Raw genomic sequence first — 46,023 nt, forward strand, 5'->3', positions numbered from 1 at the left:
AGTGTGCGAACTGTCCGCATATGGGGTCCCCCGCTGCAACCCAGCGAAGCGGTTGCAGTGGGGAGAGGAGGGGCAACGGAGCGGCATGAGGACGCCCTCCCCCGCAGGGCGCTCCGAATTGAGCGAAGTTTGCCCCGACGAAGTGCGCGCAGTGGGCCGCAGCCCCTCTCGAAAAAGTGGCTCTGCCACTTTTTCGAAAGTCTTAGGCTGTTGGACAGAATCTCTGTCCGGCGGCCTTTTCCGCTTATTCCTTTGCCAGCGCCTTTTCCAGTCCTCTGGCGAACTGGTCGGGGCAGGAGGTGTCCTTGAAGCCGCAGCGGATGCCCTTCAGGCGGTCAATGGCCTCCCGGGCCGGCATATCCTTCACCAGCGCGGAGATGCCCTGCAGGTTGCCGCTGCACCCGCCCATGACCTCCATCTTCCGGATGACCTGGTCCTCATCCAGCTCCACACGCATCAGCTGGGAGCAAACGCCCCGGGGACGAAATTCCACTACCATCTCTCTGTCTCCTTTTCCGGCGGTCACTGCCGCAGTTTTCCGACAGCATACCACATTTCCGGAAGCTTGACAAGAGGACAGAGCGGTTTCCCTCAGCCCAGACGGCCGCCGTTTTTCCGCTTCTCCAGCACCAGGCGGTCGGCGATCATGGCGATGAACTCGCTGTTGGTGGGCTTCCCCTTGGTATTGGACACGGTGTAGCCGAAGAATTTCTGCAGCGTCTCCAGGTCGCCCCGGTCCCAGGCCACCTCAATGGCGTGGCGGATGGCCCGCTCCACCCGGGAGGGGGTGGTGGCAAACCGCCTGGCCACCTCGGGATACAGCACCTTGGTGACGGCGTTGATCACGTCCATATCCTCCACGGTGATCATGATGGCCTCCCGCAGGTACTGGTAGCCCTTGATGTGGGCCGGGACGCCGATTTCGTGGATGATCTCCGTCACCTGGTTTTTCAGGTCCGCGGGGTGCTCCTCCCCCCGTTCCGGCGGGGCCGCCACGGAGCGCATCCGGTCCAGCAGAGCGCTCATCTCACAGGGCTTGGTCATGAAGTAACTGGCGCCGGCATTCAGGGCGTCCGTCACCGTGGCGTCGTTATACAGCGCCGACAGCACGAGGACCTTCGGCCTTCCCTCCTGGGGCAGCTGCCGCAGCAGCGCCAGCCCGTCCAGCCCCGGCAGAATCACGTCCGTCACCAGCAGGTCCGGGTGGGTCTCCCGCGCCACACGCAGCGCTTCCCGGCCGTCGCCCACGGCGCCCGCCACAGTGAACCCCTCCGTTTTTCCCAACTGCTCCGCCAAAAGAGTGCGAAATCCCTCGTTGGCGTCAGCCAACAGCACCTTGCAATTTTTTTCCATAATTTTCCTGTCCTTCTTACTCAGATTTTGGCCTGGATCTCTGCTGACGGATTGTTGAAGCTTCAAATCTCGTTGACAACAAACTATCATAATCGGACAGGTTTTTCAATAGTTTTCTCCCATTTATTCCCAAAAATTGTTCGATGCCGCTCGAACTTTCGCGATGAATTTCGACGGCATTTTGTTACTATATCCGTTCTATCTTGCATTTTTCAGGAAATATGATACACTATTGTCGAAATAATTGTGAAGGAGGATCGCACGATGGAAGAACTTCTGCGCCAGCTGCGGGCCTTCCGCCCCGGAAACGAGCAGGAGGAGCGGGACCGGGCAGAGCTGCTGCGCCGGCTGGAGAGCGGAGAGGCCCTCCTGACCCGGGACAACGCCTCCGCCCACCTGACGGCCTCCGCCTGGGTGGTGAACCCCGGGCGGGACCGGGTGCTGATGGCCTACCACAACCTGTACGGCTCCTGGGCCTGGCTGGGAGGCCACGCCGACGGCGACAGCGACCTGCGGGCGGTGGCGCTGCGGGAGGTGGAGGAGGAATCCGGCGGCGCGGGCGCCCGGCTGCTGCTGCCGGACATCTTTTCCCTGGAGATTCTGACGGTGGACGGCCACGAAAAGCGGGGGCGGTACGTCTCCTCCCACCTGCATCTGAACGTCACCTACCTGGTGGAGCTGGATGACCGCCAGACTCTCCACAACCGGCCCGGGGAGAACTCCCGGGTGGGCTGGTTCCCTCCGGAGGAGGCGGCGGCCGCCTCCACGGAGTCCTGGTTCCGGGAGCGCATATACTCCAAGCTGAACCGGCGGCTGGCGGAGTTCATCCGGCGGGAAGCGGAGGGATGAGAGCGCAAAAAAGGAAGGACCTGCCAGGGCAGGTCCTTCCTTTTTCCTTACACAAATTCACAGCGGCAGGTAAAGCAGCGCTCCGGGCCGCACAGGCCCTCCATTTCGTAGGTCTGCCCCTCCCGGCACGCCAGCAGGGTCAGCTTCTCCCCCAGCGTGGCCTCTTTGGAGTAGTTGATCTGGAAGTCCCGCAGCGTTCCCCGCTGCAGGTCCTCCGGCAGCTCGTCCCACACAATGTCGGGATAGCGGCCGCTGTACAGGTGGCCGTTGTGGTCCAGGTCGGTGAAGCGCACCTTCCGCACCGCCGCCTCCGTCAGCTTCTCCCGGGGCGGCAGAATCTTCCGGCAGTCGGGGCAGTCCACGTCCGCCAGGGCCGGCCCCAGGGGCTTGGCGGTGAAGGCGGATGGCCGCAGAATTTTCCGGTCCACCGGGTCCACCAGAATCCAGTCGCTTTTGCCGGACAGAAACAGCGACCCGTCCCGGCGGAAAAATTCGTAATTCCGCTGCATATGGGCGCCCCGGACGCCGTTCTCCCAGCTGCTGAGGGTGATGACCTCCCCCGCCGTGGGATAGCTGTGGAGCCGGAAGGACATGCGGGAGATGAGGAACACCTGCCGCAGGGCGTACAGCGTCTCGTAGGTCAGGCCCCGGGCATCGTAGTCATAGCCGCCGATGGAGCCCATCATCACCACCAGGGCGGCGGGCCGCACCCGGCCCAGCACGTCGCAGTCCCGGAAGATCAGCTCCTCCTGCCGGAAGAACCGCTCCCCCTCCCACCATTGTTTCCGCTCCATCATCTGCATAGTGTCTCCTGTCATACCCGCTTTTCAAAATAGTAGAACGTCTCATCCTCGCCGTTGGGCCGCATGCAGGACGAGAGCATCCGCCGGGAGGCCTCGTTCTCCTTAAAGCATTTGGCCACCACCCGGGTCAGGTGGACGCCGTAAAGGCCCCACTCCGCCGCGGCGGCGAAGGCCTCCGTGCCGTAGCCGTGGCCGGCGTACTCCCGGCTGATGCGGCAGCCCAGCTCCGCGCTGCCCCGGTAGTCGAAGCGGTAGAGCACCGCCTCGCCGATGAGCTTTCCGTCCAGCCGCACGGCGAAATTCACCGCCAGCCGGTTTTCAAAGTCCCGGCGGGCCACGTCGAAGAAGCTGCGCTCCTCCACCGGGCCGCCCAGGCCCGCCACATCGTCATAGCCCCACCAGCGGTTCCGCTCCCCGTCCAGCACCAGGGCGTTGTAGGCGGGGATGTCCTCCTCCGTCAGGGGGGACAGGGTCAGCCGCTCCGTGGTGAGGGTGGGGATGGCCCGCACATGGTACTCCAGCTCACTGTGGGGCTGGAAGCGGTACTTGTCCCCCAGGTGGTCCGGGCCGTACTGCAGCTTGGAGGTCCGCAGCCCCCGGTCCGCCGCGTCATCCTCCCGGTTCAGCCAGGCCGCGCCGCCGCCGAAGGCCTGGGCGAAGGCCTGCACCATGGCGGGGTAGACGCCGGTATAGGAATAGAGGGCCTTTTCGATGTGGATGATCAGGGTCTCGCCGCACTTCTCCGCCAGGGACAACGCGATGAGCCGCTCCCCGTCCAGCATGCCGCCGGCCACGAACCAGGGCTTGTCCAGCATGCGCAGCATTTTCTTCGCCAGCTCCAGCTCTCCCCGGGCCTTGGCATTGTCGCCCTTGGCGAACTCCGCCTCGTAATCGGTCCAGAAGGCCTCCACCAGGGGGAGGTCCTCCGCCGTCAGGGGGCGGAACTCCGCGTTGGGGCAGACGGCCCGGAACTTCTTGATGTGGTTCCGCTGGCCGGAGTACCGCCGCCCGGCGAAGCTCCGCAGGTCCTCCGCGCGGTAGATGTAGTCCTTCCAGGTGCGGATGTTGCTGACGGTGACGTAGGGATAGCGGGCCATCAGTTCAGCAGCCCGGCACTGGGGCACCACGGAGATGGCCAGGGGCGTCCCCGTCTCCATGCATTCGTTTTCAATGAGGGTCAGGGCGGCGTCCTCGTCCCCCTCCGGGCCGGGGACCGGGTAGTCATAGGCCACCTTGCCGTCAATGGTGTTGCGGATGATGAGACAGCCCGCCGCCTCCGCCCACATGGGGTGCAGCACTTCCCGCCACATGAGCTTGGTGCCTGCGGAGTACTCGCACAGGCCGTAATTGCAGTCCGCGTAGTACCGCCGCAGCAGCTCCGCGTCCTGTTCCCGGACTTCCTGATAGTTCAGCATAAAACGGTTTCCTCTGTTTTCAGCAAATTTCATAATGAAGTATTATACCCAAAAATGTCATCCGGTGTCAACCGGTGATGGAGTCCCGCCGGGCGGAGGAGGCGCGGAAAGACTGTTTTCATTGAAAATGTCCGCGAACCGTGTTATACTGGTGCGGACTGCGGAGGGAGGGACGCAGGGAAGCGCCGCCCTCCGGCAGTCCCATCATATTTTGACACAGGAGTGATCCGGGATGCGCGATGTGATGAATAACAGGAAGTGGCTGCCGCCGCTGGCATTGACGTGTGCCGTTCTGTGGTCGCTGGCCTATCCGCTGATCAAGCTGGGGTACCGGGAACTGGGAATCGCCTCGGATGATCTGGGCAGCAAGATCCTGTTCGCGGGCATCCGCTTCTGGACGGCCGGCGTTCTGGTGCTCCTGCTGCCGGGGGCACGGCATCAGGACAAGCGGGCCATTTCCAAAAGCGGGTGGGGCTGGCTGCTGCTCTTCGCCCTGATGAACACCACGCTGCAGTACCTCTGCTCCTACATCGGCCTGGGCTACACCCCCAGCGCCCGGGGCGCGATTCTCAATTCCACAGGCAGCTTCCTTCTGATTCTTCTGTCGTGCCTGATTTTTTCCGACGATCAGATGAGCTGGAACAAGGCGCTGGGCTGCCTGCTGGGCTTTTCGGGAATCGTCCTCATCAACGTGGAGCCGGGGCAGGCCATGTTCTCCAACGTCACCCTGCTGGGGGACGGCATGATCCTGCTGAACGCTGTCAGCTCGGCCTTCGGCGGCATTCTCAGCAGGGTTGTCTCCCGCAAAATGAACATGACCTTTGCCACCGGAGCCGGCATGGCCATCGGCGGAGGCGTTCTGTTTCTGGCCGGGCTTTGGGTCGGGCCTGACCGGCCCTGGAATCTGTCCGCGGCGGGAATCGGGATCGTGATTGCCCTGATCCTGATCTCCTCCATCGGTTTCAGCATTTACAACTCCCTGCTGGCACACCATCCCATCAGCACGGTGGCCATCTACAACGCGTTTATCCCCGTGTTCGGCGTCGTGTTCTCCAGTCTGATTCTGGGGGAGCGGTTCCTGTGGAAATACCTGCTGGCGGGCCTTCTGGTGGCCGCGGGCATCATCACCGTAAACGGCAGAAAACGCAGATAAAACCGCAGGAAAAGGGCGGCCCGGGATCGGGCCGCCCTTTTGTATTCTCATTTCTCCGGCAGTTCTTTCAGCATCCGGATGGTGCGGTAGGCCTCCCCGCAGGCGGGGCACTTCCAGTCGCAGTCGCTCTTTTTGGCCTTCCGGTGCAGAGGCGTCAGCCTGGCCCCGCCGCATTTGGGACAGGTCACCGGCTGCCCGGTCCAGAGCTGCTTCAGGAGCCAGACCTCCCGGTCCCGGCTGTCGGTGTACATCAGGCTTCCTCCGTTTCCCGGCGGTCCGGACGGCCGTCCGCCTTTTCCGGCAGGGTCAGGATGAAGTCGCTGCCCTTCCCCACCTCGCTTCTCAGCTCCACGGTGCCTCCCAGGTAGGCCGCGCCGTGCTTCACAATGGACAGGCCCAGGCCGGTGCCGCCGGTGGGGTGGCTCTTGTCCACCCGGTAGAACCGCTCGAACACCCGCTGCCGGGCCTCCGGCGGAATGCCCATGCCGGTGTCGCTGACGGTGAGCCGGGCGCCGCCGTCCCGGCGCTCCGCCGTCACGGTGACGCTGCCGCCCTCCCGGTTGTACTTCACCGCGTTTTCGCACAGGTTGTAGACGATCTCCTCCAGAATCTGGGGCACCGCCCACACCTCCGTCTCGCAGCCCTTCAGCCGCAGGGACACGTGTTTCTGCTCCGCCGCCGGGCGCACCTGCTCCAGCACCGCCTGCGCCGTGGCGTACAGGCCGCACATCCGCCAGTCGGCGTTGGGGCCGCCCTCGTCCAGGCGGCTGAGCTTGATGATGTCGTTCACCAGCTCAATGAGCCGGCCCGCCTCCCGGTGGATGTTCCCGGCGAAGTGGGGCACGTCCTCCGGCCGCACCAGGCCGTTTTGCAGAATCTCCGCCGTGCCCAGAATGGCCGTCAGCGGCGTCCGCAGCTCGTGGGACACGTTGGCGGTGAACTCCCGGCGCAGCGTCTCCCGCTGCTCCTTCTCCGTGGTATCCAGAATCACCAGCACCGCGCCGTTGAGGTGGCCGTCCTGAAACACGGGGCTGGCCAGAATCCGGCGGCAGCAGCCGTCCCGCTCCAGCAGCTGCTCGCTGCGGCGGCCCGCCAGCGCCTCCTCCACGGCCCGGCGGAAGGGGGCCTCCCGGTTCAGCACATAGGCGCTGACCTCCGGGGTCGCCTCCGTGCCCTCCGCCCCCAGCAGCCGCAGCGCCGCCCCGTTGTGGGACAGCACCCGGGCCCGGTTGTCCAGCACCAGAAAGCCCTCGCTCATATTTTCCGTGATGGCGGTGAACTCCTCCTGCCGGCGGCTCAGCTGGCTCATCTGCTGCTGAATCAGCCGGTTCTGGCTCCGCATCCGGGCCATCAGGGGGGCCAGCTCGTCATACTCAACCTCCCGCCACGGCTCCGCCAGGTCCAGCTCGTTCAGGGGCCGGACAATCTGCCGGGCGGCCCGGGAGGCCATGAACCCCGCCAGCAGGCACACCGCCAGCGCCGACAGCACCACAGGCGTCAGTGCCCGGGCCAGCAGCGCCCAGGCGGAGGATTCCCGCTCCGCCACCCGGAGAACGGTGCCGTCGGAAAGCCGCAGGGCGTAGTACAGGGTCTTTTCCGACAGCGTGTCGGAATAGCGGGCGGCCCGGCCGCTGCCGCGCTCCGCGGCCTGCCGAATTTCCTCGCGGCCGGCGTGGTTGTCCATCCGCTCCGGGTCCTCCCAGTTGTCATAGAGCACGGTGCCGTCGGCGGCCACCCAGGTAACCCGGGTTCCGGCGGGTAGGCCGCCCTCCAGGCTCGCCGCTCCCTCCCGGGTCAGGCCCCGGGCGATGCAGGCGGCCTGGTTCTCCAGCTCCCGGGTCACCTGGTCTTCAAAATACCCGTGGAGAACCCCCACCGTCAGCAGCAGGCACAGCACCAGCGCCGACACCGACACCGACACAATGGCCTGAAAAATTCGTTTCGTCATTTCCCCATCACTCGCCGATCTTGTATCCGTAGCCCCGGACCGTCTCAATGCACTCGCCGCTGTCCCCCAGCTTTTGCCGCAGGGTGCGGATGTGCACGTCCACCGTGCGGGTCTCGCCGGTGAAGGCGTAGCCCCACACCTGGCTGATGAGCTGCTCCCGGGAGAACACGGTGCCGGGGCTGCGCAGCAGCAGGCACAGCAGCTCAAATTCCTTCTGGGTCAATGTCACGGTCCGCTCCCCGTCCCGGACGATGTGCTTGGCAGGCAGCACCGTCAGCGCTCCCCGGGTCAGCACCTCCTCGGACTGCTGCTCCGGCTCCGCCGCCTCCGACCGCCGCAGCAGTGCCCGGATGCGGGAGAGCAGCTCCATCATGCCGAAGGGCTTGGCCACGTAGTCGTCGGCGCCGCCGTCCAGGCCCAGCACCTTGTCATACTCCGTGCTTTTGGCCGTCAGCAGGATGATGGGTAGCCGGGCGGTTTTCCGGTTCGCCCGCAGCTTTTTCAGAATGGTGAGGCCGTCCTCCTCCGGCAGCATGATGTCCAGCAGCACCAGCCGGGGCGTCCGCTCCTCCATGGCCCGCCAGAAGGCGGAAGGGGCGGCGAAGCCCTCCGCCTCCAGCCCCTGGCTGTTGAGGGTGTAGATGACGAAATCCCGGATGCTGGCGTCATCCTCCAACAGATAGATCATGGTCCTTCCTCCCGTCAGATCAGCTGCTGCCCGTTGATGGACAGCTTGAAGGCCAGGCCCAGCCGCTCCGCCGCCTTGCGGCACAGCAGCATCCGGCCCATGAAAATCTCAAAGTAATCCATGACGGAGCCGTAGGCGGTGTCCACCTCCAGCCGCAGGCGGATGACGGACGCTTCCCGCTCCACCGTCAGCTCCGATTTGGTGACGGAGTAGTTCACCCGGTCATGGATGTCAAAGTGCAGGGTGTCCTTGGAGCGGACCCGGGAGCGGCGCACGTCGCTCTTGTCCGCCAGAATCAATGCCGCCGCCACCGCGTTCACCGGCACGCCGGTGCCCTCGTCGTGGTTGCCGATGGCGGTGACGATGGTGGCGATGTCCGCCGGGTCGCAGTTCAGGTTGTCCAGAATCCGGAAGGCCATGACGGCGCCGGACTGGGAGTGGTCCACCCGGTTCACCAGGTTGCCGATGTCGTGGAGCCAGCCGGCGATTTTCACCATCTCCACGTCCCGCTCCGGGTAGCCCAGCGTCTCCAGGATATAGCCCGCCGTCTCCGCCACCCGGGCCACGTGGGCGAAGGAGTGCTCCGTAAAGCCCAGGGCGATGAGGGATTCGTCCGCCCGCTCGATATAGGTCCGGATGGCCGGATTCTGTTTCACTTCCGCAAAGGTCAGCATATTGACGCTCCTTTTCCGCGGCGGTCTCTCCGCCGCCATTTCTCGATTTTACATTTCCCGACGATGCCAGTATAACGGCTTTTTCCGCCTGCCGCAAGGGCCGGAGGACACCTTTGTGTTAAGTCTGTGTAAAACCGCGCCCCTTTTCCCGCCGGGACGGCCCCCGGCGGCGGGAAAACAAAAAATTTTGTAATTTTTGAATTTTCCTGCTTACATTTTTCGGATAAACCGTGTAAAATAGGAAATACAGGGCATTGTTCCCGGTCTTTTCCCGGAAAGCAGCCCTGATTTTTCGGCAGGAGGGGTCCAAGATGTTTCAGCAGGGCGACCTGGTAGTCTACGGCGCCACCGGCGTATGCCGGGTGGAGGGCTTCGGGAATCCGGACCCCCGGGACCGGAGCGGGCGGCAGTTCTACGTGCTCAAGCCGCTGTATCAGGACGGCGTGGTGTACACGCCGGCGGAGGGCGGAAAGGTGCCCATGCGCCCGGTGATGAGCCGGGATGAGGCCGTCGCCCTCATCGGCGCCATCCCCACCATAGAGCCGGAGGTGTTCCGGGAGCGGACGCTGCAGCTGCTGAGCCAGCGCTACCAGTCCATGCTCCAGTCCGGCAGCAGCCGGGAGCTGCTGAAGCTCACCATGTCCGTCTACCGCAAGCGCCGGCAGGCGGAGGAGCAGAACCGGCGGCTGGGCATGGTGGACGAGCGGTTCTGCAAGCAGGCGGAGCGGCTGCTGTTCGGGGAGCTGGCGGCGGCGCTGGAGATTCCCGTGGACCAGGTGCCGGCTTTCATCGCCCGGCAGGTGGAGCAGCCCGCCGGATCAGCAAACGGATAAAAAGGACTCCGTACCTGAGGTACGGAGTCCTTTTTTGCGTATTCCGGATCAATACAGGTCCTTCAGGTGCTCCATGTTCTTGCGGACGCCCTCGCAGCAGTCATGGAACTTGGCCTTCTCCTCGTCGGTGAGGGGCAGCTCAATGACCTGCTCCACGCCGTTCTTGCCGATGAGGCAGGGCACGCCCACAAACAGGCCCTCCTCGCCGTACTCGCCGCACAGCTCCATGCTGGCGGGCATGATGGCCTTCTCGTCATGGAGGACGATATGGACCATCCGGGCGGCGGTGGTGCAGATGCCGTACTCGGTGCACTGCTTGCCCACGTAGGTGACCCAGCCGCCGCCGATGGACTCCTTCTGCAGGGCGTCCCGGTCAAAGCGGAAGCGCTCGTCGGTCTTGGCCCACTCGTCCAGAGGCATGCCGCGGAAGGACACGGCGGACCAGGGGGCGAACTGCAGCGCGCCGTGCTCGCCCATCATGTAAGCGGTGATGGACTTGTGGTCCACGCCGGTCTGGCGGGCCAGGGCGCTGAGCAGGCGGGAGGTGTCCAGGCCGGTGCCGGTGCCGAAGACCCGGCCCTTGGGCAGGCCCAGGCCCATGGCCAGCTCCCGGGTGACGATGTCGCAGGGGTTGGTGATGTTGATCAGCACGCCGTCAAAGCCGCTGTCCTTGATCTTCTGCACGTAGCCCCGGACGGCCTTGATGGTGAAGTCCATCTCGGACAGGCGGTCATGGGTCTCCAGCAGCTCGATCTTGCCCACGCTGTTGACAATGACGTCGCAGTCCTTCAGGTCGGCGAAGTCGCCGGCGTTGATGGTGACCCGGTGAGGCAGGTAGGCGGCGGCGTCCCGCAGGTCCTGCACCTCGCTGGTGAGCTTCTGCTCCTTCATATCCACCAGCAGCAGCTCGTCGGCAATGCCCTGCACCGCCAGGGAGTAGGCCACATGGGCGCCCACATGGCCCAGGCCGATGATACCAACTTTTCTCGTTTTCATGGAAATGCTCCTTCCGTTTTCGGTCTCAGATGGACCGTATTGTAATGCTTTTTTCTTCCGCCGTCAATCCGCCGCGGAAAAAACGGTCCTCGTTTCCGGGGACCGTTTTCCGCGTGGAATCACATGCCGAAGTTGGGGAACAGCACCAGGGTGTACAGCAGCGCCAGCACCATGTAGGTGACCAGCACGATCAGGAAGGCCACCAGGGTCTTCTTCATGACCTTGCTCTCGTTGCCCACCTCGCCCACGGTGGCGCAGGCGGCCACGGTGTTGTTGGGGCAGATCAGGTTGCCCAGGGAGGCACCGGCGTTCTGGCCGGCGAACACGGTGATGGGGTTCATGCCCAGCGCCGCGGCGGCCTCGGTGTGCATGCCGGCGAACATGATGTTGGAGCCCAGGCCCGTGCCGGTGACGAAGGAGCCCAGAGAGCCGATGAGCACGGCGGCGGCGGGATAGAGGACGCCGGCCAGGTTGGCGATGTCGCCGGCGATGAGGCTCATCATGCCGGTGGAGGCGGACTGCATGATATAGGCCAGCACCAGCAGGCTGCCCATGGTGATCAGCACCGGGACCACGTTCTTGGCGGTGGCCCGGAAAATCTCAAACAGCTCGTCCCTCTTCACGTGGAGGGTGACGGCGCCCAGCAGGCCGCAGATGAAGATCACCACGTCCACCCAGACGATATAGCCGAAGGTGCACAGGAAGGCGAAGCCCTCCTTCTGGCCCATGACGGCGGGGACGCCGTAGCGCACCACCGGCAGCATCACCAGCATGTAGATGTAGGGGGACATGGCCTGCCAGGGGGTGTACTTCTGCTTCACGCCGGTGCTGAACTGGTACTTGAACTCGTCGGGGGTGTGGATGGGCACCAGCTTGACGAACAGCACGCTCAGCAGGATGGAGATGAGGCCGGTGCCCATGGAGGTGACCTCGGGGCCCACGTAGTTGCTCAGCAGGAACATAACGGTGCCGGTGGTGACGCCGGCGTAGCACAGATAGGGGAGGATGCCCTTGTAGCCCTTGCGGCCGAAGGCCAGGCCCACCATGATGAAGGGGATGATCAGGGCGCCGAACATGTGGATGCGGCCCACCATGGCGGAGTTCAGGGCGTTGGTGGAAATGCCGGCCTCCACCAGGGAGGCGCCGCCGTTGATGGTGGTCAGGCCCGCGCCGCCCCAGGAGCAGGGCGTGGCGTCGCCCAGCAGGGCCACGGCGATGGCGGTGATGGGATCAAAGCCCAGGGCCACCAGGAAGGGAGCGGCAATGGCGGCGGGAGCGCCGGCGCCGGCAGCGCCCTCCAGGAAGATGGGCACCAGCATGCCCACCACCACCAGCTGCACCCGGCGGTCCTGGCCGCTGACCCGGGCCACGGTGTTCTTCACGTCCTCAATGGCGCCGGTGCGCTTCAGGGTGTTGAGGATGACGAAGGCGCCGAAGACCATGGCCACGATCTTCAGGCCCTCCTTGATGCCCTTCCACAGCAGGGCGTCCATGACGGCCACGTTCTCCTTGAAGGCCAGGCCCGTGATGTTGAAATACGTAAAGGCCAGCAGCATGGTCCACACCAGACCCACGGGGGCCACCTTCATGGCCGGCTTCTTGAAAACCAGGATGCCCATCAGCACCACCACGATGGGGCTGACGGCCAGCAGGAAGTTCACGAAATTCATCAGAAATACCTCTCTTTTTCAGTTCTCTTGATCTATAAATTTAAGAAGCGGCTCCGCTGCTTACAAGCCGGAGCCGCTTCGTTGCTTTCGGTCACACCGAACAGTCAGCGTCAGGACAGCGGGCTTTGCAGCAGGAGGGCGGTCAGGGACCGCAGGGGCAGTCGGATCAGTACAATCAGAGCCAACAGGGCGATGGTAATTCGGCTCTGCAGGCAGACAATAAAAATGGACGCCACAAAAGCGGCGTCCATAATCAGGGCGATATCGGCGGAATTGGCGCAGCAGGAAGCCGCCGCAGACCGACGGGCTGCGGTATCGGCAGAATGCTGGTGCGCACGCGTGGTCTGAAACATCTCCCGCAGCCTCCTTGCTTCGGTTCCCCGCCGGGACGGCGGGTGGTTGTTGAAAACGATAGTGGAATTTTCCGGAAATGTCAACGGTTTTTTCGACCCGCTTTTTCAATTTATGACTTTTCCACAATAAAGCGATTCTCCGTCCCTTCTTTTTTGTACAGTTGTCTGCTAATGTTTTCAGACAACGAAGGGGTTTTCAGACAACGTGCAACCTGACTCACACACCCCGCTTTTCCCCGGATTCTTCCCAGGAATTATGCAATTCCACCAGCTGCAGCTTCTTTTTCCCGTGGTTTTTCAGGCAAAAAGTCCCGTTTCCCTGGGTTGACTTTTCAGGCCGGAGTCTTTACAATAAATCACAACACACCCGCAGAACGCGGGGCACCACCCTTCAGAAAGGAGCCGCGGATATGTACACTGCCAACCGCTATCAGAATACGATGTCCGCGTCTGCCGCCTGTGCAGAGGCTTCTTCCTGCTGCGCTTCTTCCGCCAATATCGCCCTGATTCTGGACGCCATTATTCTGGCGTCCATTATTGTTATTCTGGCCCTGGTCCTGCGCGCTGTGATTCTGGGCGTATCCCTGATTCTGGCGGTTCTGGCGGTAGCAGTACGTGTGAAAAATCCGAATATGGTCAAGAGTGTTCCAACCGCGTAACCCGTGATACAGCAAAGCGGCTGTGCTCTTGAAAGCACAGCCGCTTTTTTGTATAAAACCGCAAATCCCGTTTCGATCAAATTAAAGCAAAAGGAGATTACCACGATGATGAACAAGAAGAAGCTCTTTAGCCTCCTGATGGCCTGCACCATGGCCGTCACCCTGCTGGCCGGCTGCGGCGGCGGCAGCGGTTCCTCCGCCTCCGCCCCTGCCGCTCCCGCCGGCTCCGCCTCCGCCCCCTCCGCCGCGGCCTTCAAGCTGGGCGCCACCGGCCCCCTGACCGGCGGTGCCGCCATCTACGGCAACGCTGCCAAGAACGGCGCCCAGATCGCCGTGGACGAGATCAACGCCGCCGGCGGCGCCGTCCAGTTCGAGCTGCAGTATCAGGACGACACCCACGACGCCGAGAAGGCCGTCAACGCCTACAACAAGCTGAAGGACTGGGGCATGCAGATCTCCCTGGGCTCCGTCACCTCCAAGCCCTGCGAGGCCACGGCCGCTGAGACCTACGCCGACCGCATCTTCGCCCTGACGCCCTCCGCCTCCGCCACCGCCGTCACCGAGGGCAAGGACAACATGTTCCAGATGTGCTTCATGGACCCCAACCAGGGCTCCGCTTCCGCCCAGTACATCTCCGAAAAGGGCCTGGGCAGCAAGATCGCCATCATCTGGAAGAACGATGACGTGTACTCCAAGGGCATCCACGATACCTTCACCGCCAAGGCCGCCGAGATGGGCCTGGAGATCGTCTCCGACACCACCTTCGCCGACGGCAACGACACCGACTTCTCCGTCCAGCTGTCCGACGCCCAGAGCAACGGCGCCGACCTGGTGTTCCTGCCCATGTACTATCAGCCCGCTTCCCTGATCTTCGCCCAGGCCGCCTCCATGAGCTACGCTCCCACCTGGTTCGGCGTGGACGGCATGGACGGCATCCTGACCATGGAGGGCTTTGATCCCGCTCTGGCCGAGGGCGTCATCCTGCTGACCCCCTTCAACGCCGACTCCACCGACTCCCGCACCCAGGCCTTCGTCGCCGAGTATCAGAAGCGCTTCGGCGAGATCCCCAACCAGTTCGCCGCCGACGCCTATGACTGCGTCTACGCCTACAAGCAGGCTCTGGAAGCCGCCGGCGCCACCGCCGACATGACCGCCGAGCAGCTGTGCGGCCTGATGATCCAGCAGTTCACCACCATGACCTTCGACGGCCTCACCGGCGACGGCATGACCTGGGACGCCAACGGCCAGGTTTCCAAGAGCCCCAAGGGCATGATCATCCAGAACGGCGCCTACGTGGGCCTGGACTGATCCGGCATACATTATAATCAGCATACCAACTCTCCCCGGCGGGGAGGGGCCGAGGCCCCTCCCCCATCCGGGAGAACCAGAGCATATCTGAAAAGTGCCAAACACCCTGGCGCTTTTCAGATATGCTCCGCTCCGTCCCGGAAGCGTTTCCAAGAATCTGTATTGTGTATTGAGAGGTGCGTGCAAATGACTTTCCTCAATTTCCTCATCAGCGGGATCAGTCTGGGCAGCATTTACGCCATCATCGCCCTGGGCTACACCATGGTGTACGGCATCGCCAAGATGCTGAACTTCGCCCACGGCGACGTGATTATGGTGGGCGCCTACATCTGCTTCTTCGCCGTCTCCCGGTTCAGCCTGCCGCCGGTGGTGGGCGTGCTGCTGGCCATGGTGGTGTGCACCATGCTGGGCATTGTGGTGGAGCGGCTGGCCTACAAGCCCCTGCGCCAGGCCCCCTCCCTGTCGGTGCTGATCACCGCCATCGGCGTCAGCTACTTCCTTCAGAACGCGGCGCTGCTGCTGTGGTCCTCCAACCCCAAGGTGTTCCCCAACTTCTTCAGCGTCACCGCCGCCGACGGCGCTGCGAAAAACGGCGTGGAGCTGTTCGGCGGACAGCTGAAGCTGTCCTACGTGACGCTGTTCACCATCGCCGTGTGCGTTGTCATCATGCTGGCCCTGACCTGGTTCACCGGCGCCACCAAGATGGGCAAGGCCATGCGGGCCGTGTCCGAGGACAAGGGCGCCGCCCAGCTGATGGGCATCAACGTCAACGGCACCATCTCCATGACCTTCGCCATCGGCTCCGGCCTTGCGGCGGTGGCCGGCGTGCTGCTGTGCTCCGCCTATCCCACCCTGGTGCCCACCACCGGCTCCATGCCCGGCATCAAGGCCTTCACCGCCGCCGTGTTCGGCGGCATCGGCTCCATCCCCGGCGCCTTCCTGGGAGGACTGCTGCTGGGCGTCATTGAGATCTTTGCCAAGGCCTACATCTCCACCCAGTTGTCCGACGCGGTAGTGTTCTCCGTGCTGATCATCGTGCTGCTGGTGAAGCCCGCCGGCCTTCTGGGCAAGTACGTGCCGGAGAAAGTGTGAGGTGCAGCCATGAAAAACCGTATCAAAACACTGGGCGGCACCAACCGCCGCAACTACCTGACCTACGCTCTGGTGATTCTGGCCTATGTGATCCTGCAGGCCGCCCAGGGCGCCCTCAGCTCCTCTCTGAAGGGCATGCTGGTGCCCATCTGTGCCTACGTGGTGATGGCTGTGTCCCTGAACCTGACGGTGGGCGTGCTGGGTGAGCTGTCCCTGGGCCACGCCGGCTTCATGAGCGTGGGCGCCTTTACCGGCGTCACCGCCGCCGTGGCGCTGCAGAACGCCGTTCCCTCCGCGCCGCTGCGGCTGGCCGTCGGCATGGCCGTGGGCGCCGCCTTCGCCGCCTTCATCGGCTTTCTCATCGGCATCCCCGTGCTGCGGCTGCGGGGCGACTATCTGGCCATCGTCACCCTGGCCTTCGGCGAGATCATCAAGAGCATTTTCAACAACCTCTACGTGGGCATTGACAGCCGGGGCCTCCACATGAGCCTGCTGAACGACAACACCAACCTGCGGGAGGGCGGAAAGCTGATCATCGCCGGTCCCATGGGCATCGGCGGCATCCAGAAGATCTCCACCTTCACCGCCGGCTTCATCCTGGTGCTGCTGACGCTGCTGGTGGTGTTCAACCTGGTGAACAGCCGGGCCGGCCGGGCCATCATGGCCATCCGGGACAACCGCATCGCCGCCGAGAGCGTGGGCATCCCCGTCACCAAATACAAGATGATGGCCTTTGTCACCTCCGCCGCCCTGGCAGGCGCCTCCGGCGCCCTGTTCGCCATGAACTACTCCACCATCGTGGCCAACAAGTTCGATTTCAACACCTCCATTCTGGTGCTGGTGTTCGTGGTGCTGGGCGGTCTGGGCAACATGCTGGGGTCCATTGTGGCCGCCGCCGCCCTGACCATTCTGCCGGAGGCCCTGCGGGAATTCGCCGACTACCGGATGCTGGTGTACGCCATCGTGCTGATTCTGGTGATGCTGGCCACCTACAACCCCACCATGAAGAACTTCGTCACCGGTGTGTACCGCAAGGTCACCGGCAAGGACAGAAAGGAGGCCGCCTGATATGCGCAGCGAAAAACAGCGCACCAAACTGGTGCCCGTCCCCTCCACCGGCGTCATCCCCGAGCGGGACATCGGCAAGCGCCCCATTCTGGAGTGCATCAACCTGGGCATCACCTTCGGCGGCCTGAAGGCCGTGGAGAACTTCAACCTCACCATCGGCCGCACGGAGATCGCCGGCCTCATCGGCCCCAACGGCGCCGGCAAGACCACCGTGTTCAACCTGCTGACCAAGGTGTATCAGCCCACGGCGGGCACCATCCTGCTGGACGGCCGGGAGACTCTCAGCATGACCACCGCCCAGGTGAACCACGCGGGCATCGCCCGGACCTTCCAGAACATCCGCCTGTTCAACAACCTCACCGTGGAGGACAACGTGAAGGCGGCCATGAACAACACCCTGTCCTACAACATGTGGGAGGGCATCTTCCGCCTCCCCGGCTACTGGAAAGAGGAAAAGGTGGCCCACAAGCGGGCTATGGAGCTGCTGGGCCTGTTCGACATGCAGGACCTGGCCGGCGCCAAGGCCGGCTCCCTGCCCTACGGCGCCCAGCGCCGGCTGGAGATCGTCCGGGCCCTGGCCACCAACCCCTCGCTGCTGCTGCTGGATGAGCCGGCGGCGGGCATGAACCCCTCCGAAACCGCGGAGCTGATGGAGAACATCCGCAAGATCCGGGACACCTTCCAGATCGCCATCCTCCTCATCGAGCATGACATGAACCTGGTGATGAACATCTGTGAGGGCATCTGCGTGCTGAACTTCGGACAGGTCATCGCCAAGGGCACCCCCGAGGAGATCCAGTCCAATCCCGCCGTCATTGAGGCGTATCTGGGCAAGCAGAAGGAGGCGTGACATGGAACCCATTCTGAAAGTTGACGACATCAACGTGTGGTACGGCAGTATCCACGCCATCAAGGGCATCTCCTTCGAGGTCTACGAGGGGGAGATCGTCACCCTCATCGGCGCCAACGGCGCCGGCAAGTCCACCACCCTGAACACCATCTCCGGCTTGCTCCACAGCAAGACCGGCTCCGTCACCTTCCAGGGGAAGAACCTGGCCAGAATCCCGCCCCACAAGGTGGTGGAGCAGGGTCTGGCCCAGGTGCCGGAGGGCCGCCGGGTGTTTCTGCAGATGACCGTGAAGGAGAATCTGGAGATGGGCGCCTACACCATGCCCGCCGGCGGCGTGCAGGCGGACCTGGACATGGTCTACGGCCTGTTCCCCCGGCTGAAAGAGCGGTACCGTCAGGTGGCCGGCACCCTGTCCGGCGGCGAGCAGCAGATGCTGGCCATGGGCCGCGCCCTGATGAGCCATCCCAAGCTGCTGATGCTGGATGAGCCCTCCATGGGTCTGGCTCCCATTTTGGTGGAGCAGATCTTCGAGATCATCCGGAACCTGCACCAGCACGGCTCCACCATCCTGCTGGTGGAGCAGAACGCCCAGGCGGCGCTTTCCATCGCCGACCGGGGCTACGTGCTGGAGACCGGCAAAATCGTCACCACCGGCACCGGCGCGGAGCTGCTGTCCAGCCCCGCCATCAAGAAGGCGTATCTGGGCGGCTGACGGCGTCGGAGCTCAAGTAAACGGAACGCCGCCTTGCTGTGTAGAGAGCAGGGCGGCTTTTCCTCTTACTTGGCTCCTCCTTTTCGACGCAGACCCGCTTCGCTGGGCTCTGCGTCGATGGAGACGGGGGATGCGTATGGCCGCCTTTTCGGAAAGACCTGTCACTGCGTAGGGAGTGACAGGTCTTTTCCTTGCAGGCGTCTCCTCCTTTTCGACGAAAACCCACTTCGTTGGGCTTTTCGCCGATGGGACGGGAGACGCATGAGCTCAAGTAAACGGAACGCCGCCTTGCTGTGTAGAGAGCAGGGCGGCTTTTCCTCTTACTTGGCTCCTCCTTTTTCGGCGAAAACCCACTTCGCTGGGCTTTTCGCCGATGGGAATGGGGGATGCGCGGGAAAATATGAAAAAACCGTCTCGTTTTTTTGCTGCGGATGTGCTACAATAGCAAAAAAGCATCGTTCCGGGGCACCGGCTCCGGAGCATCCGGTCCGCGAGGTGATCTTCCGTGCACGCATGGGCGCATTTCAAAGTTGTCAACCGCCACCGCTTTCTGGTGTGCAAATACTGCTTCCGGCTGGGCCTGTACTGGCAGGGCCTGACGCATGATCTGTCCAAATACTCCCCCCGGGAATTCTGGGTGGGAGCCAGATACTTTCAGGGTGACCGCAGCCCCAATGATGCTGAGCGCCGGGACAGGGGCTACAGCTCCGCCTGGCTCCATCACAAGGGCCGCAACCGCCACCACCTGGAGTTCTGGACCGACTACGGCAAATTGCCTGACGGAACCACCGGCATTGTAGGCGTGGAAATGCCGGTGCGCTACGTGGCAGAGATGTTCTGCGACCGTCTGGCCGCCAGCCGGGTGTACCGGGGAAGGGAATTCCGGCCGGAGGACCCCTGGAAGTTCTTCCAGCGCTCCAAGGAACACACCATTCTCAATGACAACACCGCCCAACTGCTGGAAAGCATGCTGGTGAAGCTGAAGGACGAGGGGGAGGACGCCGCCTTTGCCTACATCCGCCGAGACATTCTTGGTAAATAAAGCATTTGCCCCTGCCGGAAACCGGCAGGGGCAATTTCAATGTATCAGACGATTTTGCGGGCGGCATTCTGCACCGGATTCTCCATGCAGATCTTCCCGTCCCTGGCGGTCACGCAGCGGAGAATGTCCCGCCGGGTGACGATGCCGATGAACCGGCCCAGGTCGTCCACCACCGGGACGAAGTTCTGGGTCATGGCGCTCTGGAGCAGGTCCTCCACGCTGACGGTGATGGGGACCGGAGGATGGTTCCCCTTCAGAATATCCCGGACCCGGAGCCGCTCCATATCCTTCATGGTAAAGGAAGGCTCCTCGCTGACGTGGTCCGGGTCCAGCATCCGCCAGAGGAAGTCCCCCTCGCTGACGGTGCCCACATAGCGGCCCTCACGGTCAATCACCGGAATGGCGGTATACCCGTGGTGGCGCATCTTTTCCAGACCCTGACGGAAGGTGCAGTCGTCGTACAGGTAGGCCACATTGCTCTTGGGAATCAGAAAATAGGCAATATTCACTGCGACGATTCATCTCCTTTCTGCTTATATTGTACCAGCTTCCGGAAAAAATGGGTGAACATTCTATGAAATCCGGAAATTCTCGCCGGAGACTTTACAAACTTTTGCCGCGCTGATATGATGGGCGTGGTAATTGCAACACGAAAGGAGTCTGCTTATGCTGACGGAAGCGGAACTGCGGGAAAGCCCCCTGTTTGCCGGCATCGACTACGAGTCCTATCTGGCCATGTACACCTGCTTTCAGGCGGTGTCCCGGTCCTACCGGCCCGATGACGTAATCTACGATTTCTCCTCCACCCAGAACGTGGTGGGCATTGTGGAGCGGGGCGAGGCGGCCCTCATCCGCATTGACGCCGACGGCGTGGAGACCATGATGGAGCAGTTCCGGGTGGGCAGCGTGTTCGGCAAGACCCTGGACTTCTCCGGCAGCCGCTCCGACGTGCTGGAGGTGGTGTGCCGCACCCCCTGCGAGGTGCTGTTTTTCGACTACGCCCACATCCTCAAGCGGTGTGAGCGGGCCTGCACCCACCACAGCGTGCTGGTGCAGAACATGCTGCGGCTGATGGCCGACAAGGCCCAGGCCCTCACCGAGCGGGTGGACGTGCTCTCCCGCCGCTCCATCCGGGACAAGCTGCTGTGCTGCTTCGCCCAGCAGCGGGCCAAAGCCGGCAGCGACACCTTCCGCCTGCCCTTCTCCCTCAGCGTGCTGGCGGATTATATCGCCACGGACCGCAGCGCCATGATGCGGGAGCTGAAAAAAATGCGGGAGGAGGGCCTGGTCTCCACCGAGGGCCGGAAGATCACCTTTCCCTCCTGACCCCCTCCGCTCCCAGCGGACAGGTAATCCTTTTTCTGTCAAGATCGTTAGAAATTCAACAAATTTGTCGCAATTTTCACAAAGAAAACCCTTTATTTTGGTATTTTTCACGCATTTTTTGTTTGACGTTCCAATTGGAATGCGCTATGATATGGAAGATGTCGTTTGTCTTTCCGCCGCGGCCGCGGCGGGAGCCCAAAAATAAGACATACGGGAAAGAAGGAGAACTATGTTTCGTATCGTAAAAAAAGAAGCGCTGAAACCCACCGTGATTCTGTACGAGATCGAAGCTCCCCTCATCGCCAAGAAGGCTCAGCCCGGCCAGTTCATCATCCTGCGCGTGGATGAGGACGGCGAGCGCGTGCCTCTGACGATCCACGACTATGACCGTGAGAAGGGAACTGTCAGCATCATCGTGCAGATCGTGGGCGCCACCACCGAGAAGCTGATGCACAAGAACGAGGGCGACTACATCCAGGACTTCGTCGGTCCTCTGGGCAAGGCCACCGAAACCGAGGGCAAGAAGAAGGTCTGCGTGGTAGGCGGCGGTGTCGGCTGCGCCATCGCTTATCCCGTGCTGAAGAAGTTCCACGACGACGGCGCCGAGGTCCATGCCGTCATCGGTTTCAAGAACAAGGATCTGGTGATTCTGGAGGATAAGTTCCGCGCCGCCTCCTCCGTGCTGAAGGTCTGCACCGACGACGGCTCCTACGGCCAGAAGGGTCTGGTCACCGAGGCGCTGAAGGAGCTGATCGAAGCCGGCAACCAGTATGACGAGATCTTCGCCATCGGCCCCATGATCATGATGAAATTCGTCTCCCTGACCACCCAGCCCTACGGCATCCCCACCACCGTCTCCATGAGCCCCATCATGATCGACGGCACCGGCATGTGCGGCGGCTGCCGTCTGGCCGTGGGCGGCGAGATGAAGTTCGCCTGCGTGGACGGCCCCGACTTCGACGGCCACAAGGTGGACTGGAACCTGGCTGTGAAGCGCAACCAGATGTACAAGGACTGGGAGCTGCACAAGCACGAGGAAGTCTGCAACCTGTTCAAGAAGGAGGCTGAATAACATGGCGAATATGAGTCTGAAAAAGAATCCCATGCCCTCTCAGGAGCCCGATGTCCGCAACAAGAACTTCAGCGAGGTGGCTCTGGGCTACACCGAGGAGCAGGCGCTGGACGAGGCCGCCCGCTGCCTGAACTGCAAGAACACCCCCTGCATGAAGGGCTGCCCCGTCATGGTTCACATCCCCGAGTTCATCGCCCAGGTGGCCAAGGGCGACTTTGAGGCCGCCTATCAGATCATCTCCAACACCTCCGCCCTGCCCGCCGTGTGCGGCCGCGTCTGCCCCCAGGAGAGCCAGTGCGAGAAGTACTGCGTCCGGGGCATCAAGGGCGAGCCTGTTGGCATCGGCCGTCTGGAGCGCTTCGTGGCTGACTGGCACAACGCCCACGCCACCGCCGCCCCCGAAAAGCCCGCCTCCAACGGCCACCGCGTGGCCGTGGTTGGCTCCGGCCCTGCCGGTCTGACCTGCGCCGGCGACCTGGCCCGGAAGGGTTACGAGGTCACCGTGTTTGAGGCCCTGCACCTGGCCGGCGGCGTGCTGGTATACGGCATCCCCGAGTTCCGTCTGCCCAAGGCCATCGTCCAGAAGGAAGTGGACGGCCTGAAGGCCCTGGGCGTCACCATCGCCACCGACACCGTGGTGGGCCGCACCATCACCATCGACGAGCTGCAGAGCGAGATGGGCTTCGAGGCCGTGTTCATCGGCTCCGGCGCCGGCCTGCCCATGTTCATGAACATCCCCGGCGTCAACTACAAGGGCGTTCTGTCCGCCAACGAGTTCCTGACCCGCATCAACCTGATGAAGGCCTACCGCGAGGGCTCCGACACCCCCATCGTCCATCCCAAGAAGGTGGCCGTCATCGGCGGCGGCAACGTGGCCATGGACGCCGCCCGCTGCGCCAAGCGTCTGGGCGCCGAGGTGTACATCGTCTACCGCCGCGGCATGGAGGAGCTGCCCGCCCGTAAGGAAGAGGTAGAGCACGCCGAGGAAGAGGGCATCATCTTCAAGACCCTCAACAACCCCGTGGAGATCTTCGCCGACGAGAACGACGACGTCAACAAGATCCGCTGCATCAGGATGGAGCTGGGCGAGCCTGACGCCTCCGGCCGCCGTCGTCCCATTGAGGTTCCCGGCAGCGAGTTTGACCTGGACGTGGACTGCGTCATCATGGCTCTGGGCACCAGCCCCAACCCCCTGATCAAGTCCACCACCAAGGGCCTGGAGATCAACAAGAAGGGCGGCATCGTGGTGAACGAGGACGGCCTCACCTCCCGGGAGAACGTCTACGCCGGCGGCGACGCCGTCACCGGTGCTGCCACCGTCATTCTGGCCATGGGTGCCGGCAAGACCGCTGCCAAGGCCATCGACGAGGCTCTCAGCCAGAAGTAATTCCTTTCCCGTACATCAAAAGCCCTCCCGGACAAGATGTCCGGGAGGGCTTTTCGCGTTTTTGGAGGACGGGGACTCATCCCATGGTCCGCCGCAGCGTCTCCAGATTCTCCTCCATCAGGCTCAGATAGGTGACACCGTCATCCAACTGCTGTTGGGACACGTTGTGGCAGCTGTGGAACAGGGCCGTGTCCACACCGGCCGCCTCGGCGACGCTGTCCGCCACCAGGTGATTGGAAAACTCAATATAATACACGGTGGACAGGTGCTCCTCCTCGATCTCCTCAATGAGATAGGCCACCGTGGCGGCGGAGGGTTCCGTCTGGGTGGAGCAGCCCGGGAAGGCCGCCAGGCACCGGACGCCGTACTCCTCCGCGAAGTACCGCAGGGGGAACCGGTCGCCGAACACCATCACCGGGTGGTCAACGGCGGTGAAAAAGGCGCGGAAGCGGCTGTCCAGATCGTCGATCCGGGCCTGATAGGCGGCGGCGTTGGCCTCATAGACCGTGGCGTTGGCGCTGTCCAGCTCCGCCGCCCGGGCCGCGATGGCGGCGGCGATGCGCCCGGCGTTCACCGGCGAGGTCCAGACGTGCTCGTCCGCCTCCAGCACCTCCCCCAGTCCGTGTTCGTGATCGTGGTCGTCGTGGTCGTGGTCGTGGCCGTGGGCGGTCATGCCCTCCAGGGTCTCCTCCTCCAGCAGCTCCACGCAGTCCATCAGCTTCAGCGTCTCCACCGGCCGATCCAGGGACTCCAGAATGGTGTCCACCCAGGTGTCGGACTCGCCGCCGGTGTAGAGGAACAGGTCGCTGTTCTCCACGTCGATGATGTTCCGGGGAGTGGGTTCGTAGGAATGGCTCTCCGCCCCCGGCGGCAGCAGCAGCCGCACCTCCGCCAGGTCGCCGCAGGCCGCCCGGGCCAGGTCATAGGCCGGGAAATTGGCGGCCATGATCCGCAACCGCCCGTCCTCCGCCGGCGGGGCGGCGGATTGGCCGCAGGCTGTCAGCCCCAGGGCCAGCGCCAGCGCCGCCAGCAGGGCAGTCCTTTTTTTCATATCGGTTTCTCCGTTCAATTTGAAATTCATTTTCAGATTGAGAAGTATACCACAGGACAGCGGCAAATGCAACCCCCTTTGCCCCGCGGAAAAAGCCCCCGCCGCGTCTGCGGCGGGGGCCGGGAAGATTCCGGTTATCTGGCCCGCTCGTATCTGGCGGGGCGGCGCAGCCGGGCCGCGGTCCACACGGCGCTGAGGGCCAGCATCAGCCACAGCGTCACCCGCACCGCGGTGACGGGGCTGGCGTCGCCGGTGACGGCGCCCACCACCCCCATGTAGGGAGCGCTGAGGAACACGCCCAGGTTCCACAGGGCGGAGATGACGCCGTTGGCCAGAGGCAGCCGGTCCGGCGACACCATGGCGGCGAAGTCGCTGCAGCAGCCGGGCCACAGCAGATAGGTGGCAAAGCCGACGCACATCTCGCTGGCCACCATCATGGCCAGGTTCCCGCCGAAGCCGCAGCAGGCGGTGCCCAGGCACAGCACGGCCAGGCTGAAGGGCACCATCCAGCGGCCCATGCCCCGGTACAGCCGGTTATACACCAGACTGGACAGCAGGCCGCCCACGGCGTAGGTAGAGGCCACCATGCCCGCGGCGGCGGAGTCCCCCAGGTTCCGGACGGCCAGCACCGAGGACACGTTGAGAATCACCGTGTTCACCAGAATGTACAGCAGGCAGCAGGCAAAGGAGATCACCACCACCCGCATGGAAAACCGGGAGTCCGACGGCCGCTCCATGGCCCCCGGCTCCGCCGTCTCCTGCCGCTCCGGCTCCGGCAGGAAGAGAAACACCAGCACCAGCGGCACCAGCAGAATTCCGTGGACCAGCCACACATTCCGGACATCGGCGGCGCAGGCCGCGCCGGACACGCTCTGGTACAGCATGCCCGACAGGTTCATGGCCATCATGCCCAGGCCCATCATCCGGCCCTGCTCCTCCCAGCCGTAAAGCCGGGCCACCAGGGCGTTGCTCAGGGGGTAGGACAGTCCCACGCCCACGCCGCACACCACCCGGCAGGCCATCACCGGCCAGAACCGGTCCGGGAACAGGCAGGGCGCCATGCCCCCCGCCAGCATCAGCACCAGCGACGCCAGCAGCACGGGGCGGTAGCCTACCCTCCGGCCCACCACCGCGCCGGACAGCAGGGAGAAGGGCACCACCATCAGCGCCACCACGGTGGAGAGCATCAGCACCCGGCTGTAGGGCACGGCGCTGTAATACTCCCCCAGCCGGTTCATGGCCGGGGTGAGAATAAAGGGAACGGTACTGAGCCAGAAGGTGGGCAGCACGCCCAGCGCCATGGCCAGCCCTTTCCGGCCGTTTCGCAGACCCATGGAGGTCACGCTCCTTTGTGACGGGAGATCCCCTCCCGCGGATGTAAGGCGATTCTATCCCTGCCCCGTCGAATTATCGTCAAACCGGCAACGGCCCCCTTTCCCCCGCCCCGGCGGGATTTCCACTTGACGGGTCCGCCCGGTTGGCGTACTATAACTTTATCAGCGCAAAGCTTTAATCTGCGGCGTTCCCCCGGGACGCCGGACAAGGAGTGCATCCCAATGATCTCTGAAACCATGTACACCCTCGGCTCCAAGCGGTCCTGCATCCGGGACCTGTTTGAATACGGCCTGCAGCAGGCCGCCATTGTGGGCAAGGAAAACGTCTACGACTACTCCCTGGGCAACCCCTCCATCCCCGCGCCGGCGGAGGTGAACGGGGCCATTGCCGCCATCCTGCAGGACACCGACTCCCTGGCCGTCCACGGCTACACCCCCGCCGGCGGCGCCATGTCCGCCCGGCAGGCCCTGGCGGACGACCTGAACCGGCGGTTCGGCACCGCCATCCGGCCCCAGAACCTGTTTCTCACCTGCGGCGCCGCCCCGGCCCTGATCTCCGTCATCCGGGCGCTGGCGGTGGAGGGCGCCGAGATCATGGGCATCGCCCCCTACTTCCCGGAGTACGTGCCCTTTGTGGAGTCCAACGGTGCCCGGTTCGTGGAGGTCCCCGCCGACACCGACTCCTTCCAGATCCGGCTGGACGAGCTGGAGAAGCGCATCACCCCCCACACCCAGGCCGTCATCGTCAACTCCCCTAACAACCCCTCCGGCGTGGTGTACACCCGGGAGACCCTGGAGCGTCTGGCGGAGATCCTCACCCGGAAGGGCGCCGAGATGGGCCACCCCATCTACCTGATCGCCGACGAGCCCTACCGGGAGCTGGTGTACGGCGGCGCGGAGGTGCCCTTCATCCCCACCATCTATCCCAACACCGTGGTATGCTATTCCTACTCCAAGTCCCTGTCCCTGCCCGGCGAGCGTATCGGCTACGTCTGCGTGCCTGACGATGCCGCCGACAGCGAGGCCCTGTACGCCGCCGTGGCCGGCGCCGCCCGGTCCCTGGGCCACGTCTGCGCCCCCTCCCTGATGCAGCTGGTGGTGGCCCGCTGCGCCTCCGTCCGCCCGGACCTGGAGGCCTATGACCGCAACCGCACCGTGCTGTACGAGGCCCTGACCTCCTACGGCTACCAGTGCGCCAAGCCCACCGGCGCCTTCTACATGTTCGTGAAGGCCCCCGGCGGCAGCGCCGCCGCCTTCTCCGACAAGGCCAAGGAAAAGAATCTGCTGGTGGTCCCCGGCGGCGACTTCGGCTGCCCGGAGTTCTTCCGCCTCAGTACCTGCGTGGCTCCCGACATGATTCAGCGGAGCCTGCCGGTGTTCCGGGAGCTGATCGGCCAGTTCTGAGCCGTCCGCTAAAACAGAATGACGCAAAACAGCCCGGACACTTCCTTGTCCGGGCTGTTGGTTTCTGCAGCCGCAGCACAAGGGATTCCCTGTCCCGCGCCTTTGCGTCTGTCCGGGAACCCGCCGCCCCGCGGCCATCCGTCACGGAATCACGATTCCCACTTCTCCCATCGGCAGACATTGTCCTGAAAATCAAACACATCCGCGATGGTCACATTTCTGACGTCTCCCTGATACTCCGCGCACAGCACCACGCGGTACTCCCCGTATTCCGACAGTTCACCGGCATCGAATACCGCCCTGCAGAGCCCGTTTTCGTACTCCGACACAGCGGTCACACCGGGAAAGCTGCTGTCATAGCCGGAGATTGTGACGGAATAGGTGATATCCTCCTTTCCGACGCTCGGAACAAAGGTGCACACAAGCTCCTCGCCGCCGCATTGAAAGGACACGCTCGACACCTCGATTTTCTCCGGCAGCGCAGGCCCGGAAGCACTCCCGGAGCCGCCGCTCCCGAAGCAGATTCTTCCCACCAGGATCCCGTTGACCACAAGGGAAATCAGAAACAGCACCTTCCAGACGGCCGCTGCCCGCCGGTTCCGGGCCGCAAGCTGTTCCTGAATCTTCGCCAGGGTTTCCGCGGGCGCGTCCGCCCTGTCTCCCTGCTCCGGACCTCCCAGCAGGGCGGAAACGGAAACCTCCAGCGCCTCCGCGATTCTGCACAGGGTGTCCGCATCCGGAACCGCTGTTCCCTTCTCCCATTTCGAGATGGTCTGTCGCACAACATGCAGCTTCCCGGCCAGGGCCTCCTGGGTAAGTCCCCGCTCTTTTCTGACTTTCGCAAGGTTTTCATTCAGCATGGAAGTCGTCTCCTTCCTGTTCTTATGGCTCCATATTAAGAGACTTTCTCCGCAGCATCAAGCAACCGGCAGGCGCGGCACGCACCTGTGGGCTGCAAAGACAGCCACAGCGGAATCAACCGCTGTGGCCGGCCCGGAAGCCCCGTCTTCCGGCGGGGCATTCTGCATTCAGTTCTTCTTTTCCGACAGGGTGGTCAGCTGCTTGGCGCTTTGCATATATTGCCGGGCGTACCGCTTGGGGGACACGCCGGTATAGGTGCTGAAGGTGCGGATGAAATGGGAGTTGGTCTGGAATCCCGCCCGCTCCCCCGCCTCCTGCACGGAGATGGGCTGGCGCAGCAGCTCCCGGGCCAGAATGATCCGCCGCTGGATGACGTACTCCATGACGCTGAAGCCCGTCACGTTCTTGAAGATGTGGCACAGGTGGTACTTGCTGATGGAAAACTGCCTGGCCAGATCGTCCAGGGTGAAGGATTCCGTGAAGTGCTCCTGGATATACTGCAGCACCGGCAGCACCCGCTCATAGTCCGGGTTCACGATGCCCGACTCCACCTCCGAGGACTGCCAGATGTCGCAGACCTTCAGCAGCAGCTCCAGCAGCAGGATGTTCTGGCGCACGTCGCTGCCGAAGCGGGTGGGCTCCGGCACGCTCTCCAGCTGGTTGAACAGCTCCGTAAGGTCCCGGCGCTGCTGGTCGTTCAGCAGCGTGCAGGTTTTGGCGTTCTGGAAGCTGCGGACGAAGTCCGTCTGGACGGTGGACAGCCGCTCCAGCGTGGAGGGCAGAATGTGCATGATATACCGGCGGTAGGGCTGGTCCGTCCGCTCGTGCACCGTGCGGTGCAGCACCGCCGAGTCCAGCAGGAACAGGGTATTCTTCTGGATGGGGTACATATCCTGTCCGATAAAGAAATCCCCTCCGTCGGACAGGGACAACAGCAGCTCCACACTTTCGTGAAAATGCAGTTTGTCCATGTGCCAGGTTTCATCCTGATTCAGGCTGATGGAAAAGTCCTCCCGCTGCACTCCGCTCGCTCCTTCCGGTATTCCGCCAAAATTTTAACGAAATCATTCTACCGCAAACAGCAAAATAAGTCAACTTCTTTTCTACGTTTCGCTATATCCGAAAATAATTCACGGAAACACCGTGTCAAAGCCCCGCCGCCGGGGATGCGGCAGGCCGCCGCTTCCGCACAATTGAAACCGCGGCGGCCGGGTTTTTCCGTACATTTTCCCAAAAGAGCGCATTTTCTGTCGAAAAAACGTGCCGCTGTCAGTTTTGTCATGAATTTCTCCCTTTCCCTGTCAGCAACTTAGCAAGATCCGCGATCAAAATGACAATTTGCAGAATTTTATTGTTTTAATTGTATGGTATACTCTTGGCAGAGTGTATTATGACTCATTATGTGTGTCACTACGTTTCCGGTGTCCCCCGGGAACTCCGAATGGGAGGTGAGATTGTGTGGACAACAACGTCAATGACCCTTGCTGAATCTGTGCTGGTTTCCATCATGGGTTTCTCCATCGTGTTCGGTATGCTGGCTTTCCTGGCCATCGTCATTCTGGTGTTCTCCAAGGTTTTCCCCGCTCTGGCCGGTAAGGGCCAGAAGCAGCCTGCCCCGCAGGCGGCCGCCCCTGCCCCCGTGGTAGAGGACAAGAGTGAGGCCGTGGCGATCATCACGTCCGTCATCTGCGAGGAACTGAATGCCGACCCCAAAGAGCTGAGCATCCGCGGCATCCGTGAGGTGTGAGCCCCGTCCCTACCAACCATACTTAAAAAATAATGTGTAAAACAGGAGGATTTTACGTCATGAAGTACAATGTTACCATCAACGGCAAGCTGTATGAGGTCGATGTGGAGCGGGTGTCTCCCTTCCATCAGATGACCCGCGAGGAGATCGCCACCGGCGTTGTGGCCGCTCCCGTGGCCGCTCCCGCTCCCGCCCCCGTGGCCGCTCCCGTTGCTGCCCCCGCCCCCGCTCCCGCCCCCGCTCCTGCTCCCGCTCCCGCTGCTGCCCCCGCCGCCGGCGGTGTCTCCGTGGTCTCTCCCATGCCCGGCACCGTGCTGGACGTGAAGGCTCCCGTGGGCACCCAGGTGACCGCCGGTCAGTGCGTCATCATGCTGGAGGCCATGAAGATGGAGGTTGAGGTTGTGGCTCCCCAGGCCGGCACCGTTTCCGCCATCAACGTCAAGAAGGGCGACGCTGTTTCCACCGATCAGGTCCTGGCTGTGCTGGGCTGATATAGGGAGGGCGTACCTTGAACTTTCTGTCCGTTCTGACCGCGCTGCTGGCTAAGTCCGGCTTCGCGGCTCTGGGCTGGCAGAGCGCGGTGATGATCCTGATTTCCTTTGTGCTGATGTATCTGGCCATTGTGAAGAAGTTCGAGCCGCTGCTGCTGCTTCCCATCGCCTTTGGTATTTTCCTGTCCAACCTGCCTCTGGCCGGCACCTTCTCCTATTTCTATGAGGTGGAGCACTGGTATCAGGCCGGTATCATCGGCGTCATGTACATGGGCGTCAAGTCCAGCTTCTTCCCCTGCATGATGTTCCTGGCCGTGGGCGCCATGACCGACTTCGGTCCCCTGATCGCCAACCCCATCAGCCTGCTGATGGGCGCCGGCGCCCAGTTCGGCATCTACATCGCCTTTATGGTGGCAAACGCCATCACCATCGGCGGCCAGCATCTGTTCACTCCCCAGCAGGCCGCTGCCATCGGCATCATCGGCGGCGCCGACGGCCCCACCGCCATCTACACCGCCAACCAGCTAGCTCCGGAGCTGGTGGCCCCCATCGCCGTGGCCGCCTACTCCTACATGGCTCTGATCCCCATGATCCAGCCTCCTCTGATGAAGCTGATGACCACGGACAAGGAGCGCAAGATCAAGATGAAGCAGCTGCGCCAGGTCTCCAAGACCGAGAAGGTGGTCTTCCCCATCATGGTGGCCACCGTCTGCGCCCTGCTGCTGCCTGACACCGCTCCCCTGATCGGCATGCTGATGCTGGGCAACCTGTTCCGCGAGAGCGGCGTTGTGGACCGTCTGAGCGACGTGGCCCAGAACGCCCTGTGCAACATCTGCACCATTTTCCTGGGCCTGTCCGTGGGCGCCACCGCCAAGGGAGACATCTTCCTGAAGCCCCAGACGCTGGCCATCATTGCCCTGGGCCTGTTCGCCTTCTGCTTCGGCACCCTGGGCGGCCTGCTCATCGGCAAGATCCTGTGCGTGATCACCAAGGGCAAGATCAATCCCCTCATCGGCTCTGCCGGCGTGTCCGCCGTTCCCATGGCTGCCCGTGTGGCCCAGAACGTAGGCGCCAAATACGACCGCACCAACTTCCTGCTGATGCACGCCATGGGCCCCAACGTGGCCGGCGTCATCGGCTCCGCTGTGGCCGCGGGCTTCTTCCTGATCTTCTTCGGTTAAGCCCCGTTTGTCCATGATTCATCGGGGCACGCCTGTATCAGACGTGTCCCGATGTGCATGATTTCCCCACCATCCCCACCACGCTATTTCGAATCGAAAACATACAGGAGGCATTATTGTGAACAAGGTTATGAGTCTGCATGACGCCGTTGCCAAGTATGTCGAAAACGGCGATTGCCTGGCACTGGGCGGTTTCACCACCAACCGCAAGCCCTATGCCGCGGTTTCTGAGATCCTGCGTCAGGGTCAGGGCGATTTCGTTGCCTACGCCGGCCCCGGCGGCGGCGACATCGACATGCTGATCGGCGAGGGCCGCGTCAAGGCCTACATCAACTGCTACACCGCCAACTCCGGTTACACCAACGTCAGCCGCCGCTTCCGCGCCTTCATTGAGCAGGGCAAGCTGACCTATGAGGACTACTCTCAGGACGTTCTGATGCTGATGCTGCACGCCGCGTCCCTGGGCCTGCCCTTCCTGCCCGTGAAGCTGATGCAGGGTTCCAGCCTGATGACCGAGTGGGGCATCAGCCCCGAGAAGCGCCAGACCATGGACAAGGTGCCCGATCTGAAGTGCGTTGAGATCGACAACCCCTTCCAGGCCGGCGACAAGGTTGTTGCTGTTCCCGTTCCCCGCATCGACACCGCCCTCATCCACGTGCAGAAGGCCTCTCCCGACGGCACCTGCATCATCGAGGGCGATGAGTTCCACGACATCGACATCGCCGTGGCCGCCCGCAAGGTCATTGTCACCTGCGAGGAGATCGTCAGCGACGAGTGGATCCGCCGCGATCCCACGCTGACCCGCATCTTCGGCGAGTGCGTTGACGCTGTGGTCCGCGCTCCCTACGGCGCGTGGCCCGCTCAGTGCTACAACTACTACGACGACGATGACAAGGGCCTGAAGGAGTACGACAAGGCCTCCAAGTATCAGGACGCCGAGGATGCCAAGGCCCAGCTGGCCAAGGCCGCCGCCAAGGCCCAGAAGGCCGCCGACGCCAAGCCCGGCGACGAGAAGCTGGCCGCTGCCGCCGCCAAGGCCGCCAAGGCCGCCGAGGATGCCGCCAACGGCACCGCCATTCCCGAGACCTTCAAGGACTTCCTGGCCAAGTACGTGTACAACTGCGCGGATCAGGACGCCCTGCTGGACGTTCTGGGCGGCGCCCGTCTGATGAACCTGAAGAACGAGCCTCACCTGGGCTACTCTACCAGGCACTAATCGGTAGGAGGTAAAGAGAAATGGCTGAATTTACGAAGTATACCAAGCAGGAAATGCAGGCTTACGCCATCGCTAAGAACATTCAGGAGAACCAGATCGTCATCGTGGGCACCGGCCTTCCCCTGATCGGCGCCTCCCTGGCCAAGGCCGTGGTCTGCCCCAGCTGCCATCCCATCGTGGAGAGCGGCCTGATGGACTGCAGCCCCATCGAGGTTCCCCGTTCCGTGGGCGACAACCGCTTCATGGCCCACTGCGCCGTGCAGTGGCCCAACATCCGCTTCATCGGCTTCGAGGCCAATGAGTGGCAGCATGACTCCAACCGTCTGATCGCCTTCATCGGCGGCGCTCAGATCGACCCCTACGGCAACGTGAACTCCACCTGCATCTACGGCAAGGGCAACTACCTGCAGCCCACCACCCGGTTCACCGGCTCCGGCGGCGCCAACGGCATTGCCACCTACTGCAACACCATCATCATGATGCAGCACCAGAAGCGCCGCTTCATGGAGAAGATCGACTACATCACCTCCTGCGGCTGGATGGACGGCCCCGGCGGCCGTGAGCGCGCCGGCCTGCCCGGCAACCGCGGTCCCCAGATGGTGGTGACCGACCTGGGCATCATGAAGTTCGACGAGGAGACCAAGCGGATGTACCTGGCTTACTACTATCCGTTCTCCAATCCCGAAATGGTGCAGGAAAACACCGGTTTCGAGATCGACGTCTCCCGCGCCCAGCTGATGGAAGGCCCCAGCGACGAGCTGATCCGCGTCATCCGCGAAGAGATCGACCCCGGCCAGGCCTTCATCAAGATCGCCAAGGATTTCAAGGGCATGGAGATCATCAGCAAGTAATCCCCCTGTTCCGCCGCAGCGGTCCGCTCTCCTCCGGGAGAGCGGAGGCTGCTTCACGAAAAGCATACAAAAATTGAAAGGAGCATCATTCCCTATGGGCAATTATTCTATGCCTTCCTATTTCCAGTCCATGCAGGTGCTGAAGGGCTCTCCCGTGGCCCCCAACGCCGAGAACGCCGCTGAACTGAAGAAAATCGAAGACGAGCTGCACACCAAGGTCGCGGAGATGCTGTCTGCCGGCGTCTCCGACGAGAAGATTCATCAGAAGGGCCAGATGACCGCCATGGAGCGCGTTCTGGCGCTGGTGGACGAGGGCAGCTTCTGCCCCCTGAACTCCCTGTACAACCCCGCTGACAACGACGAGAAGAAGATCGGCATCATCGGCACCTCCCTGGTGAAGGGCCTGGGCCGCATCAACGGCAAGTGGGCTGTCATCATCGCCTCCGACAACAAGAAGATGGCCGGCGCCTGGGTTGCCGGTCAGGCTGACAACCTGCTGCGTGGCAGCGACACCGCCAAGATGCTGGGCATCCCCCTGATCTACATCCTGAACTGCTCCGGCGTGAAGCTGGACGAGCAGGAGAAGGTGTATCCCAACCGTCGCGGCGGCGGCACCCCCTTCTATCGCAACTCTGAGCTGAACCAGCTGGGCATCCCCGTCATCGTGGGCATCTACGGCACCAACCCCGCCGGCGGCGGCTACCACTCCATCAGCCCCACCATCCTGCTGGCTCACAAGGACGCCAACATGGCTGTCGGCGGCGCCGGCATCGTGGGCGGCATGGACTCCAAGCCCTACGTGGACATGGAGGGCGCTCAGGGCATGATCGACGCCACCCGCAAGATGAAGAACGATCCTCCGGGATCCGTCTCCATCCACTACAATGAGACCGGCTTCTTCCGCGAGGTTTACGCCGAGGAGCTGGGCGTGCTGGACTCCATCAAGAAGTACATGGAGTACCTGCCCGCTTACAACCTGGAGTTCTTCCGGGTGGATACCCCCAAGGCTCCCGCCCTGCAGGGTGAGGACCTGTACAACATCGTCCCCCTGAACACCCGCAAGTCCTACGACATGTACAACGTGCTGAAGGCTCTGGTGGACGGCGGCGAGTTCATGGAGTACAAGGCCAACTACGGTCCCGAGATGATCACCGGCCTTGCCAAGATCGACGGTCTGCTGGTGGGCATCGTCGCCAACCGTCAGGGCGTGCTGGCCATGCAGGGCTTCCCCAACTATCCCGAGTACCGCGGCCAGGGCGCCATCGGTATGGGCGGCAAGCTGTATCGTCAGGGCCTGATCAAGATGAACGAGTTCGTCACCCTGTGCAACCGTGACCGCGTTCCCATGCTGTGGATCCAGGATACCACCGGCATCGACGTGGACAACGAGGCCGAGAAGGCCGAGCTGCTGGGCCTGGGCCAGAGCCTGATCTACTCCATCCAGTCCACCAACCTGCCCATGCTGGAGATCACCCTGCGCAAGGGTACCGCCGCTGCCCACTACGTGCTGGGCGGCCCCCAGGGCAACGACAACAACGTGTTCTCTCTGGGCACCGCTGCCACCGAGATCAACGTCATGTACGGCAAGACCGCTGCCGGCGCCATGTACAGCCGCCGTCTGGTGAAGGAGCAGGACGCCGGTCAGGACCTGCAGCCCACCATCGACAAGATGAACAAGCTGGTGCAGCACTACATCGATACCTCCGTCCCCTCCTACTGCGCCAAGAGCGGCATGGTGGACGAGATCGTCGACATGCCCAAGCTGCGCAACTATGTGGTGGCCTTCGCTGACGCCGCCTATCAGAATCCCAAGTCCATCTGCCCCTTCCACCAGATGCTGCTGCCCCGCGTGATCCGCGACTACGACCGCATCAACGGCCTGCAGAAGTAAGATACTGTTTCCTTTATGGCACCGCCTCACGGCGGTGCCATAAAGGCCAACCTGACGAAAGGAATTTCCCTGACCATGAAGGACATTTACACCCTCGGTATCGACATCGGCTCCACCGCCTCCAAGTGTGTCATGCTGAAAAACGGCACGGAGATCGTGTCCAAATCCCTCATCAGCGTCGGCGCCGGCACCAGCGGCCCCCAGCGGGCCATTGACGAGGTGCTGGGCAACGTGGGCATGAAGCGGGAGGATATGGCCTGCGTGCTGGCCACCGGCTACGGCCGCAACTCCCTGCCCGACATCGCCGACCGGCAGATGAGCGAGCTGAGTTGCCACGCCCGTGGCGCCGCGTTCCTGTTCCCCAACGTCCGCACCGTCATCGACATCGGCGGCCAGGACGTGAAGGTCATGCACGTGGAAAACGGCAATCTGGTGAATTTCCAGATGAACGACAAGTGCGCTGCCGGCACAGGGCGGTTTCTGGACGTGATGGCCCGGGTACTGGAGGTAAAAGTCCAGGATCTGGGAACTCTGGGCGCGCAGTCCACCAAGTATGTGGGCATCAGCTCCACCTGCACCGTGTTCGCCGAGAGCGAGGTCATCAGCCAGCTGGCCCAGGACACCGACAAGTGCGATATCATCAACGGCATCCACAAGTCCGTGGCCAACCGGGTGGTGGGCCTTGCCAACCGGGTAGGCGTGCAGGAGGACATCGTGATGACCGGCGGCGTGGCGCAGAACATCGGCGTGGTTTCCGCGCTGGAGGAACAGCTGGGCCGCAAGATTCACGTCTCTCCGCTGACCCAATACAACGGCGCTCTGGGCGCCGCCCTGTTCGCCTGGCAGAAGGCGTCCAGGGACGCGAAATAAAACGCTCCAATCCTGATTTGATAATAGGAGGAATTTACCATGGCTAAAACTGTAAGCCCCGGCGTCCTGGCCCTGCGCAAGGTCGTCGATGACGTCCACGCAGACGCCCGCAAAGCCAAGGCCGAGGGCAAACTGGTTGGCTGGTCCAGCTCCAAGTTCCCCTGCGAGCTGGCTGCGGCTTTTGACCTTGACGTCATGTATCCTGAGAACCAGGCCGCCGGCATCGCCGCCAACCGCGACGGCGAGATCATGTGCCAGGCCGCCGAGGATCTGGGCTTCGACAACGATATCTGTGGCTACGCCCGCATCTCCCTGGCCTACGCCGCCGGCAAGCGCGCCGCCTACAAGTTCGATCCCGAGACCCTGGAGGACGTGATTGATCCCAACAGCGGCAAGCCCATGAAGGACGAGAACGGCAAGGTCATCATCGACCCCGAGACCGGCAAGCCCAAGAAGGACCCCAAGACCATGAAGCCCTACACCGTGCTGGTGGACATTCATGAGATCGACGCCCTGCCCGACGGCCCCCTGAAGGACAAGTACCGCGCCTCCATCAAGCCCTATCGCCAGATGCAGATTCCCCAGCCCGACTTCGTGCTGTGCTGCAACAACATCTGCAACTGCATGACCAAGTGGTATGAGAACATCGCCCGGATGTGCAACATCCCCCTGATCATGATCGACATCCCCTACAACAACACCGTGGAGGTCCACGACTCCAACGTGGCTTACGTCCGCGCCCAGTTCGACAACGCCATCCATGAGCTGGAGAAGCTGACCGGCAAGAAGTTCGACGAGAAGAAGTTCGAGGCTGCCTGCGCCAACGCCAACCGCACCGCCAGCGCCTGGCTCCGCGTCTGCGACTACCTGCAGTACAAGCCCGCCCCCTACAGCGGCTTCGACCTGTTCAACCACATGGCCGACATCGTCACCGCCCGCAGCAAGGTCCAGGCCGCCGAGGCCTTCGAGCTGCTGGAGAAGGACCTGGAGATCGCCATCAAGGAAGGCACCACCACCACTCCCTTCCCCGAGCAGTATCGCGTCATGTTCGAGGGCATCCCCTGCTGGCCCAAGCTGCCTGACCTGTTCAAGCCCCTGAAGGCCAACGGCGTCAACGTCACCGCCGTGGTGTACGCCCCCGCCTTCGGCTTCGTCTATGACGATCTGGACGGCATGGCCCGCGCCTACTACAAGGCCCCCAACAGCGTCTGCATTGAGCAGGGCGTGTCCTGGCGTGAGGGCATCTGCCGTGACAACAAGGTGGACGGCGTACTGGTCCACTACAACCGCTCCTGCAAGCCCTGGTCCGGCTACATGGCCGAGATGCAGCGCCGCTTCACCGCCGATCTGGGCGTGCCCTGCGTCGGCTTCGACGGCGACCAGGCGGATCCCCGCAACTTCAACGCCGCCCAGTATGAGACCCGCGTTCAGGGCCTGGTGGAAGCCATGGAGCAGAACGCTGCCAAAAAGGAGGGCTAACCCATGAGCATTGAGACGATTGTTAAGGAATTTCAGCAGGTTGCCGCCAATCCTTCCGCTCAGCTGAAGCAGTACAAGGCTGAGGGCAAGAAGGTCATCGGCGTTCTGCCCTACTACGCTCCCGAGGAGCTGGTCTACGCCGCCGGCATGGTGCCCATGGGCATCTGGGGCAGCAACAACAAGACCATCTCCCGCGCCAAGGAGTATTGCGCCACCTTCTACTGCACCATCGCCCAGCTGGCTCTGGAGATGCTGCTGGACGGCACCATGGACGGCCTGGACGGCCTGATCACCCCCACCATCTGCGACACCCTGCGCCCCATGAGCCAGAACTTCCGGGTGTCCGTGGGTGAGAAGATCCCCTGCATCTTCCTGGCCCATCCCCAGAACCGCTTCGCCGACTGGGGCGTGAAGTTCTGCATGGACCAGTACAACGACGTGAAGGCCGGTCTGGAGAAGATCGCCGGTCACGAGATCTCCAACGAGTCCATTCTGGAGGCCATCAAGGTCTACAACAAGAGCCGTGCCGCCCGCCGGGAGTTCGTGAAGCTGGCCAATGACCACTGCGACGTCATCACTCCCACCAAGCGCAGCGCCGTGCTGAAGGCCTCCTTCTTCATGCTGAAGGACGCCTACACCGAGAAGCTGGAGGCCCTGAACGCCGAGCTGAAGGCCCTGCCCGTGTGCGACTGGAAGGGCACCAAGGTGGTCACCAGCGGCATCATCTGCGACAATCCCACCCTGCTGCAGATCTTCGAGGACAACAACATCGCCATCGCTGCCGATGATGTGGCCCACGAGACCCGCAGCTTCCGCGTAGACGCTCCCGAGGACGAGGCCGACGGCATCAAGGCCCTGGCCCTCCAGTTCCGCGCCATGGATTACGACATCCTGCTGTACGATCCCCAGTCCAGCCAGAACCGCCGCGGCGAGTTCGTGGCCAACCTGGTGAAGGAGTCCGGCGCTCAGGGTCTGGTGCTGTTCATGCAGCAGTTCTGCGACCCCGAGGAGATGGAGTATCCGTACCTGAAGAAGGCTCTGGACGCCGCCAACATCCCCCACATCAAGCTGGGCATCGACCAGCAGATGCGGGACTTCGGCCAGGCTGCCACCGCCATTCAGGCCTTTGCCGACGTGCTGAGCATGCTGTAAGGCACCATCCGCTTATTCTGAAACAGCGCAGCGCCCAAAGGGCGCTGCGCTGTTTTCGCAAAAACTCCGCCTGTCCGGGACAGGCGGAGCTTTTTTTATTCCTGCTTTTCCATTGCCTTCTCCATGGCGGAGCGCACCGCCCGGGTCTTTCCGGCGGACTGGTTGTTCTTCCGCAGAACAGCGGCAATCTCCCCCTCCACCGTCTCCACCTCCTCCCGGAAGGCGGAGGCCGGCACCCGCAGGGCGCCGTGGCCCAGGATAATCAGCTGCTCCGCGCCGTCGGAGGTCACCACCCGCACCCGGTTGTCCCGGCCCAGCTGGTAGGTGGCCTTCTCGATATAGGCGTCGGCGGTCTGGGACTCCTTGGTGTACACCACGTGGATGTTGTGGTATCTGGTCACTTCGCCGGTGCCGTGGGGCACCTTGTAGGCGTCAAACACCACAATCACCCGGTTCTTCCGGAACCCCTGATAGTTGCTCAGCAGGTCCATCAGCAGCTTCCGGGCGGCGTCCAGATTGTCCCGGGCCACCTCTTTCAGCTCCTCCCAGGCGAAGATCACGTTGTAGCCGTCCACCAGCAGGTATTCCGGCCCGGCGGGCTGGGGCCGGGCCTTCGGAGGCGCTGCCGCTTCCTGCCGCCGCACCCCCTGCCGCGGGCGGAAGTCCCGACGCTTCACCGGGCCGTAGGTCCGCTCAAAAATGGCCTGCAGCTCCTTGTTCTCCGCCTCGGAACCGCTGTAAGCGCTGCGCCGCACCGGTGCGGCGGCCGCCGCCGCTGCCGGCTCCGGCTGTCCCCCCAGGCGGACGCCGCTGTCCACGTGGGCCTTGGAGGGCACCTCCCGCCAGGGCACGTTGAATCCGGCGCCGTGGCTGCAGAACACGGAGTCCGCCGGGTTGGCGGTGTCCCGCTCCGGGTCATAGCCCACGGCCTCCACCACCGCCTGCTGCTCCCGGCAGGGCTGGTAGCCCCGGAGGGCGCAGATCAGCCGCCCCCGGCCCCGGGTGTAGGCCGCCACATCGGCGGCGTAGTCCCGCAGCTTCGCCACCGGGGCGGCGCCGGTGAGGATGGCCTCCTCCCCGCACAGCTCCGGCTGCACCGTCTCCCCGGCCATCTGCTGCAGGTCCGTCATGGCCCGGCCCACGCACTCCGCCGGCAGCTCCAGCCGGAAGTCATACCAGGGCTCCAGCAGCACGCTCTCCGCCTGCATCAACCCCTGACGCACCGCCCGGTAGGTGGCCTGGCGGAAGTCGCCGCCCTCCGTGTGCTTCACGTGGGCGCGGCCGGCAATGAGGGTGATTTTCATGTCCGTGATGGGGAAGCCGGTGAGGACGCCGGGATGCTCCCGCTCCTCCAGATGGGTCAGCACCAGCCGCTGCCAGTTCACCGCCAGCTGGTCCGACGGACAGTCGGCGTCCACCACCAGACCGCTGCCCCGCTCCCCCGGCTCCAGCAGCAGGTGGACCTCCGCGTAGTGCCGCAGAGGCTCAAAATGGCCGATGCCCACCACCGGGGCGGCAATGGTCTCCCGGTAGACAATGCTGCCGGGGCCGAAGGTCGCCTCCATGCCGAAGCGGTCCCGGAGGATCCGCTGGAGAATCTCCAGCTGCACCTCTCCCATCAGCTGCACGTTGATCTGCCGCAGCTGCTCGTTCCAGACAATGTGGAGCTGGGGGTCCTCTTCCTCCAGCTCCCGCAGGCGGGCCATGGCAGTGTGGGGATCGCAGCCCTCCGGCAGAATCAGCTGATACGTCAGCACCGGCTCCAGCACCGGCGCCTCGGAGGCCGCCTCCGCCCCCAGTCCCTCTCCGGGCCGGGTATGGCTCAGGCCGGTGACGGCGCAGATGGTGCCGGCGGGGGCCTCCTCCACGGTGCGGAACTTGTCGCCGGAGTACAGCCGCAGCTGGTCCGCCTTCTCCTCCCACACCTTGTCCGCCTCCAGCCCCGGACGGCGGTTGGACAGCACGGTTTTCGCCCGCAGGCTGCCGCCGGTGACCTTCAGATAGGTCAGCCGGTTCCCCTGGCGGTCCCGGGCGATTTTATAGACCTTGGCGCCGAACTCCGCCGGATACACAGGCATCCGGGTGTACCTCTGCAATCCCTCCAGCAGCTCCTCCACCCCCTGCAGCTTCAGCGCCGAGCCGAACCACACCGGGAACAGCTGCCGACGGGCAATCAGCTCCGGCAGGATGCTCCGGTCCAGGGTTCCGGTCTCCAGATAGGCCTCCAGCGCCGCCTCGTCCCGCAGCGCCGCCTGCTCCTCAAAGTCCGGCTCCTCCGGGCAGACGGACACACAGCCCTCGTCCAGCCGCTGGCGCAGCTCCGCCAGCAGGGCGGAGCGATCCATGCCCGGCAGGTCCATTTTGTTGACAAAAATCAGCGTGGGGACGCCGCAGCGCTTCAGCAGCCGCCACACTGTCCGGGTGTGGCCCTGGACGCCGTCGGTGCCGCTGACCACCAGAACGGCGTAGTCCAGCACCTGCAGCGTCCGCTCCATCTCGGCGGAGAAGTCCACGTGCCCCGGCGTGTCCAGAAGCTGGATGTCCGCCTCCGGCAGGGCCAGCCGGGCCTGCTTGGAGAAGATGGTGATGCCCCGCTCCCGCTCCATGGCGTCGGTGTCCAGAAAGGCGTCCTGATGGTCCACCCGCCCCAGCTTCCGCAGCGCGCCGCCCCGGTACAGCAAGGCCTCGGAAAGGGTGGTCTTGCCTGCGTCCACATGGGCCAGAATGCCGATAACCAGTCTTTTCATGAAAACTCCTTGTATATTGAAGTAGCGAAACTACGATTCGTAATCGTTTTTTACCGGTTTTCCGCTTTCTATCATACCATGGACCGGCCCGCCGCGCAACCGCCGTTGCAAAAGACGGGCGGGTGTGCTACCATCAAAACACTGAGAAAGGAGGCCTGCCCTATGAAGCAGCTGACCCGCCGGGTCTGGTACCTGCCCCATTCGCCGGCGTCGGACCGGCCCGCCCTGGGCTACATCCGGGGAGACCGCCGGGCGCTGATGGTGGACGCCGGCAACTCCCCCGCCCACGTCCGCCAGTTTCTGCGCTCGCTGGAGGCGGAGGGCCTGCCGGCGCCGGACCTGACGGTGCTGACCCACCGCCACTGGGACCACACCTTCGGTCTGGCCGCGCTGCCCATCCCCGCCGTGGCCGGAGCCGCCACCGCCCGGTATCTGGAGCGGTTCTCCGCCATCCGGTGGGGGGAGGCCGGGCTGCAGGAGTACATAGACCTGGACGGGCTGCGGGAGTTCTCCGAGCCCCACCTGCGGCTGGAATACCCGGACCCCGCCACCATCCGGCTACGCCCGGCGGACATGGCCTTCACCGACACCCTGGAGGTGGAGCTGGGAGGCTGCCGCTGCCTGCTGCGGACCATCCCCAGTCCCCACTGCGATGACTGCGTGCTGGTTCACGTGCCGTCGGAGGGGGTGATCTTTCCCGGGGACAGCTGCTGCCTGCATCTGGTGCGGGGGGACTGGGTGGAGGACCCTGCCGGAACGGCGGCGCTGCTGGCGGTTTTGGAGACGCTGTCCTTTGACGTGGCCGTGGTGGGCCACGACGATCCCGTCTCCCGGGAGGCCCTGCTGGCGGACCTGCGGAGCCGGGCGAAGGGCTGAGGCCGTCTCTCCGTCCATAAAACGTCTCAAATCCGCAGGCGGCCTGCCGGAAAACCACCGTGTTTCCGGTTTTTCACCAGTTTTGTCAAAAATAACTGATGTTTTTGCGTCGAATTTTGTAGACCTTCCGTCGAATTTGTGTATAATGGAGGTATCACCGCCGTCCGCGGGAGGAAATGAGGTCGTGCCCAGTGGCAAAAGTGGAAGTACAGCTGTTTCAGATTCCCTGCGTCAGGCTGGACGGGGAAACAGTATCGTTCCCCTTCAAACGGGTGGACGCCCTGTTTTACTATCTGGCCTGTCAGAAAACCGCCACCCGTCAGGAGCTGGTGAACCTGCTGTGGGAGGACTGCTCCGAAGAGACGGGCTACAAAAACCTGCGCCACACCATCTACACCCTGCGCAAGTGCCTTGGCTCCGACATTGTGCTGACCTCCCCCAAGACGGAGGTCCGGCTGAACCCGGAGCGGGAGGTGGTGTGCGACTTCGACCGGATGGACCCCCAGTCCGCCCAGGATGTGGACCAGTTCCTCCGGGGTTTCACGGTGAAAAACGCCTCCAACTTCAACAGCTGGGTGGACCAGCTGCGGGAACAGCTGAACAACCGCACCCTGGGCCAGCTGGCCGCCAACGCTTCCGACGCCCTGAAGCGGGGCGACCCGGCGGCGGCGGAGCAGTTCGCCCTGGAATACCTGAACCGGGACGGGCTGGATGAGAAAATGGTCACCTTCCTCATGCGGCTTTACCGGCAGGAGGAGCGGTTCTACAAGGCGGTCAACCTCTATCAGCGGCTGAAGGAAAAGCTGGCGGACGAGCTGGGCATCTCCCCCCTCCACGAGACCACCGCCCTGTATTACGAAATCGTCAACCAGTGGAACCAGACCACGGACGAGGAGGAGGACGGCGAAAAGCAGCAGCTGCTGCCCAGCCGCGCCGCCCTGTCCCAGAAGCTGCGGACCCAGTATCAGAACTTTCTGGACTCCTTCAACGGCTCCCCCTCCCTGCTGTTTTACGGCGAGGCGGGCTGCGGCAAGAGCTATCTGATTCAGCACTTTCTGCGCAGCTGCGACCCCTCCCAGTTCCTGCTGCTCACCGGAAACTGCGGCATGACGGACCAGGCCGCCTATCTGGAGCCGTGGAAGTCCATCATGCTGTCGGTGGCGGAGTACTTCCTCAACCACCATCTGCCCATTCCGGAAAACACCCGCCGCACCGTGGCCCCCATCTTCCCCGTGTTCTCCGACTCCTCCGGCGATGACCGGGACCCCCGGCAGTTCAGCCGGGACCGGTGCAGCGACGCCGTGGCCGAGGCGGTGACGCTGCTGCTGAGCATGGTGGCCCAGCAGCAGAAGATTCTGCTGGTGTTTGAGAACCTGCAGTGGATGGACGCCGCCAGCCTGGACCTGCTTTGCCACGTACTGCGCCGCCTGGGCGGCAGCCAGCTGATGCTGCTGGCCACCAGCCGGACGCTGAATCTGAACCTGACCTTCGCCTTTGATGACTCTGTTCTGCTGAAAATCTCCGTCCCCTGCTTCACGGAGGAGGAGACCACCAGCTTCATGCAGTCCGCCCTGGGCTGCGAAATCCCCCTGGCGGTCCAGTCCCGCATCTATGAGGCCACGGAGGGCAACCCCAAGCTGCTGCGGGAGCTGGCGGACAGTCTGCAGGGCAAACCCCTCACAGAGGAGACCCTGCCGGATTCCCGCAGCCTGCTGCGCCAGCGGCTGTCGGGCCTCAGTCCGGAGGCCCTGCATCTGGCCAGCATGCTGGCCCTGTTTCAGGAGAAGGCCCCCTGCCGGCTGCTGCTGGCCGTCACCGGCTGCTCCACCGCCCAGCTGTATGACCTCAGCGTGGAGCTGGAGCAGCACAACCTGGTGGAGGAGCACTACGAGGACGGCGAGAGCTATCTCCAGTTCACCCATCCCCACATGCGGGCCAATCTCTACCAGATGCAGTCCTATTTCAAGCGCCAGCCCCAGCACCTGCTGATTGCCGACCATCTGGAGCGGTCCCTGCGGGAGGGGGACAGCGACGCCTATCTGCAGCTGGTGTACCACTGCGAGCAGGGCGGCGACGCCTACCGCGCCTTCCGCTACCGGGTGCTGTATCTGGACGTGTACACCCGCAGCTGCTGCGAGATGCCGCCCCAGCAGGAGGAGCGGCCCATCCGTCCCCTGCCCGCCGGTTCCTCTGTGGAGGATCTGCTGCGGGAGCTGGACCAGGAGCTGCGGCGATTGCGCCGTCAGCCAGAGGAACATCCTCTGGAGGAGCTGGCGCTGCTGCTGCAGTGCGCCCGCTCCCGGTATCTCATCTACACCGGCAAGTATCAGGAGGGCATCACCGCCGCCAAGGAGCTGCTGGACCGGCTTTCCCAGCAGCCCGACGCCGACCCGGAGCATGTGCTGCGGGTTCAGCAGCAGCTGATCGCCTACGGCTTCCAGACAGAGCAGCTGGAGACCTGCGTGCCCTACATCGCCCGGGGCCTGGAGCTGGCGGAGCAGGCCAATCTGCCCCACTGCCGGGCCCGGTATCTGCTGTACCGGGGCGTCCATTTCTGCCGCGTCGGCGACTATTACAAGGGCAGCTATTTTCTGCAGGAGGCCATGGAGCAGATGCAGCAGCTGCCGGGCCGCCACTCCATGTTCTGCGCCATCGTCCACACCTGGCTGGGAGAGTGTAAGCGCCGCCAGCAGGACTTTGTGGCCGCCTGCGCCGAGTACAAGGCTGCCGCGGACCTGATTCCCCCGCCCAATTACCTACCCGGCTCCGGTTTTCTCTACACCTGCTACGGCCGGGCCGCCTACGCCCTGGGCGACGACTACAAGGCCGCCGGCCTGTTCGCCACCGCCCTGTCCGCCTATGAGCAGACCCGGGAGCTGTCCGGCCGGGCGCTGGCCCAGAGCTACTCCGCCTACTATGCCGCCAAGAAACAGCAGTACGATGAGGCCGCCGCCTTCCTGGCCGCCTCCTGGGAATCCGCCAGCCAGCTCAGCTCCCTGGTGGAGCAGGGCGTCCGGGACAGTGTGCTGGCCCAGCTGCGCCAGGAGCTGGACCTCTCCGGCGAGACGGACAACGCCCTCCACCGCTACCTCTACCGCCCGCTGGACATCTATTGCCACCGGGGCATGCAGCGGCTGCGGGACATCCCCGGCGCCTACGAGTATGACACCCTCAGCGAGTGCCTGAAATTCAGCATCCGGCAGGCAAAGCCGCTGTCGGTGGAGAACCTGTACAGCAAGAACAAGAACTTCATGACGGAATGAGAAAAGCGCCTTCCCCTCCGGGAAGGCGCTTTTTCAGCTTGTGGAAAAACCTCTGTTTTAAGAAAGAGGGTTTCGTTCTGCAGGGGGAGTACGAGGGGGCGGTAGCCCCCTCGTGTTGAATCGAATGCCTGCAAACGGGCTGCGGCAGCAGTCCGTTGCGCCGCGCAGCGGCAGCTTTTTGGACTGCGCAGCAGGCAAAAAAGCGAGGCATTGTATAGGTTGCTCAGTGATTTTTGGCCACGATATTGCCCTTTTTGATCACAATATCCGCCAGGTTGGAGCCCACGCGGTAGCAGATGTAGTCCAGGTCCGGGGCGTCCCAGATCACCAGGTCCGCCTGCTTGCCCGCTTCCACGGT

42 protein-coding genes are annotated in these 46,023 nt (G+C 63.3%); 25 read left to right on the plus strand and 17 right to left on the minus strand.

The genetic code is table 11. The annotated features are described in order from the left end of the window. Positions 1 to 244: 244 nt before the first annotated feature. A complete protein-coding gene (locus SOX55_RS05715; protein ID WP_325286479.1) occupies positions 245 to 499 on the minus strand; it encodes a TIGR03905 family TSCPD domain-containing protein in 255 nt (84 codons plus the stop codon). Positions 500 to 591: 92 nt separating this feature from the next. After that, a complete protein-coding gene (gene spo0A, locus SOX55_RS05720) occupies positions 592 to 1,353 on the minus strand; it encodes a sporulation transcription factor Spo0A (protein WP_325286480.1) in 762 nt (253 codons plus the stop codon). 264 nt (positions 1,354 to 1,617) lie between these two features. Between spo0A and SOX55_RS05725 the strand changes: the two genes are divergently transcribed. Further along, a complete protein-coding gene (locus SOX55_RS05725) occupies positions 1,618 to 2,202 on the plus strand; it encodes an NUDIX hydrolase (protein WP_325286481.1) in 585 nt (194 codons plus the stop codon). A 47-nt stretch (positions 2,203 to 2,249) separates the two neighbouring features. On the opposite strand, the gene SOX55_RS05730 is transcribed toward SOX55_RS05725, so the two are convergent. Together SOX55_RS05730 and SOX55_RS05735 are read right to left on the minus strand one after the other, a co-directional pair. Continuing rightward, a complete protein-coding gene (locus tag SOX55_RS05730) occupies positions 2,250 to 3,005 on the minus strand; it encodes an acyl-[acyl-carrier-protein] thioesterase (RefSeq protein ID WP_325286482.1) in 756 nt (251 codons plus the stop codon). Between the two features lie 11 nt (positions 3,006 to 3,016). After that, positions 3,017 to 4,420 carry a GNAT family N-acetyltransferase gene (locus SOX55_RS05735; RefSeq protein WP_325286483.1) on the minus strand — a complete coding sequence of 468 codons (1,404 nt, stop codon included), beginning with the start codon at positions 4,418 to 4,420 and terminating at the stop codon, positions 3,017 to 3,019. A 244-nt stretch (positions 4,421 to 4,664) separates the two neighbouring features. Between SOX55_RS05735 and SOX55_RS05740 the strand changes: the two genes are divergently transcribed. Then, the gene (locus SOX55_RS05740) at positions 4,665 to 5,573 is read left to right on the plus strand and encodes a DMT family transporter (protein ID WP_325286484.1); all 909 of its coding nucleotides are present in this window, start codon (positions 4,665 to 4,667) and stop codon (positions 5,571 to 5,573) included. Between the two features lie 47 nt (positions 5,574 to 5,620). On the opposite strand, the gene SOX55_RS05745 is transcribed toward SOX55_RS05740, so the two are convergent. Genes SOX55_RS05745 through SOX55_RS05760 form a run of 4 tightly spaced genes read right to left on the minus strand, consistent with a single transcriptional unit; the run spans position 5,621 to position 8,883 of the window. Continuing rightward, positions 5,621 to 5,824: a hypothetical protein gene (locus SOX55_RS05745; protein ID WP_325286485.1), complete on the minus strand. Its 204-nt coding sequence runs from the start codon at positions 5,822 to 5,824 to the stop codon at positions 5,621 to 5,623. Continuing rightward, positions 5,824 to 7,521: a sensor histidine kinase gene (locus tag SOX55_RS05750; RefSeq protein WP_325286486.1), complete on the minus strand. Its 1,698-nt coding sequence runs from the start codon at positions 7,519 to 7,521 to the stop codon at positions 5,824 to 5,826. Before SOX55_RS05750 ends, SOX55_RS05745 begins: the two co-directional genes overlap by 1 nt. Positions 7,522 to 7,528: 7 nt before the next feature. Continuing rightward, complete coding sequence (locus tag SOX55_RS05755; protein ID WP_325286487.1) at positions 7,529 to 8,209, minus strand: response regulator transcription factor; 681 nt, start codon at positions 8,207 to 8,209, stop codon at positions 7,529 to 7,531. A gap of 14 nt (positions 8,210 to 8,223) precedes the next feature. Continuing rightward, entirely contained in the window at positions 8,224 to 8,883 is a 660-nt protein-coding gene (locus SOX55_RS05760; protein ID WP_325286488.1) for an HD domain-containing protein, read from the minus strand. 311 nt (positions 8,884 to 9,194) lie between these two features. On the opposite strand from SOX55_RS05760, the gene SOX55_RS05765 reads away from it, so the two are divergent. Further along, complete coding sequence (locus SOX55_RS05765) at positions 9,195 to 9,716, plus strand: CarD family transcriptional regulator (RefSeq protein WP_325286489.1); 522 nt, start codon at positions 9,195 to 9,197, stop codon at positions 9,714 to 9,716. 48 nt (positions 9,717 to 9,764) lie between these two features. On the opposite strand, the gene SOX55_RS05770 is transcribed toward SOX55_RS05765, so the two are convergent. The 3 genes from SOX55_RS05770 to SOX55_RS05780 form a co-directional block, all read right to left on the minus strand. Then, the gene (locus tag SOX55_RS05770; protein ID WP_325286490.1) at positions 9,765 to 10,712 is read right to left on the minus strand and encodes an L-lactate dehydrogenase; all 948 of its coding nucleotides are present in this window, start codon (positions 10,710 to 10,712) and stop codon (positions 9,765 to 9,767) included. Between the two features lie 119 nt (positions 10,713 to 10,831). After that, positions 10,832 to 12,382: an L-lactate permease gene (locus SOX55_RS05775; RefSeq protein WP_325286491.1), complete on the minus strand. Its 1,551-nt coding sequence runs from the start codon at positions 12,380 to 12,382 to the stop codon at positions 10,832 to 10,834. A gap of 110 nt (positions 12,383 to 12,492) precedes the next feature. Continuing rightward, positions 12,493 to 12,735 (minus strand): hypothetical protein, encoded by a 243-nt coding sequence (locus tag SOX55_RS05780; RefSeq protein WP_325286492.1) that lies wholly within the window; start codon positions 12,733 to 12,735, stop codon positions 12,493 to 12,495. 410 nt (positions 12,736 to 13,145) lie between these two features. Here SOX55_RS05780 and SOX55_RS05785 point away from each other — a divergent pair, with 410 nt between their 5' ends. The 7 genes from SOX55_RS05785 (at position 13,146) to SOX55_RS05815 (ending at position 19,466) form a co-directional block, all read left to right on the plus strand. Further along, positions 13,146 to 13,394: a hypothetical protein gene (locus SOX55_RS05785; RefSeq protein ID WP_325286493.1), complete on the plus strand. Its 249-nt coding sequence runs from the start codon at positions 13,146 to 13,148 to the stop codon at positions 13,392 to 13,394. Between the two features lie 108 nt (positions 13,395 to 13,502). Next, a complete protein-coding gene (locus SOX55_RS05790; protein WP_325286518.1) occupies positions 13,503 to 14,702 on the plus strand; it encodes an ABC transporter substrate-binding protein in 1,200 nt (399 codons plus the stop codon). Positions 14,703 to 14,888: 186 nt separating this feature from the next. Continuing rightward, positions 14,889 to 15,794, plus strand: coding sequence for a branched-chain amino acid ABC transporter permease (locus tag SOX55_RS05795; protein ID WP_325286494.1), 906 nt, complete (start codon positions 14,889 to 14,891; stop codon positions 15,792 to 15,794). A gap of 9 nt (positions 15,795 to 15,803) precedes the next feature. Continuing rightward, a complete protein-coding gene (locus SOX55_RS05800; protein ID WP_325286495.1) occupies positions 15,804 to 16,862 on the plus strand; it encodes a branched-chain amino acid ABC transporter permease in 1,059 nt (352 codons plus the stop codon). Position 16,863: 1 nt separating this feature from the next. Beyond that, the gene (locus tag SOX55_RS05805; RefSeq protein WP_325286496.1) at positions 16,864 to 17,712 is read left to right on the plus strand and encodes an ABC transporter ATP-binding protein; all 849 of its coding nucleotides are present in this window, start codon (positions 16,864 to 16,866) and stop codon (positions 17,710 to 17,712) included. 10 nt (positions 17,713 to 17,722) lie between these two features. Beyond that, a complete protein-coding gene (locus SOX55_RS05810; RefSeq protein ID WP_325286519.1) occupies positions 17,723 to 18,424 on the plus strand; it encodes an ABC transporter ATP-binding protein in 702 nt (233 codons plus the stop codon). Between the two features lie 505 nt (positions 18,425 to 18,929). Further along, entirely contained in the window at positions 18,930 to 19,466 is a 537-nt protein-coding gene (locus SOX55_RS05815) for a DUF5662 family protein (RefSeq protein ID WP_325286497.1), read from the plus strand. 44 nt (positions 19,467 to 19,510) lie between these two features. Here SOX55_RS05815 and SOX55_RS05820 read toward each other — a convergent pair whose 3' ends face one another. Beyond that, positions 19,511 to 19,975, minus strand: coding sequence for a CBS domain-containing protein (locus tag SOX55_RS05820; RefSeq protein ID WP_325286498.1), 465 nt, complete (start codon positions 19,973 to 19,975; stop codon positions 19,511 to 19,513). 157 nt (positions 19,976 to 20,132) lie between these two features. Here SOX55_RS05820 and SOX55_RS05825 point away from each other — a divergent pair, with 157 nt between their 5' ends. From SOX55_RS05825 to gltA, 3 genes are all read left to right on the plus strand, one after another. Further along, positions 20,133 to 20,792, plus strand: coding sequence for a Crp/Fnr family transcriptional regulator (locus SOX55_RS05825; RefSeq protein ID WP_325286499.1), 660 nt, complete (start codon positions 20,133 to 20,135; stop codon positions 20,790 to 20,792). Positions 20,793 to 21,021: 229 nt separating this feature from the next. After that, positions 21,022 to 21,864 (plus strand): sulfide/dihydroorotate dehydrogenase-like FAD/NAD-binding protein, encoded by an 843-nt coding sequence (locus SOX55_RS05830; RefSeq protein WP_325286500.1) that lies wholly within the window; start codon positions 21,022 to 21,024, stop codon positions 21,862 to 21,864. Between the two features lies 1 nt (position 21,865). Continuing rightward, positions 21,866 to 23,251 carry an NADPH-dependent glutamate synthase gene (gene gltA, locus SOX55_RS05835; protein ID WP_325286501.1) on the plus strand — a complete coding sequence of 462 codons (1,386 nt, stop codon included), beginning with the start codon at positions 21,866 to 21,868 and terminating at the stop codon, positions 23,249 to 23,251. A gap of 76 nt (positions 23,252 to 23,327) precedes the next feature. Here the strand turns inward: gltA and SOX55_RS05840 are convergent, their stop codons facing one another. Together SOX55_RS05840 and SOX55_RS05845 are read right to left on the minus strand one after the other, a co-directional pair. Then, on the minus strand, positions 23,328 to 24,302 hold the full coding sequence (locus SOX55_RS05840; RefSeq protein ID WP_325286502.1) for a metal ABC transporter substrate-binding protein: 975 nt from the start codon (positions 24,300 to 24,302) through the stop codon (positions 23,328 to 23,330). 134 nt (positions 24,303 to 24,436) lie between these two features. Continuing rightward, a complete protein-coding gene (locus SOX55_RS05845; protein WP_325286503.1) occupies positions 24,437 to 25,636 on the minus strand; it encodes an MFS transporter in 1,200 nt (399 codons plus the stop codon). Between the two features lie 222 nt (positions 25,637 to 25,858). Between SOX55_RS05845 and SOX55_RS05850 the strand changes: the two genes are divergently transcribed. Then, entirely contained in the window at positions 25,859 to 27,040 is a 1,182-nt protein-coding gene (locus SOX55_RS05850; RefSeq protein ID WP_325286504.1) for a pyridoxal phosphate-dependent aminotransferase, read from the plus strand. Between the two features lie 149 nt (positions 27,041 to 27,189). On the opposite strand, the gene SOX55_RS05855 is transcribed toward SOX55_RS05850, so the two are convergent. Then, entirely contained in the window at positions 27,190 to 27,900 is a 711-nt protein-coding gene (locus tag SOX55_RS05855; RefSeq protein ID WP_325286505.1) for a helix-turn-helix domain-containing protein, read from the minus strand. A 168-nt stretch (positions 27,901 to 28,068) separates the two neighbouring features. Then, positions 28,069 to 28,923: an AraC family transcriptional regulator gene (locus SOX55_RS05860; RefSeq protein WP_325286506.1), complete on the minus strand. Its 855-nt coding sequence runs from the start codon at positions 28,921 to 28,923 to the stop codon at positions 28,069 to 28,071. A 452-nt stretch (positions 28,924 to 29,375) separates the two neighbouring features. On the opposite strand from SOX55_RS05860, the gene SOX55_RS05865 reads away from it, so the two are divergent. From SOX55_RS05865 to hgdB, 9 genes are all read left to right on the plus strand, one after another. After that, positions 29,376 to 29,648: an OadG family protein gene (locus tag SOX55_RS05865; RefSeq protein WP_325286507.1), complete on the plus strand. Its 273-nt coding sequence runs from the start codon at positions 29,376 to 29,378 to the stop codon at positions 29,646 to 29,648. 59 nt (positions 29,649 to 29,707) lie between these two features. Then, on the plus strand, positions 29,708 to 30,139 hold the full coding sequence (locus SOX55_RS05870; RefSeq protein WP_325286508.1) for a biotin/lipoyl-containing protein: 432 nt from the start codon (positions 29,708 to 29,710) through the stop codon (positions 30,137 to 30,139). Positions 30,140 to 30,156: 17 nt separating this feature from the next. After that, positions 30,157 to 31,320 carry a sodium ion-translocating decarboxylase subunit beta gene (locus SOX55_RS05875; protein ID WP_325286509.1) on the plus strand — a complete coding sequence of 388 codons (1,164 nt, stop codon included), beginning with the start codon at positions 30,157 to 30,159 and terminating at the stop codon, positions 31,318 to 31,320. Positions 31,321 to 31,438: 118 nt separating this feature from the next. Next, on the plus strand, positions 31,439 to 32,536 hold the full coding sequence (locus tag SOX55_RS05880; RefSeq protein WP_325286510.1) for a CoA transferase subunit A: 1,098 nt from the start codon (positions 31,439 to 31,441) through the stop codon (positions 32,534 to 32,536). Positions 32,537 to 32,556: 20 nt separating this feature from the next. Next, a complete protein-coding gene (gene gctB, locus SOX55_RS05885; RefSeq protein ID WP_325286511.1) occupies positions 32,557 to 33,387 on the plus strand; it encodes a glutaconate CoA-transferase subunit B in 831 nt (276 codons plus the stop codon). 94 nt (positions 33,388 to 33,481) lie between these two features. Continuing rightward, positions 33,482 to 35,278, plus strand: coding sequence for an acyl-CoA carboxylase subunit beta (locus tag SOX55_RS05890; RefSeq protein ID WP_325286512.1), 1,797 nt, complete (start codon positions 33,482 to 33,484; stop codon positions 35,276 to 35,278). Between the two features lie 75 nt (positions 35,279 to 35,353). Then, a complete protein-coding gene (gene hgdC / locus SOX55_RS05895) occupies positions 35,354 to 36,148 on the plus strand; it encodes a (R)-2-hydroxyglutaryl-CoA dehydratase activase HgdC (RefSeq protein WP_325286520.1) in 795 nt (264 codons plus the stop codon). A 39-nt stretch (positions 36,149 to 36,187) separates the two neighbouring features. After that, complete coding sequence (gene hgdA, locus SOX55_RS05900) at positions 36,188 to 37,627, plus strand: (R)-2-hydroxyglutaryl-CoA dehydratase subunit alpha (RefSeq protein ID WP_325286513.1); 1,440 nt, start codon at positions 36,188 to 36,190, stop codon at positions 37,625 to 37,627. A 3-nt stretch (positions 37,628 to 37,630) separates the two neighbouring features. Continuing rightward, positions 37,631 to 38,779 carry a (R)-2-hydroxyglutaryl-CoA dehydratase subunit beta gene (gene hgdB / locus SOX55_RS05905; RefSeq protein ID WP_325286514.1) on the plus strand — a complete coding sequence of 383 codons (1,149 nt, stop codon included), beginning with the start codon at positions 37,631 to 37,633 and terminating at the stop codon, positions 38,777 to 38,779. 95 nt (positions 38,780 to 38,874) lie between these two features. Here hgdB and SOX55_RS05910 read toward each other — a convergent pair whose 3' ends face one another. Continuing rightward, the gene (locus SOX55_RS05910; RefSeq protein ID WP_325286515.1) at positions 38,875 to 41,526 is read right to left on the minus strand and encodes a translation factor GTPase family protein; all 2,652 of its coding nucleotides are present in this window, start codon (positions 41,524 to 41,526) and stop codon (positions 38,875 to 38,877) included. Positions 41,527 to 41,688: 162 nt separating this feature from the next. On the opposite strand from SOX55_RS05910, the gene SOX55_RS05915 reads away from it, so the two are divergent. Together SOX55_RS05915 and SOX55_RS05920 are read left to right on the plus strand one after the other, a co-directional pair. After that, positions 41,689 to 42,402, plus strand: coding sequence for an MBL fold metallo-hydrolase (locus SOX55_RS05915; protein WP_325286516.1), 714 nt, complete (start codon positions 41,689 to 41,691; stop codon positions 42,400 to 42,402). Between the two features lie 191 nt (positions 42,403 to 42,593). Next, positions 42,594 to 45,665: an AAA family ATPase gene (locus tag SOX55_RS05920; RefSeq protein ID WP_325286517.1), complete on the plus strand. Its 3,072-nt coding sequence runs from the start codon at positions 42,594 to 42,596 to the stop codon at positions 45,663 to 45,665. Positions 45,666 to 46,023: the final 358 nt, after the last annotated feature.

The organism is Dysosmobacter sp., from assembly GCF_034093755.1.
Lineage (GTDB): Bacteria > Bacillota > Clostridia > Oscillospirales > Oscillospiraceae > Oscillibacter.

What these genes read in the sequence shown, in the direction of transcription:
- SOX55_RS05715 (WP_325286479.1), bottom strand. Translation starts at nt 499, where the DNA reads ATGGTAGTGGAATTTCGTCCCCGGGGCGTTTGCTCCCAGCTGATGCGT.
- spo0A (WP_325286480.1), bottom strand. Translation starts at nt 1,353, where the DNA reads ATGGAAAAAAATTGCAAGGTGCTGTTGGCTGACGCCAACGAGGGATTT.
- SOX55_RS05725 (WP_325286481.1), top strand. Translation starts at nt 1,618, where the DNA reads ATGGAAGAACTTCTGCGCCAGCTGCGGGCCTTCCGCCCCGGAAACGAG.
- SOX55_RS05730 (WP_325286482.1), bottom strand. Translation starts at nt 3,005, where the DNA reads ATGCAGATGATGGAGCGGAAACAATGGTGGGAGGGGGAGCGGTTCTTC.
- SOX55_RS05735 (WP_325286483.1), bottom strand. Translation starts at nt 4,420, where the DNA reads ATGCTGAACTATCAGGAAGTCCGGGAACAGGACGCGGAGCTGCTGCGG.
- SOX55_RS05740 (WP_325286484.1), top strand. Translation starts at nt 4,665, where the DNA reads ATGAATAACAGGAAGTGGCTGCCGCCGCTGGCATTGACGTGTGCCGTT.
- SOX55_RS05745 (WP_325286485.1), bottom strand. Translation starts at nt 5,824, where the DNA reads ATGTACACCGACAGCCGGGACCGGGAGGTCTGGCTCCTGAAGCAGCTC.
- SOX55_RS05750 (WP_325286486.1), bottom strand. Translation starts at nt 7,521, where the DNA reads ATGACGAAACGAATTTTTCAGGCCATTGTGTCGGTGTCGGTGTCGGCG.
- SOX55_RS05755 (WP_325286487.1), bottom strand. Translation starts at nt 8,209, where the DNA reads ATGATCTATCTGTTGGAGGATGACGCCAGCATCCGGGATTTCGTCATC.
- SOX55_RS05760 (WP_325286488.1), bottom strand. Translation starts at nt 8,883, where the DNA reads ATGCTGACCTTTGCGGAAGTGAAACAGAATCCGGCCATCCGGACCTAT.
- SOX55_RS05765 (WP_325286489.1), top strand. Translation starts at nt 9,195, where the DNA reads ATGTTTCAGCAGGGCGACCTGGTAGTCTACGGCGCCACCGGCGTATGC.
- SOX55_RS05770 (WP_325286490.1), bottom strand. Translation starts at nt 10,712, where the DNA reads ATGAAAACGAGAAAAGTTGGTATCATCGGCCTGGGCCATGTGGGCGCC.
- SOX55_RS05775 (WP_325286491.1), bottom strand. Translation starts at nt 12,382, where the DNA reads ATGAATTTCGTGAACTTCCTGCTGGCCGTCAGCCCCATCGTGGTGGTG.
- SOX55_RS05780 (WP_325286492.1), bottom strand. Translation starts at nt 12,735, where the DNA reads ATGTTTCAGACCACGCGTGCGCACCAGCATTCTGCCGATACCGCAGCC.
- SOX55_RS05785 (WP_325286493.1), top strand. Translation starts at nt 13,146, where the DNA reads ATGTACACTGCCAACCGCTATCAGAATACGATGTCCGCGTCTGCCGCC.
- SOX55_RS05790 (WP_325286518.1), top strand. Translation starts at nt 13,503, where the DNA reads ATGAACAAGAAGAAGCTCTTTAGCCTCCTGATGGCCTGCACCATGGCC.
- SOX55_RS05795 (WP_325286494.1), top strand. Translation starts at nt 14,889, where the DNA reads ATGACTTTCCTCAATTTCCTCATCAGCGGGATCAGTCTGGGCAGCATT.
- SOX55_RS05800 (WP_325286495.1), top strand. Translation starts at nt 15,804, where the DNA reads ATGAAAAACCGTATCAAAACACTGGGCGGCACCAACCGCCGCAACTAC.
- SOX55_RS05805 (WP_325286496.1), top strand. Translation starts at nt 16,864, where the DNA reads ATGCGCAGCGAAAAACAGCGCACCAAACTGGTGCCCGTCCCCTCCACC.
- SOX55_RS05825 (WP_325286499.1), top strand. Translation starts at nt 20,133, where the DNA reads ATGCTGACGGAAGCGGAACTGCGGGAAAGCCCCCTGTTTGCCGGCATC.
- SOX55_RS05830 (WP_325286500.1), top strand. Translation starts at nt 21,022, where the DNA reads ATGTTTCGTATCGTAAAAAAAGAAGCGCTGAAACCCACCGTGATTCTG.
- gltA (WP_325286501.1), top strand. Translation starts at nt 21,866, where the DNA reads ATGGCGAATATGAGTCTGAAAAAGAATCCCATGCCCTCTCAGGAGCCC.
- SOX55_RS05840 (WP_325286502.1), bottom strand. Translation starts at nt 24,302, where the DNA reads ATGAAAAAAAGGACTGCCCTGCTGGCGGCGCTGGCGCTGGCCCTGGGG.
- SOX55_RS05845 (WP_325286503.1), bottom strand. Translation starts at nt 25,636, where the DNA reads ATGGGTCTGCGAAACGGCCGGAAAGGGCTGGCCATGGCGCTGGGCGTG.
- SOX55_RS05850 (WP_325286504.1), top strand. Translation starts at nt 25,859, where the DNA reads ATGATCTCTGAAACCATGTACACCCTCGGCTCCAAGCGGTCCTGCATC.
- SOX55_RS05855 (WP_325286505.1), bottom strand. Translation starts at nt 27,900, where the DNA reads ATGCTGAATGAAAACCTTGCGAAAGTCAGAAAAGAGCGGGGACTTACC.
- SOX55_RS05865 (WP_325286507.1), top strand. Translation starts at nt 29,376, where the DNA reads ATGACCCTTGCTGAATCTGTGCTGGTTTCCATCATGGGTTTCTCCATC.
- SOX55_RS05870 (WP_325286508.1), top strand. Translation starts at nt 29,708, where the DNA reads ATGAAGTACAATGTTACCATCAACGGCAAGCTGTATGAGGTCGATGTG.
- gctB (WP_325286511.1), top strand. Translation starts at nt 32,557, where the DNA reads ATGGCTGAATTTACGAAGTATACCAAGCAGGAAATGCAGGCTTACGCC.
- SOX55_RS05890 (WP_325286512.1), top strand. Translation starts at nt 33,482, where the DNA reads ATGGGCAATTATTCTATGCCTTCCTATTTCCAGTCCATGCAGGTGCTG.
- hgdC (WP_325286520.1), top strand. Translation starts at nt 35,354, where the DNA reads ATGAAGGACATTTACACCCTCGGTATCGACATCGGCTCCACCGCCTCC.
- hgdA (WP_325286513.1), top strand. Translation starts at nt 36,188, where the DNA reads ATGGCTAAAACTGTAAGCCCCGGCGTCCTGGCCCTGCGCAAGGTCGTC.
- hgdB (WP_325286514.1), top strand. Translation starts at nt 37,631, where the DNA reads ATGAGCATTGAGACGATTGTTAAGGAATTTCAGCAGGTTGCCGCCAAT.
- SOX55_RS05910 (WP_325286515.1), bottom strand. Translation starts at nt 41,526, where the DNA reads ATGAAAAGACTGGTTATCGGCATTCTGGCCCATGTGGACGCAGGCAAG.
- SOX55_RS05915 (WP_325286516.1), top strand. Translation starts at nt 41,689, where the DNA reads ATGAAGCAGCTGACCCGCCGGGTCTGGTACCTGCCCCATTCGCCGGCG.